The sequence below is a fragment of the Pseudomonas sp. B19(2017) genome (assembly GCF_002113165.1).
In the GTDB taxonomy this organism is placed as follows: domain Bacteria; phylum Pseudomonadota; class Gammaproteobacteria; order Pseudomonadales; family Pseudomonadaceae; genus Aquipseudomonas.
This window is the reverse complement of record NZ_NEJR01000007.1, coordinates 170,751-226,761: the sequence shown is the minus strand read 5'-3', so window position 1 is coordinate 226,761 and position 56,011 is coordinate 170,751. Positions and strand designations below refer to the sequence as shown.

Annotated in this window: 58 protein-coding genes (2 of these 58 only partly in view); 29 read left to right on the top strand and 29 right to left on the bottom strand. The window is 61.7% G+C overall.

The features are described from left to right. Window positions 1-13: the 3' end of a GlxA family transcriptional regulator gene (locus tag CAF70_RS12975; protein ID WP_085625149.1), read on the top strand. Its footprint begins 929 nt before the window's first position; the window shows 13 of its 942 coding nt (coding positions 930-942); its start codon lies beyond the left edge, outside the window; it ends in the stop codon at window positions 11-13. A 4-nt stretch (window positions 14-17) separates the two neighbouring features. Here CAF70_RS12975 and CAF70_RS12970 read toward each other — a convergent pair whose 3' ends face one another. From CAF70_RS12970 to CAF70_RS12950, 5 genes are all read right to left on the bottom strand, one after another. Beyond that, entirely contained in the window at window positions 18-395 is a 378-nt protein-coding gene (locus CAF70_RS12970; RefSeq protein WP_085625147.1) for an NUDIX domain-containing protein, read from the bottom strand. A 65-nt stretch (window positions 396-460) separates the two neighbouring features. After that, window positions 461-772: a hypothetical protein gene (locus CAF70_RS12965; protein ID WP_085625145.1), complete on the bottom strand. Its 312-nt coding sequence runs from the start codon at window positions 770-772 to the stop codon at window positions 461-463. 219 nt (window positions 773-991) lie between these two features. After that, complete coding sequence (locus tag CAF70_RS12960) at window positions 992-2,596, bottom strand: hypothetical protein (protein WP_085625143.1); 1,605 nt, start codon at window positions 2,594-2,596, stop codon at window positions 992-994. 70 nt (window positions 2,597-2,666) lie between these two features. Continuing rightward, on the bottom strand, window positions 2,667-4,403 hold the full coding sequence (locus CAF70_RS12955; RefSeq protein ID WP_085625141.1) for a hypothetical protein: 1,737 nt from the start codon (window positions 4,401-4,403) through the stop codon (window positions 2,667-2,669). Further along, window positions 4,400-6,226, bottom strand: coding sequence for a tyrosinase family protein (locus CAF70_RS12950; protein WP_178076382.1), 1,827 nt, complete (start codon window positions 6,224-6,226; stop codon window positions 4,400-4,402). Before CAF70_RS12950 ends, CAF70_RS12955 begins: the two co-directional genes overlap by 4 nt. Before the next feature lie 158 nt (window positions 6,227-6,384). On the opposite strand from CAF70_RS12950, the gene CAF70_RS12945 reads away from it, so the two are divergent. Continuing rightward, complete coding sequence (locus tag CAF70_RS12945; protein ID WP_085625139.1) at window positions 6,385-6,864, top strand: Lrp/AsnC family transcriptional regulator; 480 nt, start codon at window positions 6,385-6,387, stop codon at window positions 6,862-6,864. Between the two features lie 90 nt (window positions 6,865-6,954). On the opposite strand, the gene CAF70_RS12940 is transcribed toward CAF70_RS12945, so the two are convergent. Then, window positions 6,955-7,338 carry a helix-turn-helix domain-containing protein gene (locus tag CAF70_RS12940; protein WP_085625187.1) on the bottom strand — a complete coding sequence of 128 codons (384 nt, stop codon included), beginning with the start codon at window positions 7,336-7,338 and terminating at the stop codon, window positions 6,955-6,957. Between the two features lie 173 nt (window positions 7,339-7,511). After that, the gene (locus CAF70_RS12935; protein ID WP_085625137.1) at window positions 7,512-8,198 is read right to left on the bottom strand and encodes a hydrolase; all 687 of its coding nucleotides are present in this window, start codon (window positions 8,196-8,198) and stop codon (window positions 7,512-7,514) included. A gap of 263 nt (window positions 8,199-8,461) precedes the next feature. On the opposite strand from CAF70_RS12935, the gene CAF70_RS12930 reads away from it, so the two are divergent. After that, complete coding sequence (locus CAF70_RS12930; RefSeq protein WP_085625135.1) at window positions 8,462-8,923, top strand: RidA family protein; 462 nt, start codon at window positions 8,462-8,464, stop codon at window positions 8,921-8,923. A 20-nt stretch (window positions 8,924-8,943) separates the two neighbouring features. On the opposite strand, the gene CAF70_RS12925 is transcribed toward CAF70_RS12930, so the two are convergent. Beyond that, entirely contained in the window at window positions 8,944-9,921 is a 978-nt protein-coding gene (locus CAF70_RS12925) for a LysR family transcriptional regulator (protein WP_371915952.1), read from the bottom strand. A 165-nt stretch (window positions 9,922-10,086) separates the two neighbouring features. Between CAF70_RS12925 and CAF70_RS12920 the strand changes: the two genes are divergently transcribed. Further along, a complete protein-coding gene (locus CAF70_RS12920; protein ID WP_085625130.1) occupies window positions 10,087-10,509 on the top strand; it encodes a hypothetical protein in 423 nt (140 codons plus the stop codon). 60 nt (window positions 10,510-10,569) lie between these two features. Here CAF70_RS12920 and CAF70_RS12915 read toward each other — a convergent pair whose 3' ends face one another. Continuing rightward, the gene (locus CAF70_RS12915; RefSeq protein WP_256573286.1) at window positions 10,570-11,262 is read right to left on the bottom strand and encodes a formyl transferase; all 693 of its coding nucleotides are present in this window, start codon (window positions 11,260-11,262) and stop codon (window positions 10,570-10,572) included. A 435-nt stretch (window positions 11,263-11,697) separates the two neighbouring features. Here CAF70_RS12915 and arfB point away from each other — a divergent pair, with 435 nt between their 5' ends. Next, window positions 11,698-12,111: an alternative ribosome rescue aminoacyl-tRNA hydrolase ArfB gene (arfB, locus tag CAF70_RS12910; protein WP_085625186.1), complete on the top strand. Its 414-nt coding sequence runs from the start codon at window positions 11,698-11,700 to the stop codon at window positions 12,109-12,111. A 17-nt stretch (window positions 12,112-12,128) separates the two neighbouring features. Here the strand turns inward: arfB and CAF70_RS12905 are convergent, their stop codons facing one another. From CAF70_RS12905 to paaY, 14 genes are all read right to left on the bottom strand, one after another. Then, on the bottom strand, window positions 12,129-13,394 hold the full coding sequence (locus CAF70_RS12905; RefSeq protein ID WP_085625126.1) for an MFS transporter: 1,266 nt from the start codon (window positions 13,392-13,394) through the stop codon (window positions 12,129-12,131). Window positions 13,395-13,427: 33 nt separating this feature from the next. Further along, a complete protein-coding gene (locus CAF70_RS12900; RefSeq protein ID WP_085625124.1) occupies window positions 13,428-14,498 on the bottom strand; it encodes a sugar phosphate isomerase/epimerase in 1,071 nt (356 codons plus the stop codon). Window positions 14,499-14,610: 112 nt separating this feature from the next. Continuing rightward, a complete protein-coding gene (locus CAF70_RS12895) occupies window positions 14,611-16,116 on the bottom strand; it encodes a PLP-dependent aminotransferase family protein (RefSeq protein WP_085625122.1) in 1,506 nt (501 codons plus the stop codon). A gap of 643 nt (window positions 16,117-16,759) precedes the next feature. Further along, window positions 16,760-18,175 carry a hypothetical protein gene (locus CAF70_RS26740; RefSeq protein ID WP_143491592.1) on the bottom strand — a complete coding sequence of 472 codons (1,416 nt, stop codon included), beginning with the start codon at window positions 18,173-18,175 and terminating at the stop codon, window positions 16,760-16,762. Between the two features lie 154 nt (window positions 18,176-18,329). Beyond that, a complete protein-coding gene (locus tag CAF70_RS28155; protein WP_371915954.1) occupies window positions 18,330-18,488 on the bottom strand; it encodes a LuxR C-terminal-related transcriptional regulator in 159 nt (52 codons plus the stop codon). 56 nt (window positions 18,489-18,544) lie between these two features. Further along, window positions 18,545-18,817 carry a response regulator transcription factor gene (locus tag CAF70_RS12875; protein ID WP_256573288.1) on the bottom strand — a complete coding sequence of 91 codons (273 nt, stop codon included), beginning with the start codon at window positions 18,815-18,817 and terminating at the stop codon, window positions 18,545-18,547. Between the two features lie 424 nt (window positions 18,818-19,241). Continuing rightward, window positions 19,242-19,856, bottom strand: coding sequence for a hypothetical protein (locus CAF70_RS12870; protein ID WP_256573285.1), 615 nt, complete (start codon window positions 19,854-19,856; stop codon window positions 19,242-19,244). Between the two features lie 694 nt (window positions 19,857-20,550). After that, window positions 20,551-21,000 carry a GNAT family N-acetyltransferase gene (locus CAF70_RS12865; protein WP_085625116.1) on the bottom strand — a complete coding sequence of 150 codons (450 nt, stop codon included), beginning with the start codon at window positions 20,998-21,000 and terminating at the stop codon, window positions 20,551-20,553. A gap of 212 nt (window positions 21,001-21,212) precedes the next feature. Next, complete coding sequence (locus CAF70_RS12860; protein ID WP_085625114.1) at window positions 21,213-21,731, bottom strand: hypothetical protein; 519 nt, start codon at window positions 21,729-21,731, stop codon at window positions 21,213-21,215. Window positions 21,732-22,290: 559 nt separating this feature from the next. Continuing rightward, window positions 22,291-22,944, bottom strand: a complete 654-nt coding sequence (locus CAF70_RS12855) for an HAD family phosphatase (RefSeq protein WP_085625112.1) — start codon at window positions 22,942-22,944, stop codon at window positions 22,291-22,293. A 72-nt stretch (window positions 22,945-23,016) separates the two neighbouring features. Then, the gene (locus CAF70_RS12850) at window positions 23,017-24,363 is read right to left on the bottom strand and encodes an MFS transporter (protein ID WP_085625110.1); all 1,347 of its coding nucleotides are present in this window, start codon (window positions 24,361-24,363) and stop codon (window positions 23,017-23,019) included. Window positions 24,364-24,519: 156 nt separating this feature from the next. Then, a complete protein-coding gene (locus CAF70_RS12845) occupies window positions 24,520-25,578 on the bottom strand; it encodes an AraC family transcriptional regulator (protein ID WP_085625108.1) in 1,059 nt (352 codons plus the stop codon). A gap of 153 nt (window positions 25,579-25,731) precedes the next feature. After that, window positions 25,732-26,655 (bottom strand): phenylacetic acid degradation operon negative regulatory protein PaaX, encoded by a 924-nt coding sequence (gene paaX, locus CAF70_RS12840; RefSeq protein ID WP_178076381.1) that lies wholly within the window; start codon window positions 26,653-26,655, stop codon window positions 25,732-25,734. A gap of 77 nt (window positions 26,656-26,732) precedes the next feature. Next, entirely contained in the window at window positions 26,733-27,332 is a 600-nt protein-coding gene (gene paaY, locus CAF70_RS12835; protein ID WP_085625104.1) for a phenylacetic acid degradation protein PaaY, read from the bottom strand. Window positions 27,333-27,686: 354 nt separating this feature from the next. On the opposite strand from paaY, the gene paaF reads away from it, so the two are divergent. The 16 genes from paaF (at window position 27,687) to CAF70_RS27580 (ending at window position 43,480) form a co-directional block, all read left to right on the top strand. Beyond that, on the top strand, window positions 27,687-28,460 hold the full coding sequence (gene paaF / locus CAF70_RS12830) for a 2,3-dehydroadipyl-CoA hydratase PaaF (RefSeq protein WP_085625101.1): 774 nt from the start codon (window positions 27,687-27,689) through the stop codon (window positions 28,458-28,460). Between the two features lie 34 nt (window positions 28,461-28,494). Further along, window positions 28,495-29,286 carry a 2-(1,2-epoxy-1,2-dihydrophenyl)acetyl-CoA isomerase PaaG gene (paaG, locus tag CAF70_RS12825; RefSeq protein WP_085625099.1) on the top strand — a complete coding sequence of 264 codons (792 nt, stop codon included), beginning with the start codon at window positions 28,495-28,497 and terminating at the stop codon, window positions 29,284-29,286. 2 nt (window positions 29,287-29,288) lie between these two features. After that, the gene (gene paaH / locus CAF70_RS12820; protein ID WP_085625097.1) at window positions 29,289-30,806 is read left to right on the top strand and encodes a 3-hydroxyacyl-CoA dehydrogenase PaaH; all 1,518 of its coding nucleotides are present in this window, start codon (window positions 29,289-29,291) and stop codon (window positions 30,804-30,806) included. Then, complete coding sequence (gene paaI / locus CAF70_RS12815) at window positions 30,799-31,239, top strand: hydroxyphenylacetyl-CoA thioesterase PaaI (RefSeq protein ID WP_085625095.1); 441 nt, start codon at window positions 30,799-30,801, stop codon at window positions 31,237-31,239. The genes paaH and paaI overlap by 8 nt, the downstream gene beginning before the upstream one ends. Further along, window positions 31,232-32,452, top strand: a complete 1,221-nt coding sequence (pcaF, locus tag CAF70_RS12810) for a 3-oxoadipyl-CoA thiolase (RefSeq protein WP_085625093.1) — start codon at window positions 31,232-31,234, stop codon at window positions 32,450-32,452. Before paaI ends, pcaF begins: the two co-directional genes overlap by 8 nt. A gap of 121 nt (window positions 32,453-32,573) precedes the next feature. After that, window positions 32,574-33,893: a phenylacetate--CoA ligase PaaK gene (paaK, locus tag CAF70_RS12805; RefSeq protein WP_085625090.1), complete on the top strand. Its 1,320-nt coding sequence runs from the start codon at window positions 32,574-32,576 to the stop codon at window positions 33,891-33,893. A gap of 257 nt (window positions 33,894-34,150) precedes the next feature. After that, complete coding sequence (gene paaA, locus CAF70_RS12800) at window positions 34,151-35,140, top strand: 1,2-phenylacetyl-CoA epoxidase subunit PaaA (RefSeq protein WP_015270325.1); 990 nt, start codon at window positions 34,151-34,153, stop codon at window positions 35,138-35,140. Between the two features lie 25 nt (window positions 35,141-35,165). Continuing rightward, window positions 35,166-35,447: a 1,2-phenylacetyl-CoA epoxidase subunit PaaB gene (gene paaB / locus CAF70_RS12795; RefSeq protein ID WP_085625088.1), complete on the top strand. Its 282-nt coding sequence runs from the start codon at window positions 35,166-35,168 to the stop codon at window positions 35,445-35,447. A gap of 8 nt (window positions 35,448-35,455) precedes the next feature. After that, complete coding sequence (gene paaC / locus CAF70_RS12790) at window positions 35,456-36,214, top strand: 1,2-phenylacetyl-CoA epoxidase subunit PaaC (RefSeq protein ID WP_085625086.1); 759 nt, start codon at window positions 35,456-35,458, stop codon at window positions 36,212-36,214. Continuing rightward, complete coding sequence (gene paaD / locus CAF70_RS12785) at window positions 36,201-36,734, top strand: 1,2-phenylacetyl-CoA epoxidase subunit PaaD (RefSeq protein WP_085625083.1); 534 nt, start codon at window positions 36,201-36,203, stop codon at window positions 36,732-36,734. Before paaC ends, paaD begins: the two co-directional genes overlap by 14 nt. 15 nt (window positions 36,735-36,749) lie before the next feature. After that, window positions 36,750-37,826 (top strand): 1,2-phenylacetyl-CoA epoxidase subunit PaaE, encoded by a 1,077-nt coding sequence (paaE, locus tag CAF70_RS12780; protein ID WP_085625081.1) that lies wholly within the window; start codon window positions 36,750-36,752, stop codon window positions 37,824-37,826. 169 nt (window positions 37,827-37,995) lie between these two features. Then, window positions 37,996-38,304: a DUF485 domain-containing protein gene (locus tag CAF70_RS12775; RefSeq protein WP_004376242.1), complete on the top strand. Its 309-nt coding sequence runs from the start codon at window positions 37,996-37,998 to the stop codon at window positions 38,302-38,304. Continuing rightward, window positions 38,199-39,863 carry a cation acetate symporter gene (locus CAF70_RS12770; RefSeq protein ID WP_371915953.1) on the top strand — a complete coding sequence of 555 codons (1,665 nt, stop codon included), beginning with the start codon at window positions 38,199-38,201 and terminating at the stop codon, window positions 39,861-39,863. Before CAF70_RS12775 ends, CAF70_RS12770 begins: the two co-directional genes overlap by 106 nt. A gap of 40 nt (window positions 39,864-39,903) precedes the next feature. Continuing rightward, window positions 39,904-41,136: an OprD family porin gene (locus CAF70_RS12765; protein WP_085625077.1), complete on the top strand. Its 1,233-nt coding sequence runs from the start codon at window positions 39,904-39,906 to the stop codon at window positions 41,134-41,136. A gap of 28 nt (window positions 41,137-41,164) precedes the next feature. Continuing rightward, entirely contained in the window at window positions 41,165-43,216 is a 2,052-nt protein-coding gene (paaZ, locus tag CAF70_RS12760; protein ID WP_085625075.1) for a phenylacetic acid degradation bifunctional protein PaaZ, read from the top strand. Window positions 43,217-43,309: 93 nt separating this feature from the next. Further along, window positions 43,310-43,480: a hypothetical protein gene (locus tag CAF70_RS27580; protein ID WP_158090312.1), complete on the top strand. Its 171-nt coding sequence runs from the start codon at window positions 43,310-43,312 to the stop codon at window positions 43,478-43,480. Between the two features lie 181 nt (window positions 43,481-43,661). Here CAF70_RS27580 and CAF70_RS12755 read toward each other — a convergent pair whose 3' ends face one another. Both CAF70_RS12755 and CAF70_RS12750 read right to left on the bottom strand, forming a co-directional pair. Continuing rightward, window positions 43,662-43,931, bottom strand: coding sequence for a DUF6555 family protein (locus CAF70_RS12755; RefSeq protein ID WP_085625073.1), 270 nt, complete (start codon window positions 43,929-43,931; stop codon window positions 43,662-43,664). Window positions 43,932-44,100: 169 nt separating this feature from the next. Next, window positions 44,101-44,310 carry a general stress protein gene (locus CAF70_RS12750; RefSeq protein ID WP_085625071.1) on the bottom strand — a complete coding sequence of 70 codons (210 nt, stop codon included), beginning with the start codon at window positions 44,308-44,310 and terminating at the stop codon, window positions 44,101-44,103. A gap of 277 nt (window positions 44,311-44,587) precedes the next feature. Here CAF70_RS12750 and CAF70_RS12745 point away from each other — a divergent pair, with 277 nt between their 5' ends. After that, the gene (locus CAF70_RS12745) at window positions 44,588-48,370 is read left to right on the top strand and encodes a CheR family methyltransferase (protein WP_085625069.1); all 3,783 of its coding nucleotides are present in this window, start codon (window positions 44,588-44,590) and stop codon (window positions 48,368-48,370) included. An 81-nt stretch (window positions 48,371-48,451) separates the two neighbouring features. Next, window positions 48,452-48,850: an NUDIX hydrolase gene (locus CAF70_RS12740; protein ID WP_085625066.1), complete on the top strand. Its 399-nt coding sequence runs from the start codon at window positions 48,452-48,454 to the stop codon at window positions 48,848-48,850. A 128-nt stretch (window positions 48,851-48,978) separates the two neighbouring features. Here the strand turns inward: CAF70_RS12740 and CAF70_RS12735 are convergent, their stop codons facing one another. Further along, window positions 48,979-49,530, bottom strand: a complete 552-nt coding sequence (locus tag CAF70_RS12735; protein WP_085625064.1) for an ATP-dependent Clp protease proteolytic subunit — start codon at window positions 49,528-49,530, stop codon at window positions 48,979-48,981. 22 nt (window positions 49,531-49,552) lie between these two features. Beyond that, a complete protein-coding gene (locus CAF70_RS12730) occupies window positions 49,553-49,927 on the bottom strand; it encodes a low affinity iron permease family protein (protein WP_085625062.1) in 375 nt (124 codons plus the stop codon). Between the two features lie 166 nt (window positions 49,928-50,093). On the opposite strand from CAF70_RS12730, the gene CAF70_RS12725 reads away from it, so the two are divergent. From CAF70_RS12725 to CAF70_RS12705, 5 genes are read left to right on the top strand one after another with little or no spacing between them, the layout of a single operon-like run. Next, complete coding sequence (locus CAF70_RS12725; protein WP_085625060.1) at window positions 50,094-51,011, top strand: DUF72 domain-containing protein; 918 nt, start codon at window positions 50,094-50,096, stop codon at window positions 51,009-51,011. Next, the gene (locus tag CAF70_RS12720; protein ID WP_085625058.1) at window positions 51,008-51,793 is read left to right on the top strand and encodes an endonuclease/exonuclease/phosphatase family protein; all 786 of its coding nucleotides are present in this window, start codon (window positions 51,008-51,010) and stop codon (window positions 51,791-51,793) included. The genes CAF70_RS12725 and CAF70_RS12720 overlap by 4 nt, the downstream gene beginning before the upstream one ends. Then, on the top strand, window positions 51,790-52,992 hold the full coding sequence (clsB, locus tag CAF70_RS12715) for a cardiolipin synthase ClsB (protein ID WP_085625056.1): 1,203 nt from the start codon (window positions 51,790-51,792) through the stop codon (window positions 52,990-52,992). The genes CAF70_RS12720 and clsB overlap by 4 nt, the downstream gene beginning before the upstream one ends. Beyond that, window positions 52,992-53,939 carry a lysylphosphatidylglycerol synthase domain-containing protein gene (locus CAF70_RS12710; protein WP_085625054.1) on the top strand — a complete coding sequence of 316 codons (948 nt, stop codon included), beginning with the start codon at window positions 52,992-52,994 and terminating at the stop codon, window positions 53,937-53,939. The genes clsB and CAF70_RS12710 overlap by 1 nt, the downstream gene beginning before the upstream one ends. Window positions 53,940-53,973: 34 nt before the next feature. Beyond that, window positions 53,974-54,402: a hypothetical protein gene (locus CAF70_RS12705; protein ID WP_085625052.1), complete on the top strand. Its 429-nt coding sequence runs from the start codon at window positions 53,974-53,976 to the stop codon at window positions 54,400-54,402. A 133-nt stretch (window positions 54,403-54,535) separates the two neighbouring features. Here CAF70_RS12705 and CAF70_RS12700 read toward each other — a convergent pair whose 3' ends face one another. After that, complete coding sequence (locus CAF70_RS12700) at window positions 54,536-54,760, bottom strand: metallothionein (protein ID WP_085625050.1); 225 nt, start codon at window positions 54,758-54,760, stop codon at window positions 54,536-54,538. After that, complete coding sequence (locus CAF70_RS12695) at window positions 54,757-55,221, bottom strand: phosphotransferase system, HPr-related protein (protein WP_085625048.1); 465 nt, start codon at window positions 55,219-55,221, stop codon at window positions 54,757-54,759. Before CAF70_RS12695 ends, CAF70_RS12700 begins: the two co-directional genes overlap by 4 nt. Window positions 55,222-55,349: 128 nt before the next feature. Between CAF70_RS12695 and ligD the strand changes: the two genes are divergently transcribed. Next, a protein-coding gene (ligD, locus tag CAF70_RS12690) for a DNA ligase D (protein WP_085625046.1) crosses the window boundary here: on the top strand, window positions 55,350-56,011 show its 5' end (the start). Its footprint extends 1,831 nt past the window's final position; 662 of the gene's 2,493 nt are visible here — the first part of the coding sequence; its start codon is at window positions 55,350-55,352; its stop codon lies beyond the right edge, outside the window.

Sequence of the window (56,011 nt, the reverse complement as noted above, 5' to 3'; positions counted from 1 at the left end):
CAGGCGGGTCTGATCTACTACACAGGCAGCAGTTGCTCACGTTCAAGCAGCTCGAGGTTGGACGGCTTTACGTGAACTTTGTGCAGTTCAGGCGCCGTAAACCAGCGACACTCCACGATCTCGTGAGCTGCAGCAGGTTCTGCTCCAGGTTCAACAGGCAACTGATAGAGGTAGTGCTCTTCGCCTGCGATCACATAATGGTTGAGGAATCGAGCACCATTGAAGGGTAGACACGTTTCCTCCATCAGCTCGCGCTGCGCTGTATCCAGGTGATGCTCGCCCGGGTCGATTTTCCCACCTGGCAAGGACCATTCAGCGCTTTGCTTGCGCACGAAAAGGATGCGTCCTGCTTGCAGGCAAATGACCGTCGAATGACGCTCTCTGGAACTGTTCATGAGGAGCCTCCCGTACGATGGAGGTGGCACCAGGGCAGAACTCACCCTGATGCCCGTGCTGCTGATCAGCGATCTTTGTCCCACTGCTGATCATCTGTCCGGTTTTGCTGACCGCCCATGGGCTCCTTGTCTGCAAGGTTCCGGTCCTGCTTGTCAGTCGCAGGTTGGCCGCCTTGGCTGCCGCTGTCACGGGAACGTTCCCAGTCCTTGTTCATCTTGTCCTCAGGCTTTTGCCCGGACTGGCTGCCGCCTTGCTGCTGTTGACCGGGCATCCGACCGCCCGAACCCTGGCCGCCTTGCTGGCCAGTACCGGCTTTGTTACCCATGCCGGTGTCAGCATTGCCTTGGTTGCCGCCCTTGTCCTGATTGTTAGCCATGATCGCTTACCTCGGGTCAGACACAGGAAGCTCTGTGTGTACTGTTATGACCCGCACCTGTTCGTGCGGTATGCACGGAATATCCGGCAAGCTGACCAAACGCATTAATATTGGGGATACGAAATTCTGGTGTGCGGGCAGGAACGTAGCTGAACGGCACTGGAGCTGGCGGCTGACAAGGCCCTGTGCGGGGCGATCGGTGATCGCCCCTGTTGCGGTTCAGGGGAGGTCCTTGAGGGTTTCGAAGGCTTTGACGCTTTTGATCAGGCTTTTGTTGCTGGCGGAATCGGCACTGTTGAACAGGAAAGAGTAGTCCGAGGCCAACGACGGGCTGCCGGCAATCGTCGCGTACTGGTGGCACTGGTTGCAGTCATCACCCTGTACATAGGTCTCCAGGGTAGTATTGGCCACCGGCACGTTGCCCTGGCTTATGAACGGCCCGTATGACAGCGGCACTTGCGCGTTGGCGCCCGGTTCCGGACTGGGCGGATTGGGGGCGAGGGTCCAGAGTACGTTGATCAGCTTGTAGTACTGGAACACCGACTGGCCTTGGCTGTGCTGCGCGAAGTTGGCTTGTACCGCGCTGTTGAGCGCTTGCAGGTCGCCGGGCACGGGGTGTTCGCGGGTGGTCTGTACCGGCTGGTCGCGTGGGAAGCGATCGGTGCACTCCTTGTCGGGGTGGTGTTGCTTGCACTGGATACGGGCCTGGTTCGGTGTGCACTCGGGGCCGCTGCCACAGTCGGGGTTGTTGAAGGCAAACCCGTTCGGCGGGGTTTGTTGCGGCGGGGCCTGGGCCGGTTCGGGCACGTTGTCCACCTGCTCGAAGGTGGTCCAGATGAAGTTGGGCGAAGCCTGGGTCTTGTTGATGATATGCAGGCCCACCAGGCCAACCACTTCCTGGGTGCAGGCCAGCGTGTCGGGGCGTTTGAGCCAGGCGACGGTGGTCAGGTAGCGCCCGAACAGCTCGGGTTTGCCGGTCAGCACCCGCCAGGCGGCTTTGACTTCGATCGCCCCCAGTTGCTCCTGTGGGACCGGGGCGGCAGGCAGGGAGCGCATCGGTTCGCCGGCGGGCAGCGACAGCCCCGCCGGGGACTTGCCGTCCTGGTTTTGCGCGACCTTCAGCTGGTTGGCCGCGTCGTAGAGGCCGTTGTCGACGATGTAGTCGAATTCGGCCTTGCCCACCTTGCGTTCGAAAAACACCAGGTTGCCCGACTGGTCTGTCAGCCAGCCGCCAGACGCCTCCATGAACGGGTCGGGGCTGGATGCCAGCGTCCCGCTGGACAGGTGGAAACCGTGCAAGACGTTGATCGCGCTCTTGGAGGTTGCGTTCATGAACTTGCGCGCGCCGACCTTGAGTGCCTTGAGGCTGCCCTGGGTGCTGCAATTGGCCGGTACCAGGGTTTGCACGCCCCAGCCGCTGGGCGTGGGTGCGCCGGGCAGGAAGATGTCGTTGGCGTCCTTGTAGCTGGCCCACACCGGCGCCACGCTCATGGGTTGACCCGGTGTGGCAGGTACCCCGAACTGCGCCAGGCTGCTGTTCAGGTCGGGTTCCCCGGCCAGGCTGGCAGTGCCTGGCCAACCGGGGTTCACCGGCCAGTTCAGGGCAATGAACAACTGCCAGGCAAAGCAGTTCATGAACGCCTGGCTGGTGGCATTGAAGTTGTTGACCGGCAGGAACCCGCCACTGGCCGGGTTGAACACCAGTTGCTGCTGCACACAGCTATCGGCGTCGGACTGCGTGGCCGCCGTGGCTGTTTGCTGGGCGGACAGGCACAGGAGAATGCCGCTTAGCAGCGACAGAAGACTCAAGCGTAGGCTGGACATCATTGCGCTCCTTGCAAGCTGGGAAGCCGCACCCGAAGGTGCGGCGGTAGCGTCGCGCGAGTGGCGCGGTTCAGGCGCCAGGCACCAGCGCCAGGCCGGATTCCCAAGGGTGGTCTGCCGCGCTCACGTTGGCGTCTTCGTCCGGGTTGAGCGCACGTACCGTCACCAGGCCGGGTGCGGCAGTGGGGCTGACCGTGATCGTCAGGATGTAAGCCTGGGTGCCGCCGGTATTGGTCTGGCCGGGTATGGCAGTTGCGTCGGGCAGGTACTGGGTGACCTGCGCGGTAACCCCGGGGTTGGAGAATTGCACCCGGGCGTTCTCTGCGGTGGTGTTCTCGTCGGCGCCTTGCACCACCAGCACGAATTGGTTGCTGCTGCCCGGGGCAAGCCAGGCGGGCAGGTCGGTGGGTGAGTTGCCGTAGAACAGGTCCAACGGCAGCAGCTGCACCGGCCAGGGTTGCAGGCCTGCCACCCGGTCCTGCACGCAGGGGTAGGAAGCAGGCGTGGCGGCGAGTGGCTTGACGGTGACGCTCAGGCCCACCAGCAACTGTTGGGCGATGACCCACACATGGTTGACCGGTTGTTTGTTGATGGTGACCTCGTTGATCGAGAAACCGGCGCTTTCCGGTATTTCGAACACCGCCTGAAGGATCTGGTCGGAACCGTTGGCCGCGGACTTGGCCGCGCCGCGCGTGATATGCCAGTACTGGCTCACATCCTGGCCTTGCGGGCCCTTCCAGGTACTGAAGTCGGTGGGTTGTTGCAAGTACAGGCCAATCGGGTTGGTCAGCGACAGGCGGTTGTTCACCGCCGTGCTGTTGGCCATGAAACCGATGTGCGGGTCGGAGTTGCGGTAGTTCTGCCCGTACTGCGCGCAGCAGATCAGCGACTGGGCGTTCTGGCTGCTGCTGACCGGCCGCAGGATGGTGGCGGCGGCGGCGAGGTACACCTCGGCACTAAGGGTATTGGGGCCGGAGGTCAGGTGCATTGCCCCGCCATACTGGCCGGGCACACTGACCGTGCCGGCATTCCATTTGTTGACGGTGTCGTACGCCGGCTTGCCGGTGGTGGGATCGATGACCGGCTCACCGGCCTTGCCGGTCGGGCCGTCTTCGGTATAGCGCAGGTACAGGTCTTCGAGCCGCACGTTCGGGTCGATGTATTCGCGGTACAGGCCCAGCACCGCATTCGGGTCGATGCGCCACATGGTCAGGAAATACGCCGGGTTTTCACAGGTGAAGGTGATCTTGCGCATTTTGCCGTTGCCATCGCGCACGATGGACCACTCGCAGTATTCGTCGAGCCAGCCCCGTGGGCCGGAAGGCGAGAAATCCTTGTACGGGCCGTTCCAGGCGATGCTCGGGCAGCGCTTGGCCGGCAGTTGCAGCAGGTTGCCTTGCTTGTTCGGGTCATAGAGCCTGTAGACGGTGTTGTCGAGGCTGATCTGGCCATGGTCGGCCAACTCCATCACCTGGTCCAGGGTCATGGCCTTGCCACCCAGCTGCGGAATGACCGCCGTGCCATTGTTGTAGAAGAACGTCCACAGTCGGTTGGGGAAAGGCGCCCAGGTGATTGCCGGCGGGGTCACGTCGCCGAAGCCTTCCACCAGCGGGTTGTAGTAACCCGAGCGGGGCGCATCGTTCAGGCCCGACCAGGGGTTGCCGATGATCGACGACTCGGTCCAGCCGGTGAGGTTGTTGTTCCAGTCGGTTTCGAACTGCGGCAGCTGGTCTTCCAGGCCCAGCTTGTTGTAGTCCTTGGGGGCTTGGCCGGCGGGCGAGGTGAACTGCTTGAAGGGCGTGCTCATGTCGGTTCTCCTGGTGTGCGTGAGGTGGAAGCAGAGCAGCAGCCGGCGACCGGGGGCGGGCCGGCGAGGGTCTGGCGCGGGTCTTCCCACACCAGTTGGGCGGTGAAACCGGGCAGAGTTGCGTATTCGTCAGGCGTCAGCACGCGGCCACTGTCGAGGTGGGTCACCACCAGCGACAGGGGCACCGCATCGCCGCGGCCAAGGCCTAGTGCAGCGGCGTTGCGGGCGGCATTCAGTGCCCGCGACACTCCGTGGGTGATGCACCTGCCCTTGTCGTCCACCAGCCCCATGCCGATGCGGCTGAAACGCCCCACGTAATGCGGGTTGTCGGCGCTGACGTGCTGCGCCGTGGCGTCGGGCTGGTCAAGAAAGACGTCGATCAGATAAGTGTCGTGGGTGCAACGTACGTGATCGAACACCACCCACGGCCCGGGCCCTGCGGCGTTGCCCGCGACAGGACCGGCTTTTGCGCTGTGCTTGCAGCAGGCGCCGGTGGCACCCTTCGGCGCACCAAACTGCGGCGCCACCGGCACTCCGTAGTCGTAACCGATGTGCCGGCTGTCCTGGGCCATGTCGCCGAGGGTGGTGTAGCGCCAAGCGTCGGCGCTGGTGAACGTTACCTGCGTGGCGTCGCGGCCGGCGAACGGCTGCAGCAGGCACTGGGTGGTGAACTGTGCCGCCGGGTTGGCCCTGATCCAGACCTCGAGCATGCGGTCGATGTTGGCGTGGTAGGAGCAGAACACCGGGTCGAAGGCGGTGTAGGCGTTGTCGGCCATATCGCCGCCGATCCAGCCGTGATAGTTGTCGTGGGGTTGCTCGTACAGGCCGTCGAAGTTGAGGGCACGATTGGGGTACAGGCTGTCCTTCTGGGGCGGGTCGAACACCGGAATGTTGGCCCACGGATAACCGGGCACACCCTGTGGTTGGCTGAAGGTGGTGAACTTCAGGGCGTCCACCACCTGTTGCTGGAAAATGCGGCTCATGCCGTACAAGCGGGTGCGATCCGCGCGCGAGTCGTCGCCGTGGGTGTAGAACAACCGGTCGCGTTGCACATACCGGCAGTCCACCCCGTTGACTGCGCCACCGGCGCACACCTTGGAACAACCATCCTTGGCGGCCGCGTAACGCAGGGGATTGGGCCGGGTTTCGCCGGTGTGCGGATGCACATAGGTTTCATCGAGAAACGCCTGGGGCAGGCCGGCCTGTGGGCTGCCGTCGACGCTGGCATCCTCGGCCATCCAGTCCCAGTAGGGAATGGCGCAGTCGATCAGTTGTTCCAGGTACAGCAGGTAGGCCCGGTGCCAGAGGGCAAATGCCTCCTGGTAATGCAGGCACCAGTTGGTGTGGATGTAGGCGTAACGTTGCCAGGGTGAACCGCTGTCGGGGTCGCCCACCTGCATCACGTCGTCCAGGCGGGCGCGGTATAGGTTCAACTCCTCAAGGCTGAGGGCGCGGATGTCCTTTCTCACCCGCTTGACCGGTTGGGGCAGGTCCGGTGGCGGAATGCGTTCGGCCAGGTCGAAGGGAGAACTGGCGTCCAGGCGCCAGCCCTGGTTGACCCATAACCTGAAGGTTTCCAGCGCGTCGATCGGCCAGAACTGCTGCTGGTCGAGGGTCAGCGGCATGTTGCGCGAGGCCAGGTGCTGGTAGATGGTTTCTGACCAGGCTTTGACCGAGTCCGGGTCGTCCAGGTACACGAAATAGGCGTTCATGCACCCGGTCCAGGAGGCCGCCACGGCGGCACGCTGCGCGGCGGGGATCCAGTAAGGTGCGGTAAAAAGGCCGTGGATGTCCGCGGCCCAGGTCGGTTTCGCGATGATCATAAGGTCCCTCCATGCGCCCCGCAGGCCATCTCTGGCCGGGCTGCTAAGCTGAGTTGATGGTAAAGAGATGGCACGCAGGGAATCGTGCAATTTGGCCCGCCCTTGCGGCGGATTCATTGCAGTTTTTCAGGGAAGACACGGGAAAAATGACAGACGCCATGGATCTGAAGATTCTGGGCAAGCTGCAAAAGGATTGCAGCCAGAACCTGGAGTTGCTGAGCGACAGCGTCGGGCTGTCTTCAACCAGTTGTTACCGGCGTATCAGGCGCCTGGAGAGCGCAGGCATCATCAAGGCCAAGGTCGCGATACTGGACGAGCGCAAGCTGGGCATTCAGGTGACCGCCTTCTTTCTGGTGAAACTGGACCGCGACAGCAACGACATCGACCGCAAGATGCAGCACATCCTGGCCAGCCACCCGGAGATTCAGGACTGTTACCTGATGACGGGCGAGTTCGATTTCGTGATGGTTGCCAAGTTTCGCGATGCCACCGAGTACACCGACTATATCTATCGCTTTCTCGACACGTACCGGGATATTCCGATTCGCACTTATTCCTCCACGCTGGTGGTGCGGACGGTGAAAAAGTCCTATGAGTTGCCGCTGGAAGGTGGGCTGCACCGGGCTTTCGATCTTTGACGCCGTGTCTCCAACCTCCTGCTTTGCTATGGGCCAGAAGCTTGATGCAGAAGAGTACAAATGTGCTCACTGATCAGGTATAGGCTCAGTTTAAACAGACGCTTGTCGCTGCCAGGCCTGCGGCGACATTCCCTCGGCCTTCACGAATGCTCGACAGAAGTGGGACTGATCGCAGAAGCCGCACTCCAGTGCGATCTCGGCGAGCATCATTCCCGAGCCCCCCAGCAGTTCTTTGCTTTTGCGCAACCGTTGTTCACGCATCCACTGCTGCGGGGGCACCTGCAGGGTATCCCTGAACATTCGTGTGAAATGGCTGCGCGACAGCGAGCAGGCTTGGGCGAGTTCCGTAACCGTTATGCCGGTATCCAGGTTCTCCAGCATCAACCTCTTGGCAGTCGTGACTTGCCAGGGCTTGAGCAGGCCGGTTGTTTTCAGTGCGACAGTCGCCAGCACAGTGCAGTGATCACTGTTCATACAATCCATTTATCAATCAAGTGGGCACGCACGTTTCGACTGGGCAGAGCAGGCCACTGCAGCCTCGGCGCGGGCTACAGACGATAACGCTCGATTCGATGGCCTGGCTCAGCCAGCCGGCGTACCCATCAGCGGGTCAATGAACAGCCCCTGGATGCAGGGGCTGGCAATGCTCAGACAGCGGCAGCAACCGGGGCCAGGGTTGGGCCGTGCTGAACGCGCTCTGGCGCTTTGTGCACCATGGTGTAGGCATAGTCGACACCCATACCGTAGGCGCCGGAGTGTTCTTTCACCAGCTCCATGACGGCATCGTAGGTGTCGCGGTTTTTCCAGTCGCGCTGCCACTCCAGCAGCACTTGCTGCCAGGTCACCGGAACAACGCCAGCCTGGATCATGCGCTGCATGGCGTAATCGTGGGCTTCCTTGGTGGTGCCACCGGAGGCGTCAGCAACCATGTAGATTTCATAGCCGGCATCGTTCATCGCCGACAGCGCGAAGGTGGTATTGCACACCTCCGTCCACAGGCCGGATACGATGATCTTGTTGCGACCGTTTTTCTTCAGTGCATCTCGAACCTTCTGGTCATCCCAGGAGTTCATGGAGGTTCGCTCCAGCAACGGAGCGTCGGGGAAGACGGCGAGCAGCTCGGGGTAGGTGTGCCCAGAGAAGCTTTCGGTCTCGACCGTCGTGATGGTGGTAGGCACATTGAAGATCCTGGCTGCCTTGGCCAGGCCCACAGTGTTGTTTTTCAGTGTCTGGCGATCAATGCTCTGAACGCCGAAGGCCATCTGTGGCTGCTGATCGATGAAGATCAGTTGGCTGTTGAACGGGGTCAGCACTTCAGTTTTTGGGTTGTTCATGTTTGTTCCCTGTCAGCTGGTTGATGGTCATCGCACAAGTCACGGCGCCTGCCTTTTGCAGACTGTGCTGAGGCACTGGATGACGTCCTCAGTGATGCCCGTTGCTTGCGTCCGAGCACAAGATAGCCAATCGCAGCGGGAATCGGTGGCGCACTTTTGCGCTCTTGGAGGCGCAATAATGCGCCCTTTGCTTGTTCATCCTGCTGCTAGCATTCGCACGCAAACGCGGGTCTACCTGATCCGGTTTGCGCCAGGAGAAAGCGATGGCAGCTTCACAACCATTCAACAAACAAACCGCCTATTGGGGCGTTCCGTGGGAGAAGACTTACGGGTATACGCAGGCACGGCGGGTAGGGAACGAGATCTACGTTTCGGGCCAGTTCAATCACGACGAAGAAGGGAACCTGGTCGCGCCGGCCCCGTTGGACCGTGACGGCAGGCCCTGTGATTTCGCTTCAATGGGGGACCAGATGCGCGCCTGCTACGACAATATCGCCAAGCTGCTGGCGCTGTATGGCGCGACGCTTGAAGATGTCGTGGAGGAGACGCTTTACGTACTGGACATGGACGCGGCCTTCGCCGTGGTCGGCACGGTGCGCAAGGCCGCGTACGGCACGGAGCGGCCTCAATGCGCCAGTAACATCATTGGCGTCTCGAGGCTTGCCCAGCGCCCACAGTTGATCGAAATCGCCTGCAAAGCGGTACTTGGCTCACGCGCTGAGTGACCTGCAATCCCGGTTTCGCGCTACGTGACCGGGAGTACCCATTGGCCCTCGATCAACGGCTTCTGGTTGGCAACGGCAGCTGCACAGAACGTCATGAAGGCTTTGACCCGCCACGATCTGCGGATGTCCTGGTGCGTCAGCAGCCACAGTTCATCCTGCAGCTCCGGTATTACCGGGCCGACCCTTTCAAGCCCAGGCGTGATATCACCCAACATGCAGGGTAAAAAACCCACCCCCAGGCCTGCCGCGATTGCAGCACTCGCGGCGGCAACCGAGTCGGTGCGGTACGAGATGCACTCGGCAGCGACCCGGTTTTCGACATAGCTCGTTGCCTTGAGCCCGCGTAGCGCTGCGGAATAGGAAACCCATGCCTGGCCTTCAGTGAACAGAGGAGCAGGCGTTATATGGTTGCTACTGCCGTAGGGCGCCCAGGCGATCGTGGCCAGTTTGCGACCCACCAGGCTTTCGGCGGGTTTCCTGGTCGCGCGAACCGCAATATCCGATTCGTCTCGCGCAAGGCTCAGTGATTCGTTGCCCACCAGCACCTCAATCGTGATGCCTTCATTGAGGGCCTTGAAATCCGCGATGATGGGGGTGAGGAAGTAAAGCAGCAGTGAGTCGCTGGTGGTGATACGAAGCTTGCCGAGTGGCCCTTGGCCGGCACGTGAGACACGCCGCGTCACGCTGACGATGTCCAGCTCCACGCGCTCGGCGAGGGCACGTAATTCCGCACCCTCGAGGGTGAGCAGATAGCCTGATTTGCGGTGGTCGAACAAGGCTACGCCAAGTGTCTTTTCAACCTGGGAGACCCTGCGGGAAACGGTGGAAACGTTGATGCCGAGCTTCTTGGCCGTGGCAGCGCGATTGCCACACTCACTGAGCGTTTTGATGATCCGCAGGTCGTCCCATGAGAGCTGGTTTGCAGCCTCACTCGCGCTCCATTTCACGTCCTTGGGGGCAGCGGGGGCAGTTGGGACATTTCCAGGTAACGACTTCACGAAATCCGTTCCAAATCAGATTGCAACGATCATACGAGAAGGGGCGGCGTGAACCAAGCATGCGCATGAAGCCAAACGAGGGGCTTCGGTCGTCCCTTCATGGGCACATCAGTAATTGTAGGGGTTATCCTCAATAGTTAGCCCAGTAGGCTTTGGGGAACTACCATGCGCAAGCTGACACTGTTGTTCGCGATCGTTGCATTTGAGGGTTGTCAGGCGCCGCTGCCCGCTGCGAATCCGCAGATGGCTTGGGTCGATCTTTCGATACCATTCCCTAATGACCGTGTACTGTTGGCCGAACGCCTGGACAAACAGCGCCTGCGCGACGGTCGCTTCTTTGAGGTCAGCCCCGGCAGCCATGAATTGGTCGTCAGGTTCGACTACGAAGTCAATGGCGGTGGTGGCATCAGCCTGATGGGTGGCAGCACGGTAAGGCAATGCTACCTGACCATCGACTACGCGAATTTCAAGGCAGGGCAACGCTATGTACTGGAGGCCCGCTCCATGGCCATGACGCCAGAGGCGAGGCTCTATGATGCCAAGGGAGAGATTGTGGCGCAGGTTACCGAACTCTATTGCCTGATGTGATGGCGCTGCATGCATCATCCTGGCATGCCTGCGTGTTCGCGAAGCGCGGCCGTTGAGTTCTTAGAGAATATTTGTCCGCAACGGAAATCCGTACGATTCGAAAAGCTCCCAAACGTCCTCGCGATCGAAGAGCCGCCACCCCAATGTCGTGAACTGCATCAGGTCATCCTCGCCGGGAAAGGAGTAGTAGGCCCCGGCAGATGGATCCTGAGGCGTCCCCGTCATAGGCTCATCGCGCTCCAGGCGCCTGATTGCGTTCATGATGAGACGCGCGCCTGGTTGATAAAGTGAAAGGATGTGCCACAGGAGGGAGTGCTCCTTTTCGACTGCCACCCGGGCAGTCTCAATGATGCGACCAAGATCAATGCCGGGGCTGTCGATCCAATGGAGCGTACAGCCGATCTCCGGGTCCCCGTTCAACAGCGCCCGGAAGGTCGCGAGAACACCTCGATACTGAGGCAAGAGGCCAGAGTGAAGATTGAGGACGCCACGTGACGGAATTGCCAACGCTTCATTATTCAGGATTTGACCAAAGCGGATCGAGATGAACAAATCCGCCCCCGCATCCTGCAGCATTTGCAGGCCCGCGGGATCCCTCAAGCTGGGCAATACCCGTACAGGAACCCCAAAGCGTTGCTGCAGCTCAGCAAAACCGAATCGAAGCCCGCTGCTGACCTGGTTGCTCGATCTGACTAACCCAGGGGGCAAGGCATTGAAGAAGTCCTGCTCGATCAATGCCAGTTGTCCGAGCATGGGTGGCACCTTCCTGGCCGACCCCACTCTTTCCGAGAGGAATATGCCCACTGTGCTCTCGTGAATCTCGGGTAAGAGGTAATTCAGGGTGAGATTGCTCTCAACGTCCCGGTTCACCAGAAAAGCGATTCGCAACTTTAGACCTCCGGCAGCCTTGCCTTGAGATGCTTCAATGGCCAATCCAACACAAGCGGATCAATCGTATTACCATTGTTTTGCCATGACGTATGGACGGAAGGCTCGATCTGCTCAGTCCGTTCGGGTAGCAGACCTAGCATAGTTGCATTATGCAAGAGGCTTCAGAAGGCGGCAGATATCGAGGCTAACGGCAATGGCGGAGTGGGGTGCCTCGATCAGTGTGGGCCCAACCGTATTTTGTTCTGTGGGCGAGCGGCGAAGGCTGTGATAATGGAGGGGAATCACAAGGGCCATGCCATGCTGACCATCTCCAATAACGTGCATCTGCCAGATGCCGACATCGAACTGAGCTACATCCGCGCGCAAGGCGCGGGTGGGCAGAATGTCAACAAGGTGTCCAGCGCCGTGCACCTGCGCTTCGACATTCCCGCCTCGTCGCTGCCCGAGTTTTACAAAGAGCGGCTGTTGGCGCTGCGTGACAGTCGCATCACCGGCGAAGGCGTATTGGTCATCAAGGCACAACAATACCGCACCCAGGAGCAGAACCGCGCTGACGCGCTTGCGCGTCTTGCCGAGTTGATCATCGCTGCCGGCAAGACCGAGAAGAAACGCCGCCCCACCAAGCCGACCCTAGGCTCGAAAACCCGCCGCCTTGAAGGCAAAGCCAGGCGCAGCACTGTCAAGGCGGGGCGGGGCAAGGTGGAGTTCTAGGCTCTCCGGTTCATTGATCAGGCTTGTACCGCGCTGACCCCGCCAGTGGGCATGGTTTTTTTGCGCACCGCTTGATAGAGCCGGCTGGACACCATGAAGCCAGCAATGGCCAGTATGCTCATCAGGATGAACACATAGTTGTAGCCCTGTTGACCAGGGAAGTGGTCCAGGATCGCGCCATAGATGACGTAGGCAAACATGCCGGGTGCATAACCGATCAGGCAACCGATGCCGAAGGCCGAGCCGGTGATGTGCTGGGGAATGCCGACTTCGCCCATGGGCGCCCAGAACACGCCGCGCATCGAGAACACAATCAGGGCGAAGGAGAGGGTGGCCGCCATCCCCGCATAGATGAAGCCCGGGCTTTTAGGAATCAGCATGATCACGCCCATCAGCGGCAATAGCGCCAGAAATGCCCACTTCAGGTAACGGCTGGTGCTCTTGAACTGCTTGTCGGCAATGAAACCCCCGGCAGGCCCGCCGAAGATTTTCAGGAAGTATTGGTTGATGATGCCGTAGGCGCCGACCAACGCCACGGGCAACCCATACATTTCCTTGAGGTAGGGAATGAAATAGGTCAGGCCGCAGTAGACAATGTAGACCATGAACACGTTGAGACTGACCAACCAGATACCGGGTACCTTGATCGCTTCCATCAGGTTCGCCAGGCCGTTTTTCGGCTTGGCGGCCGATTGCGCGTTGCCGCCCTTGAGCAGCAGCCAGGTCAGGGTGCCCGCCATAATGTCGATGACCGAGTAGAACAGGATCGCCGACTTCAGGCCGGTTTCGCCCGACCCCATGGCGACGAACACGCCCAGTGCGGAAAAGGCCACCAGCGTATCAACCACGCCACGCCCGCCTTCCAGCAGGCCGAACAACCGGCCTTGCTCCTGATCGTCACCCAGTTTACGGATGGTTTTGAGCAGCGATGGCCAGAACAGGCAGTCGGCACAGACGGCCAACAGACTGAACACGATCAGCAGGCTGCTGAAGGGCGGAAAGGTTGCCAGGTACAACCCAAGGCTTCCGGTCCCGATCAGGCCGAGGGGGATCAGTTTGCGGGTGTCGTAGCGATCGGCGAGCAGGCCGCCAACCACAAACAGTGCAGTCGCGATGATCGCGTTGGCACTCAACAGCATGCCGATTTCAGTGTGGTTCAGGCCCATGAATTCCTGCATGGGGACATAGAACGCATCCTTGAGGTTCGCCAACTTGTAAATGGTGCCGCCACCGAGGATGAGGATCAGGAATCTGAGCCATTTGGCCTTGTTTTGAGTTGTCATTATTGTTCTCCGGGCGTAATCGGGTCGTCAGGTTCAGGCGTTGGAAGGGGTGGCCAGGGTCAGTTCAGCCAAGATGCGCAGTTCGCCCAGCACGCGTCGGACATAGGCCACCTGGTTGTTCGCCCAGCGGTGTTCGTCGGCCAGCATGCGCTCGAGCGAGTAGCCTTTCGGGAGCGGCGTTTCGCTCATCTCCCGGTAAGCAATGAAGGGGTCGGCCGCTTCAACGCGCTGGCGGAAGGCCGGGGCCACGTAGTGGTTTTCCTGCTCAAGAATGAACGCGATCACCTGTGGGGTGGCTTCGCCCAGCATCAACAGCTCGAACAGCATGCGGGCGCTGGGCAGATCATCTTCGTCGCTGCCTTGCAATACGCCGTAGTGGCCGAAGCCGTTTTGTTCGGGGACGATGCGCACGCCCTTGAGGTGAACCTGGCGGATGTGCGGCGCCAGGTTGTGCAGGGCCTGCAGGGGCTGTTCGCAGGCATTGATCATGTTGCCGAAGTCGAACAGGGCATGCAGGCGAGGGTGGTTCAGACGGTTGAGCAGTTGCGCGATTTCGCTGCTCTTGAGCTCTTCATGCTGCTCGAAGTCAAAGTACAGATCGTTGGCGTCGGCCTGTTGTGCGAGGTAGTGCAGGTCGGTCTCGATCACGTCCATGACCCGCGACAGCGTGCCCTCGTAACGTGAGTAAACACGGATGTTGCGCACCCCCAGGGCCTTGGCGATGGCGATCACCTGGTCGACATCCTTTTTCAGCGTGCTGCTGATTTCCAGGTGCACATCCAGCCCCAGCGCCTTGGCCTTGCTGGCAAACGCCTGGAGCTGCACTGGTGACATCTGGCTCAGGCTGTTTTCCTCGCCGTCGAGCAAGTGCAGGCTCAGACCTTGCAGCTCGTGGCGATAGGCGAAGTCCAGCAGGTCGGCCGGGGTGACACGACCGTGGGTGAGGTTGGTGAGTAGCGGGTAGGCGTGGGCAAACAGGCGCAATTGCCCGAGACGCTCGAGCAACCGCTGGGCCAGTGCGTCCGTCAGCACTGGAGCCGTCTCGTGCCCGACCACCTTATGGCTCAGCAAGGCGTTGAATCGTTCCTGGATCTTGTTGTTCATTGGCGTCGTTCCTGGTTCAGACACCGGGTCTACCGGCGCAGCCTTTATCGCGCCAGTCAGGAACGCTCGATAGATCCATTATCAATTAATTGATAAGGCCACTTGCCTCGCATCAAGTGTTCGGTGGCAGATAACCCAGCGTGCGCAAGGCCCGGGCCAGCTCCTCGACACGCTCCCGGGCCTGCTTTTCAGGCGTGCCGGCAAAGCCGATCAACAGGGCCGGCGGCAAGTCGTGCTTGATGCGGTAATCGCTCAAGGCATAGGTGTGAATGTTGTGTCGGGCCAGTTGCCGGGCGATGTCCGTGTCACTGAGCTCGGGGGGCAGCCAGGCGATCAGGTGCATGCCGGCATCGGTCGGAGTAATTCTGAAAAAGCTGCCGATCTGCTGTTCAAGTTGCTCGAACAATGCCTGCTGGCGCGCCTTGTACAGTGCACGCATGCGGCGGATGTGCCCGAGGAAGTGGCCTTCGCGCATGAAGTCCGCCGTTGTGGCCTGAAGCAATGTAGGCGGGCTGCGGTCCATGACCGCGCGCAGGGTGCAAAAGGGCTCGACCAGCGCCTGCGGCAGGATCACGTAACCCAGCCGCAGTGACGGAAAGAGCACTTTGCTGAACGTGCCGACGTAGATCACCCGGGCCATCTGGTCCAAGGCATACAGTGCCGGGAGAAGTCGACCACGGTAGCGAAACTCGCTGTCGCAATCGTCCTCGATGATCCAGCTCTGATGCTGAGTGGCCCAGTCGATGAGTGCCTGGCGCCGCTCATAACTCAGAGTGACACCCAAAGGGTGCTGACGCGAAGGCGTACAAAATACCAGGCGCGCATCAGGGCACTCGGCAAGGCCTTGCTGCACATCGATCCCCTGTTCATCAACCCGCAATGGAATTATCCGAGCCCCCTGGGCTTGCAACGCAATTCGCGCGGCGATGTGCCCAGGGTCTTCCATCCAGGCACTGTCCTGCGGATTGAGCAGCAGCATGGCCAGCAGGTTGAACGCTTGCTGCGCGCCGGAAACGATCACCACTTGCCCGGCGTCGCAGTCGATACCTCGCGCATCGAAGACGTATTCGGCTATCGCGGTGCGAAACGCCTGCAAGCCTTGTAGCTCGCCATAACCCAGAATCGCCTTGGTTGGCTTGAGTAGATGACGGTTCATCAGGCGCCGCCAGATTGCCTGCGGAAATTCTTCATAGGTGCTGTGACTGGGCAGGAAGGAGGTCGGCGTCGACGGATCCCAGTCGGTATACGACACCCCGCGAAAATGATCGCTGCGCAGCGACAGCATCGACTGGCTCAGTTCGGACAGGCGCGGTGGCTGGCGCGGTGGCTCGTCCTCGATATTGCGGCTTTCCCACTCAGTACCGACATACGTACCTGCACCCGTGCGCGAGGCCAGGAAGCCTTCGGCAATCAATTGATCGAACGCGTTGAGTATGGTGATCCGCGACAGCCCCAACTCAATGCTCAAAGTCCGGGTCGACGGCAGGCGCACGCCCCCCTGGATTCTGCCGTTGAGTATCTGTTTGCGAATCTGCAGATACAGCTGGCGGTAAAGGGGGATGGCACTGGCGCGGTCCAGTTCGATTGCCGACAGCAGCAAACCTGTGGGGGATTTCATGACATGCTCGTCTGGGTGAAATGGGATTTGACCTGGAAACTGTTGGGCGACGGGGGAGGTTAGGGTAGCGAGCGGGACCCGATGGTGCTAGCAACCTGTTGGGTTGATTCCAACTGCCCTCGTGGGCTGTGACCTGACAACGGCATCCGAACATCTCACCTACTCAACGGAATGGCGTGTTTTACGCCCAAATCAGAAGCAGGAGCGAACATGGCAAAAAAGGAAAAGTTATCACCTGGTGGCGGAGTGGCCTGGGCAGAACCTCTGCTACCTATTCTTTTCTGGGGGTTCTGGACGCCGATCCTGTACATCATCATTGCACCTTGGTTGAGCCTCGGTGTCATGAAAGTCTGGCCAACCCCTGTTTTTGCCGGATTCTTTACCGCTATGGCGTCCACTGGCTGGCTTTGCGCGTCTGTAGTGGTGTTTTTGGTGACTGCGTACCAGTTAGGTACCGCCGCTTACCAACGTAGGCAGAGGGGGAAGGGGGACGCAGCATCTTCGGCTGCCAGGAAATCACAGTCGGACCTTTGATGCGAGCACGATCCGTCCTCGCTCCCGCAGAGTCTGTGCCTCTGCTGTATTGATGCGGTGTGAAGGGCCAGCCACTGTTGCCAATGGCTTCAGCAGCCGGCCCTCTCAATCACGCCTTAGCGTAAGCTGGCTTCACTGCCTGGCGGGTGTTCAGCAAGGTCTCGATGGTACGAGGCGGCTTGCCGACGGTGCGCGGGTACTCTAACAGGTTGACGCCAAGCATTTGCCCGGCATCGAGTTGAACATCTGTCGCTGGCGCCGACGACGAGCCCGGTGAGGTAGTGCCCTCCAGCACCGCGTCCAGGTTGTTGTTCGCTTGCTGATACGAGATGCCTTGGGCCTTGTCGAGGAAGGCTACAAAATTGGCATAGTCCTCGGAATTCGGGTCGAGGATAGATGCCTTCAGCCCGGTAACGTAGTACTCGTACTTGAAGTTGAAGGTGATCTTCTCCACTGAACTGCAGGGGGAGGTGAACGCCTGCTGAGACGAATCGACGGACAGGTAGTAGTATTTGATCTTGGGGAAATAGACCGTAGTACTACCGGAACTGTCGGTTGGCACCGCTTCATGGCACTGCGCGAGAATGGCGGTCTCGTAGTTGCGTTCGCGGTCATCCCAGCTGGCACGAAGGCTATTGCCCACGCCCTGGATGAATGCTGTCACATCTGCGATTACTGCTTCTGGCACGACTACCGCGTCGAACACAAGTTTCAGGAAGGCAGTGTTGAACTCGGTGATTATCTGCGTCACGGAGTAGGTTTCAGTTGTGACGCGATAGTTAGTCAAACCGCCGGCTTGTGCCAGCAAGAACTGCATGTAGTGCGTCACAGATGCCGACCACTGAGAAGTCGGTGCGATGTCCCCAGGTAGTACCTTGCTTGGGTTCGCCTTCAGGAACTGGAACACTTTGATACGCAACGTGGCGAAGAAGTTGGAAACCTTGTCGCATACCGCGCGGCCGGTGGTGAACTCCGGGTTCGAAGTCACGAACGAGCTGGAGAGGTTAACGAACGAGATCAGGCCATCCGAATCCTGGAAGGCCGACTGGTCATCGTCCGACAGCGCCAGTACGGAGTCCAGCAACTCGTGCGGGTTGGCCAACTGAGCTTGCTCTAGCGTCAACGCTGCGCCCACATGGGCAGGCGGATAGGCGGTTGGCGCATGACAGATTACCGTGTTGGTGGTCACGCCAGGCACAAGGTGCCTGGGAATGCTGCCGTTTGGTATCCAGATGTAGGTGCCAATGGGGCGGAACTCTACATGGTTGGGATCGACTGGCTGCACACCAGGAGGCTGAGTGCCAATGACCGGTGTTGAACCGCCCCAGAAGTGCGGCGGGTTGGTCGACACCGGCACCCACCACGCGCCATTTTGCAGGGCCAGAACTTCATAGTGCTCGTGGTATTGGGACGACCAATTCCAGTGGGCGGTAATGTCTGCATATTGGCCATGGTTGCGTTGCCACACGCGTACGCCAGGCCAGTTGCCAATCCAGGTACCAGGTACGTAGAGGGTACGAGACATGATGAACACTCCTTGTAGATCAATACTTCGTTTTGGGTAAGCCTGCCATTTGGCTCAGTCCATAACCGGGACGTTGCGAGCAGGCAAATGAAGAATCGAACAGCTGGCGTCGCGCCCGCAACGGCACCGATAGCGTATTGACTGTGTGGCTTTTTCAATCAGCAACGTTGTCAGCCGCAGTGCTCTCAAGGCTTTGTGCAAACGACGGCCAGCAGATCGCCAGCTGGGCCGCGTCGCACAGCTCCAGCTTCCGGTACACATTTTCTCGATGTTTGCGAACCGTCAGGTCGCTGATGCCCAACTCGCGAGCGATGTGCTTGCTGCTCGACCCTAGCGCGACCAGGCGGGCGACTGTGAACTCGCGGCTCGTTAGCCGAGTGGCCAGCGCCAGCGTGCGTAGTCCGATGCGGCATTCGCCATCTCAGGTTTTGCCGCCAGGGCGAGCGCAACTAATTGCGCGGCGTTTCGCGCGCCGAACTTGCGCAGCAGGCTTCCCCGATGTTTACGAACGGTGTGCTCGCCAATGCCAAGCCGCCGGGCAGTCTGTTTGCAGCCCATGGCTTGTAACATGCAGGAGAGTACGTCTAGCTCGCGAGTACTGAGGTTCTGTCCCTGAACGGGTGATTCCTTTTCCTGTTCGATAGCGTGGGCTCCTGCCGGCTGTGGGATCCTTCTTGATTCTACATTCTAGAAATGCCGAACAGCTGTACCGCAGCGTGCGGCACGCTGCTGATGACACTCACTGTGCAGGGCCAGGCACAGCGGCGAGAGGTGAAGAGCTAGTTTATAAGCCCACCTCGAAGAAACATCGATGATCTCCGAGCCCAGTGCCAAGAGCTAAAGAGCTAAAGAGCAAGCACGATGAAACGCTCAGTCAGCTGGCGGAATACCGTGAAAAACTGCATCAAAGCCCAAGCAGCATTCCATGAGCCCGGTCAATCTGCCGTGAAGGCGTGCGAGCAGCTTCCGGAGTCTATTGCAGGGCGCAATCTCATTTCTAATGATTACCGACTACAGGTGTCAGGAAGACGGGCACTTACAAATAGGACATTTAACATAATACACCTTATGCGCATCTTCGTATGAAGCTACTGGGACCGAGGGTGGGCAGATTTGAAGCCACGCCCCTGGCCTCATCCTGTGCTGCAGCTCGTGCCTGTACCTCAGCGATGTAACCCAGAACAAACGGATCCTGCGAGCCTCGTTCCTTGTAGTAACCAACCACGTTAGCCAATGTCCACCGCAACAATCTCATCAGCACTGGATCGGAAAATTTCCAACTGCTCGACTCGTACAGATACCGGCCGTTGGTAAACACATCCCGATACCGTTCGAACGAACCTTCCTGGCTGTCCAGGGCCAGAGTCTGGCGAATCGCTGCGGGCATGGCATGAAACAACGTCAATAAGTCGTGAGCGTCACGCTTTTGTTTTGGTGGAATCTTGCCGATTGACTGCAGGTGCTGGTGAGCCGCTTTGAGCGCTTCGACGTCGAGCTTGTAGGTTTCGCCGGACGTACCTTGATGTTGATCTGGCACGGAAATAAAGCTTTTCAGCAGGATCTCCATGCCGATCGCTGCGTTGACCATGGCGACATGCGGGAGGTTTTGTGCGTCTAGAAGCTCAGCGGCCTTAAGGTAGTTATGGGCGCTTTCAAGCATCCTGCCTGGAAAGTGAGTCATTGAATGGTGCTCCTTGATGATGACTGCCGCCGAAGGTAGCTCCCCAGGTGAGCTACCCATAGCTCATTCTTTGAACGCTAGCGTGCAAACGTGAGCGTTAGCGATCACGCATGAGCTACCCTGCCCTTATAATATTCGCTTAAGCAATAACTACGCTAAATATTCATTTAGTGTAGTTATTGCTGCGCAGCACGCGAATATCGCCGCGAAACACCAAATACGCCCTTCTACATATCCTATAATTGCCAGGCCCGGATATTCCTAAGCGCTAATAGTTTTCCTATTATTAATAGGTAGCCCATGCTGTCGATTCCTTAGCCGCTCTTCGAAAGTGACCCAGCCTACCAGAGCTACCTCGCCGCTCGGGGTTTCCTCAAATCCTATGCAGGCAACGAGGCCACCTTCAATTGCTACCGCACCCATGTCGCGCGCTTACTGTTATGGCCATTGCTAATACGCTATGGATGAAGGCTTAAGTGAGTTCGGGCGGTCAAACAAAAAGCCGTGCACAAGCAACGGCATACCCACGAAGTGTCAGGCTGCGCCCTCACCCGCCTGCAATGGGATTACGTGATCGACACGGCAGAGCGATGACCGCTGAAGACTCAGTACATGAGCGTCTCCTGTTCGTGCTGACCACGCTGTAGATCACTGATTTGTTGCCCCATAAATGAGTAGATAGTCCGGGCTAATCCTACAGCCTCTTCTCCATAACGATGGTGCGCTCCGCCCCATGAAACTCGTCGCGGATTCTTTGATAACCCAGCGCGGTATAAAAACTTTCAGCTGTAATCGACGATGGCACACGTACAGCTCCAACTCCTGCGCTAGCGGCAGTTGTATGAATGACATCCATCAAATGCCGCCCGATACCGCCTTTTTGGTGAGCGGGGTCAACGAAAACACCTCTGACCACATCACCGTCGAGACCGGCAGTGCCAATAATGTTTCCGCCCAACAAGGCCACGAAGACCTTACGCTTCGTAAGCTGTGTGGTGATGGCTTCAGGAGAAAAGCTTTGCTCAACCTGAGCGATCACATCAGGCGGATAGTCCTGTGAATTTGACTCACGCAGGGCGGCAATAACTACACGGCTTATCGCTACTGCATCTCTGCTAGTGGCGGGACGAACGTGGCATTCCATGCTGAGACCTCAATCCTAAAGCATTACAGCTTAGCGCATCGCAATGTGCCTTCCCCGGACGCTTACGCTGCATTGCTTGCGGCACACGTCGGTCACCTTTGACGCGCCGTTCCGGGAGATGAAGGAATTGCAGGCAGATCTGCGGCACAAGAGCCTCAACGCGACGCACAACACCAATTACAAAATGTCGGGTGCCTGGTCCTGGCGCGTGTTCAGGACACGGAGTCGATGACGTTGATGATCTCTTCATTTCGCGCAATCAGATAGAGCACTGACGCTCGCTCGAAGAGGGTAAGACCAATCAGACAGAGCATTCCCAATACAAAGTAGGATGGTGCGTGGGCCATCGGTGACGTTTCTAGCGTCGGAAAAGTATCCAATAAGACGGATGATTTCCCCGAACTGGATGTGAGCCCAAATACAACAAGACTGCCTGAGGTAAGCACGAGAAAATCAATGCGATGCTTGAGTTTTGCATTAATCGTCTTCAACCCAGCCTTGTAATACTTTAGTTGCTCGATGGTAGCCTCTTTGTTTGCGATTGCGTACTTTAAGAGCTCGACGCCATATTGGATTCTTAGCGATTCGGTAACGCTCAGCTCACTAAGAAACTCTTCCCGCTTGAAGATGCGATCAACCAACCCCTTGGCCGTATGGATAATTCGTTTATTGATCTCCTTGCTGCCCTTGAAGTACTGTTTTTGAAATGTCTTGAGAAATTCAATAGTCATATAGTTTACTTGTTTCGCAGATGAATCAACGCCAGAAGCTACAGGTTTGGCCTGTGAAATGGCAGAACGAACTTCTGTAGCTGACGCCAATGGTACGAGTTAGCGGTATGCTGAAGCAACTCTCACTCGGGACTCATATCATGCTCAAGTCGATGCTGTTGCTCGCAATCACGGCAGTTGCTGGTTGTCAGGCGTCCATGCCAACCGCCAACACACAGATGGCCAAGGGCGCTCTCTCGGTGCACTTCCCCAATGACAGGGTATTGAGTGCTGAACGCATGGATAAAGAATCCATGCCCCATGTTCAGAACAGCCGCTCGATTTCATTGCGAAGTGACGGCGAACCTCGCGAACGCGTTCTCCTCGCTTCGTTAACTACTGCATCCAGCCCCCACGCGGTCCCATCAGCCCCTCGATACAGGTGATGAAAACCCGTAGCGCTGAGGAACGGAGTGCCCAAGCAGATAATGGCACGGGTTTGTCGAGGAGCAACCTTCTCATACCATCAGTTTTGTTTAGTTATATAAATCACTCTTCCTATTTTCCCTCTTGAAAACTATCAATGCCACCGCAGAATCGGCCATCCCGCCGCGTCAGCGTGCGCCCGCAGCACCGGATCAGGATTGACGGTATGTGGTTTGGCGACCAGTGAAAGCAGTGGCAGGTCATTGCGTGAATCCGAGTAGAAGTAGGCACCATCCAGCCCCGCGCCCTGCTCTTGCAGCCAACTGTGAAGCCGCGTCACCTTACCGTCCCGGTACGTCAGTATCCCGCTGGTATTGCCGGTATAGGCGCCCTGCTGGTGTTCCAGGTCAATCGCCAGCACTTCTTCTACCCCCAGTTGCCTGGCGATGCGGCTCACCAGGAAGTGCGCAGACGCTGAAATGATCAGCAGGCGGTCACCCTCTTCGCGATGGCGCGCCAAGCAGGCAATGGCGTCATCGTGAATGCGCGGGACGATGACATCTTCCACGAAGGGAGCCACCGCCTCGGCCACCTCCTCTAACGTGCGGCCCACCAACGGCGAGAGGCTGAAGGTCATGTACGCCTCCATGGCCAACTTGCCTTGGGCATAGAGCGCCATCAGTTCACGGTCGCGCTCGATGAAGCTCGGCCCGTCGACCCAGCCGAGCGCGGCCATATGGCTGCTCCACAGGCTGGCACAGTCGCCATCGATAAGGGTGTCGTCCAGATCAAACAATGCGAGGGCCATCGGCCACCTCCAGGGTACAAAGTCGAAGGGCGATGGCCGTTTCTGCCTTCGCCGGGTGAAATGACAGTGGCATCAGCGAGTGGTTTGCGTGGGTGTCGCGACACCGCCAGGCGTCGTCTCGAGTTCACTGATAGTCGCCTGACTTGCTGGGCGGCTGTTCCAGAACGGCACCAGCAGCAAACTGGCGAGCAACGCAGCGCCGGTGAAGACGAAGAACACCGTGATGGTGTCGAAATAGCCAGGCAGCAGCCCGCCGAGGATCGCCCCCACCGAACCGCAGCCGTTGACGAAGCCTGTTGCGGTGCCAGCGGACTCGCTGGTGCCGAAATCAATGGCGGCGGCGCCGCTGATCATCGAGTCAGGGCCATACAGCGTGACGCCCATCATGAACAGCAAGCCGACCACCAGATAGAGGTTGCCGCTCTGCATGGTCGGCACGAACAGTATCAGCCACACGGTCAGCGCCATCAGGCTGATCACGCAGGCCGGCATGCGCCGAGCGCCAAACAGTTTGTCGGAGGCGATACCGATTAGAATCGGGCCGACCAACCCCGCGACTTCGAACGCAGACGGCACAATGGCCGAAGCGACTTTGCCGATACTTGGCATGCGTTCGTAAACGATCACCGGCCCCCACATCAGGATTGCGTAGCGAGCAGGCTTTAGCAGGAAATACGCCATCCCCAGTACCAGGACCGTGCGGTTGGCGAGCACCTTGCGCAGCGCCGCCCAGTAGTTCTCCTGGGGCGCGTCAGTGCGCCCGGCCGGCTCGCCCTCGTCTTCGACGGCGGGCAATCCTGCATCCTGCGGGCGATTGCGTTGCAACAGGAAGAACAGCACGGCCACCACCAGTACGACGCCCGCCGAGGAAATGAACGCCATGCGCCAGTCATGGGAGATCTGGTACGCCCACCAGCCGGCGAACGGCGTTGCGACCAGGCCGCCGAACGCGTAGCAGGTGCTCCAGTAGCCCAGCACTCGACCGCGCTCACGGGTGGCGAAGAAGCATCCGATGTTCTTGCACAGCCCAGACCAACCCGTGGATTGCGCCAAGCCCTGGATCACCATGCAGCTGGCGAAGATCGGTAAAGTCGCGAAAGTGCCCATGGCCAGTGCGGCCAGGGTCGACACCACCAGCCCGCCAAGCACGACGACGCGGGTGCCGTAACGGTCAGCGAAGATACCCCATGCGAACTGGCCTACGGCGTAGGCAGCCAGATACAGCGCGTCGAGGTTGGCCATGGCCGCTTTGTCGAGCATGAAGCCGGGGTCTTCGGCGATTCCCAGCTTGGCAACCGAAAAGGCCTTGCGGGTGAAATAGAACGCGGCATAGGCCAGCCACGTGATGATGAATATCTGAACGCGCCAGCGTTGAAGCGATTTCCATTCATGGCGGGCGTTCTCAGGACTCTTGTACATGTTGTTGTCCTCTGTTGATTACCGCGACTTAGGTCTGGCCCCCTGCTCTGCTGGATCAAGGCGCCTGCCGGAAGGTCTCCGGAGCTTGCGAAGTTGATCTTATATGCTGGTCTAGACCAAGACTTGACCCTGCGCAGGCGTGTTCTGCGTGCAAAGTCAATTTCCAGTCCGGCAATCGTCGCTACGCCACTGCCGCGGGCTTACGCCAAACCAGCGGCGAAAAGCACGGGAGAACGCACTGGCCTCGGAGTACCCGAGCAACCCGGCCAGGTCGGACACCGGCCGTTTCGGTTGTCGCAGGTAGTGCACCGCCAGTTCCCGGCGGACTCTTTCGACCAGCTGGCTGAAGCTCAAGCCCGCCTCACGCAGGTGGCGCTGCAGCCCGGCCGCACTGAGATCCAGTGCCTGCGCGATAGTCTCCAGGCAAGGCTCTCCGCGGCTCAGGGCAAGGCGCACCTGAGCGTCAGCCTCATCCAGCAGGCTGCGCCGCTGATCGGGCGCGCCCAGGCGCTGGAGCACGTTCTGGACCAGAAACAGCAAATTGGCATCGCGCTCTGGCATCCACTGGTCTTTGAGATCAGCCTTGGGGACGAGCATCGAGTTGCAACCGCGGCCAAAATAGACAGGCGCGCCGAACGCCTGCTGATGCACCTGCCAGTCGTGTGGGCGAGCATGCTCGAAACTGACCGCGAACGGTGCCCAGTCCTTGCCCAGCACGTGGCGTATCAGGTTGAGCGCCATGCCCATGGTCAGTTCGGCATCCTGTCGACGCTCCAGAATGGCGCTGTGCCGAACCTGGTAATCGAAGCGATAGCACTTGCCGCAATCGACCAGCCGTATCAAGGTATCGTGCTGGTGGTAAGGAAACGCCGCCGCGAAATTGCGCAGGGCCTCCTCCAGCCTGTTGGAAAACAACCCCACATAACCCAGTAGCCCAAGGGCCTGGGGCTGAAACTGCAGACCGTAATGCAAACCGAAGTTGTCGCAGTGTGACTGGCGGGCCGCCTCTTCCAGCACCTGGCAGTAATTGGTGAGCGGCAGGCTGAGCGTGGGTTGTCGCAGAATCTCGGGATCGACCCCGGCGCGCCCCAGTATCAGGTCAATGTCGCCTCCGACACTTGTGACGAAACCCTCCAGCCCACTGGCAGCAGCCGACAGGACGCCGAGGTTGCCCGCGACTGGCGAGCGGGTGCAGCAGTGCAGTGGTGAGCTCATGGTCTATACCAGTTGAGGTTCGAGCCCTGAGCAATGCAAACACCATGCCCTGCCTTCTCGCCTCAACCAGGCGCTTTACAGCCAGAACGTCGCAACTGAACTGGGGTAATGGGTAACATCGCGTAACACTCTGACCGCTTCTGCGCCCAACCCTTAAACAAGCCCGCCAAAACGCCTATAGAAACCCTCATTCACATCCGGCAAAGGCCCATCAGCCGTCTCCAGCGCGGCATTCAGCCATTCTTCCGCCTTGGCAAACACCAGGCGATAGAGGTTGCGGCACAACTGCCGCGCAGCCCTTCCCTCCCAATCCCCAGGCAACAGCTCGTCTGGTAGTTGCGGGTCGCGCAGCAGTAGCCGGCGGTATTCGTGAATCAGCAGCGTGCGCGCCAGGAAGCAGTCCTGGGCATCGAGTTGTGGCTGCTCTTTCAAACCTTGCCATAGCGGCCTGAACAACTGGATGAACTCGCTATACTGTTGCCCCAGTTCGTCGATACGCCAGCTTTCCCGCACCTGGGCGCGCATGGCCTTGGAGGCGAGTACCTCCTGGGTATGGGTTTCGAAGACGATGCTGTCGTCGCTTGCCTCCAGGTCCCGCAAGGTGGCGGCCAGGTCAGCGCGGTCTGCCCGCGGACAACCCAACAAGTTCGGTGCCATGGCGCCAAACCCCTGCCACTCCAGCTCCTCACGCAACACCTTGCGCTTGCCGGCCTCCAGTTGCGAGAGCAACACCAGCGTCCAGGCACCGTCCCACGCTGGCTGGCTGGGGCTATAGACCCGTTTGAAGGCTTTCTCGAACCGCCGCCGGCCCGTACCGGTCAGGCTGTAGTAGCTGCGACGGCCAACCTTTTCGGCGGTGAGCCAGCCTTCCTTGGTAAGGCGGAAGATCGACGTGCGGATCAGGCGCTCGTTGATGCCGATCGGCTCCAGCAGGTTGATCAGGCTACCCAGCCAGACGGTTCCGCCGTGAGGTTCGATGGCGTCACCGTACAAAGTGATGATCAGGGAGCTGGCGCGGATCGGCGTCTGTTCCTGGAAGCGGGTGATCAGGTTGTTCAGTGGGGCGAGATTGCTCATGGGCGAACTGTGCGGGGATAAAGCACCGACTATACCTGCGCGGCGGGCCGCCTGGCCATTGCGTGACGCAGCCAGGCTCATGCCGATGTCTGCCCTTTGGGCCTGACGCCGGTGTCTTCCATGCGCGGGCGCTCGGGCTCGACCTCGGCCAATGGCGGGCATTCAACCATGCTGTTCATGCAGCGTCGCGCCAGGTGCTGGTACTCCACCGTGCCGCGCTGCTTCCAGGCCAGTTCGTGTTCGGTCAGCGGGCGCTTGACCTGGGCTGGCGACCCCATCACCAGGCTTTGCGCGGCGCATTCGAAGCCCGCCTTGACGAATGCCGTGGCGGCAACGATGCAGCGTGGTGCCACATGAGCACCATCCATTACCACCGCATTCATGCCGATCAAGGCATCAGCGCCCACCCGGCAGCCGTGCAGCACGGCACCATGCCCGATATGCCCGTTGCGTTCGACAACCGTGTCCCCCCCCGGGAAACCATGCATCACGCATGTGTCCTGCAGGTTGGCGCCCTCCTCCAGCACGATACGGCCGAAGTCCCCCCGTAGCGATGCCAGTGGGCCGACGTAGCAACGAGGGCCGACGATGACATCACCGATCAGCACGGCGCTGGGGTGTACATAGGCTGTCGGGTGGACCACGGGCGTCAGGCCGTCCAGTCGGTAGCAAGGCATGGCAAAGCTCCTGGAATGATTTGAAATGCACGGAGAGCTTGTATCACAAATTATTTGATCGTCAATCGCCAGGCGCTTGTATCGCTTTTGATGACGCGAATCCCTTCGCCTAAACTGCGGTATATTTCGATAAATATCATAGATGAAACGTTTCAATAGCAATAGTTGCCATTAGGCTTAGATCACCAATGGCACTGAAAGAGATACATCAACTAATTTTGTGCGTTGCAAATTTGTATCGTATTGCGCATATACTGGTTCCACCTGGGCGTGCTTCTGCATCGCGCCCCTGCAAACAATTCCAAGAAAAGCCGGCCCCACGAGGTGCCGTGCGTGCAGCCAGAGGAACCCGACATGCCGCGATATCTCGATGTGCAGGCGCCCGAACACGGCGTCCAGCTCATTACCCTGCAACGGCCCGAGGCACTCAACGCCCTGTGCACCGAGTTACTGGCAGAATTGGCCGCTGCACTGGATGCGGCCGGGCACGACGAGCAGACCCGCGCGGTGGTTATCACCGGCAGCCGCAAGGCGTTCGCCGCCGGCGCCGACATCCGCGAGATGGCCGAGCGCGACCTGGTCGGCATCCTCAACGACCCTCGTGTGGCCCACTGGCAAAGCATTGCCGCCTTCGCCAAGCCGCTGATCGCCGCGGTCAACGGCTACGCCTTGGGTGGCGGCTGCGAACTGGTGATGTGCGCGGATATTGTCATCGCCGGCAGCGACGCCCGTTTCGGCCAGCCGGAAATCAACCTCGGCATCATTCCCGGCGCCGGTGGCACCCAGCGTCTGGTGCGGGCCGTAGGCAAGCCGCTGGCCATGCAAATGGTGCTGACCGGCGAGGCCATCACCGCCCGGCACGCCTTGCAGGCGGGCCTGGTCAGCGAAATCACCCAGCCGGAACTCACCGTAGAGCGTGCCCTTCACATCGCCCGTAGTATCGCCGCAAAGGCCCCGCTGGCGGTGCGCCTGGCCAAGGAAGCACTGCTCAAGGCCGGCGATACCGACCTGGCCAGCGGCCTGCGCTTCGAACGCCACGCATTCACCTTGCTGGCCGGCACCGCCGACCGCGACGAAGGCATCCGTGCCTTCCAGGAAAAACGCCAGGCCCGCTTCCAGGGCTGCTGATCATCTTTCCCTCGACTGACGGAGCGAGTCTGTCATGCCTTTCCAGCACATTCTGTTTTCCATCGAGGACGGCGTCGCCCTCCTCTCGTTGAATCGCCCCGAACAGCTGAACAGCTTCAATACCGCCATGCACCTGGAAGTGCGTGAGGCGCTCAAGCACGTGCGCCAGAGCGGCGAAGCGCGAGTGTTGTTGCTGACTGCCGAAGGCCGTGGTTTCTGCGCCGGCCAGGACCTGTCCGATCGCAACGTCGCCCCGGGCGCCGAAATGCCGGACCTGGGCGAATCGATCGACAAGTTCTACAACCCGCTGGTACGCACTCTGCGCGACCTGCCGCTGCCGGTGGTCTGTGCGGTCAACGGTGTGGCTGCCGGCGCCGGTGCCAACATCCCGCTGGCCTGCGACCTGGTGCTGGCCGCCCGCTCGGCCAGCTTCATCCAGGCCTTCTGCAAGATCGGCCTGGTACCCGACTCCGGCGGCACCTGGCTGCTGCCACGCCTGGTCGGCATGGCGCGGGCCAAGGCCCTGGCCATGCTCGGCGAGCGCCTGGGCGCCGAACAGGCCCAGCAATGGGGGTTGATCCACCGTGTAGTGGACGATGCCGCACTGCGCGACGAGGCCCTCACCCTCGCCCGCCAGCTCGCCGCCCAGCCTACCTACGGCCTGGCCCTGATCAAGCGCGCCCTCAACGCCAGTTTCGACAACGGTTTCGATCAGCAGCTGGAGCTGGAGCGCGACCTGCAGCGCCTGGCCGGGCGCAGCGAGGACTACCGCGAAGGCGTGAGTGCCTTCATGAACAAGCGCATACCGGCATTCAAGGGGCGTTGATCATGAGCGCACTCACAAGCAATGCGCAGGTGGCGGTGATCGGTGCGGGCGCCATGGGCGCTGGCATCGCCCAGGTCGCGGCGCAGGCTGGCCACCCGGTAAAGCTCTACGACAACCGTCCCGGCGCTGCTGCCCAGGCGGTGGCCGGTATAGACCGGCAACTGGCCCGCCTGGTGGAAAAAGGCAAGTTGCAGGCTGCCGAGCGAGAGGCGATCAGCGCCCGCCTGTGCCCGGTGGACGCCCTCGAAGCCCTGGCCGATGCCGGGCTTGTGATCGAGGCCATCGTCGAGAACCTACAGGTCAAACAGGCGCTATTCAGCCAGCTTGAAGCCCTGTGCGCCACTGACTGCATCCTCGCCAGCAACACCTCGTCACTGTCCATCACTGGTCTGGCTGCCGGGCTGCAACGCCCGCACCAGGTGGTCGGCATGCACTTCTTCAACCCGGCGCCGCTGATGGCCCTGGTCGAAGTGGTTTCAGGCCTGGCCACTGCCCCGGCCGTTGCCGCGTGCATTCATGCTACAGCCCTGGCCTGGGGCAAGCAGCCGGTGCACACGCGCTCCACGCCGGGTTTCATCGTCAACCGTGTGGCACGGCCGTTCTACGCTGAAAGCCTGCGCCTGCTGCAGGAAGGCGCGGCCGATTGCGCCAGCCTCGATGCGCTGCTGCGTGATGCCGGCGGTTTTCGCATGGGGGCGTTCGAACTTACCGACCTGATCGGCCACGATGTCAATTACGCGGTAACCTGCTCCGTTTTCGATGCGTTCTATGGCGACTTCCGCTTCCAGCCTTCGCTGCTGCAAAAAGAGCTGGTGGATGCGGGCCGGCTCGGGCGCAAGACCGGCCAAGGCTTCTATAGCTATACCGAAGGATCCGAACGCCCACAGCCAGCTGAACTGCAAAGCTGCGCCGTGGCCGAAGCGTGCGTCGTCGAAGGCGACCTGGGGGTGATGCAGCCGCTGGTGGAGCGCCTGCGCCAGAATGGCGTCGCCGTGACCCGGCGCGCCGGCTGCGGCCTGATCCAGGTGGGCGATGCCACCCTGGCACTGTCCGATGGCCGCCTGGCCAGCCAGCGCGCCCGCGAAGACGGCGTGCGCAACCTGGTGCTGCTTGACCTGGCCCTCGACTACGCCACCGCCACCCGCCTCGCCATCAGCTGGTCGGCCGACACCAGCGACAATGCCCGCAACCAGGCGGTTGCGCTGCTGCAGCGCGCCGGTCTGAAGGTAACGGCGGTCGCTGACCTGCCCGGGCTGGTGGTGCTGCGTACCGTAGCGATGCTCGCCAACGAGGCCGCCGACGCCGTGCTGCAAGGGGTCGGCAGCGCCGCCGACATCGACCTGGCCATGTGTGCCGGCGTCAATTACCCCCGCGGCCCGCTGGCCTGGGCCGCGAGCATCGGCATCTCCCACACCCTGCGTGTGCTCGACAACCTGCAGCGCAGCTACGGCGAGAGCCGCTACCGCCCTTCCCTGCTGTTACGCCGCTGCGAAGCCACAGGAGGCACCCTGCATGACTGAAGTCGAACTGGCACAAGCCTGTGCCGATGCCATGTACGCCCGCGACCAGGCCACCCAGGGCCTGGGCATCCGCCTGCTGGAAGCCGGCCCGGGCCAGGCATGCCTGCGCATGCCGGTACGCGCCGAGATGATCCAGGGGCATGGCACCTGCCATGGCGGCTTCCTGTTCGCCCTGGCCGACTCGGCGTTTGCCTTCGCCTGCAACAGTTACGACCAGGCCACCGTCGCCCTGGGCTGCAGCATCGACTACCTGGCACCGGCGCTGCGCGATGACGTGCTTACCGCCCGCGCCAGCGAGGTCAGCCGCAAGGGCCGCACCGGCCTGTACCACGTCCGCATCGAGAACCAGCGCGGCGAGCTGGTGGCGATGTTCCAAGGCAAGTCCTACAAAGTGCGCGGCACCGTGCTGGCGCAGGAGACGCAAGATGACTGAACACACCCTGGCCGATGCCCTGATCATCGACGCCGTGCGCACCCCCATTGGTCGTTATGCCGGCGCATTGAGCAGCGTGCGCACCGATGACCTGGCCGCCATTCCGCTCAAGGCCCTGATCCAGCGCCACCCTGAACTGGACTGGCAAGCCATCGACGACGTCATCCTTGGCTGTGCCAACCAGGCTGGCGAGGACAACCGCAACGTTGCGCACATGGCCAGCTTGCTGGCCGGGCTGCCGATCGAAGTGCCGGGCACCACCATCAACCGCCTGTGTGGTTCCGGCCTGGACGCCATCGGCAATGCGGCCCGCGCCCTGCGCTGCGGCGAAGCCGGGCTGATGCTGGCCGGCGGCGTGGAGTCGATGTCGCGCGCGCCGTTCGTCATGGGCAAGTCCGAGCAGGCGTTCGGCCGCACAGCCGAACTGTTCGACACCACCATTGGCTGGCGTTTCGTCAACCCGCGCATGAAGGAAGCCTTCGGCACCGACTCGATGCCGGAAACGGCCGAGAACGTTGCGCAACAGTTCGGTATTTCCCGCGCCGATCAGGACGCCTTTGCCCTGCGCAGCCAGCACAGGGCCGCCGCCGCCCAGGCACGCGGCCGCCTGGCGCGGGAAATCGTGCCGGTCGAGATCGCGCAGCGCAAAGGCCCGGCCAAAGTGGTCGAGCACGACGAACATCCCCGCGGGGACACCACCCTGGAGCAGCTGGCCAGGCTTGGCACCCCATTCCGCGACGGCGGCAGCGTGACCGCCGGCAATGCCTCCGGGGTAAACGACGGTGCCTGCGCCCTGCTGCTGGCCAGCAGCGCCGCCGCTCGCCGCCATGGCCTGAAGGCCCGCGGCCGCATCGTCGGCATGGCCGTGGCCGGGGTCGAACCCAGGTTGATGGGTATCGGCCCGGTGCCGGCAACCCGCAAGGTGCTGGCGCTTACCGGGCTGACGCTGGCCGACATGGACGTCATCGAACTCAACGAGGCCTTTGCCGCCCAGGGCCTGGCGGTACTGCGCGAGCTAGGCCTGGCCGACGATGACGAGCGGGTCAACCGCAACGGCGGTGCCATCGCCCTGGGCCATCCATTGGGCATGAGCGGCGCACGCCTGGTCACCACCGCGTTGCACGAGCTGGAAGAAACTGCCGGACGCTACGCCCTGTGCACCATGTGCATCGGCGTCGGCCAAGGCATCGCGATGGTCATCGAGCGCCTCTGAGCGGCTCGGACCATCGGCGTGTTACCGAACCGAACGCAGCCGTATATGCTGCTTCCATGACACTCACCACGCGACCCGTAACCGGTACCGCGCGGCGTACAAGAACAATTCGAGTGAAGCCATGAACATGTACCATGATGCCGATCGTGCCCTGTTGGACCCGATGGAAACCGCCAGTGTCGACGCCTTGCGCCAGCACCAGCTGGAGCGCTTGCGCTGGAGCCTGAAGCACGCCTATGACAACGTGCCGCTGTATCGCCAGCGCTTTGCCGAGTGCGGCGCCCACCCCGACGACCTCAAGTGCCTCGAGGACCTGGCGAAGTTCCCCTTCACCGGAAAGAACGACCTGCGCGACAACTACCCCTACGGGATGTTCGCCGTACCCCAGCAGGAGGTGGTGCGCCTGCACGCCTCCAGCGGCACCACCGGCAAGCCGACCGTGGTCGGCTACACCCAGAACGACATCGACACCTGGGCCAATGTGGTCGCTCGTTCGATCCGCGCCGCAGGTGGGCGCAAGGGTGACAAGGTGCATGTTTCCTACGGCTACGGCCTGTTCACCGGCGGGCTTGGCGCGCATTACGGGGCCGAGCGCCTGGGCTGTACGGTAATCCCCATGTCCGGTGGCCAGACCGAGAAGCAGGTGCAGCTGATTCGCGACTTCCAGCCCGACATCATCATGGTCACCCCCTCCTACATGCTCAACCTTGCCGACGAGATAGAGCGCCAGGGCATCGACCCGCAAGACCTCAAGCTGCGCCTGGGTATATTCGGTGCCGAGCCATGGACCGACGAGCTGCGCCGTTCTATCGAGCAACGGTTGGGTATCGATGCCCTCGACATTTATGGCCTTTCGGAAATCATGGGGCCTGGGGTGGCGATGGAGTGCATCGAAACCAAGGATGGCCCGACCATCTGGGAAGATCACTTCTACCCCGAGATCATCGACCCAGTTACCGGCGCGGTGCTGCCGGACGGCCAACTGGGCGAACTGGTGTTCACCTCGCTGACCAAGGAAGCGTTGCCAATGGTGCGCTACCGCACGCGTGACCTCACTCGCCTGCTGCCCGGCACCGCACGGCCGATGCGCCGGATCGGCAAGATCACCGGCCGCAGCGATGACATGCTGATCATTCGCGGGGTCAACGTGTTCCCGACACAGATCGAGGAACAGGTCTTGAAAATAAAACAGCTTTCAGAACTTTATGAGATTCATCTGTATCGCAATGGCAACCTGGACAGTGTCGAGGTGCATGTGGAACTGCGTGCCGAGTGCCAGCACCTCGATGAAGCCCAGCGCAAGCTTGTGGTCGGCGAACTGAGCAAACAGATCAAGACCTACATTGGCATCAGCACCCAGGTGCACCTGCAGCCCTGCGGCGCGCTCAAGCGTTCCGAGGGCAAGGCTTGCCACGTGTTCGACAAACGGTTGGCCAGCTGATTCATTCGGCTGCCTTTCGGCCCCGGCATTGTCCGGGGCTTTTTTTTTGCGTTTTTTCGGCTGGCCTCTTCGCGGGCTCGCCCGCTCCCACAGGAAATGAAGTGAAGCCTAGGCTTGCGCGGTCTCTGTGGGAGCGGGCAGGCCCGCGAAGAGGCCGGAATGTGATACACAAATATTATTTGATACACATAAAACTGTTTGACGTTATGTTTTGTATCGCTTACAAATGACTCATGCCTTAGCAGGAGTCGCAGCACATGTACGCACAGCTAGTGGAAACCGGAGTCAAGCGGGTCAAGTCACTGGAAGAGATGTCGCCCGAAGAGCGCAACTTCCAGGAAAAGATCGACGCCGAAATCAAGATCGAAGCCAAGAACTGGATGCCCGAGGCCTATCGCCAGACCTTGATCCGGCAGATCTCCCAGCACGCCCACTCGGAAATCGTCGGCATGCTCCCCGAAGGCAATTGGGTCACCCGCGCCCCCAGCCTCAAGCGCAAGCTGCAGCTGATGGCCAAGATCCAGGACGAAGCCGGCCACGGCCTGTACCTGTACAGCGCCATGGAAACCCTGGGCGCCGACCGTGACGAAGAAATCGCCAAGCTGCACAGCGGCAAGGCCAAGTACTCGAGCATTTTCAACTACCCCACCCTTAGCTGGGCCGACATGGGCGCCGTGGGCTGGCTGGTGGATGGCGCCGCCATCGTCAACCAGGTGGTGCTGCAGCGCACCTCCTACGGCCCGTACTCGCGCGCCATGATCCGCATCTGCAAGGAAGAGAGCTTCCACCAGCGCCAGGGCTACGAAATCCTCCTGACCATGATGCGCCACGGCACCCAAGCCCAGCGGGACATGGTCCAGGACGCGATAAACCGCCTGTGGTGGCCGGCCCTGATGATGTTCGGCCCCAGCGACGAGCATTCCCCCAACAGCGCCCAGTCCATGGCCTGGAAAATCAAGCGCCAGACCAACGATGAACTGCGCCAGCGCTTCATCGACCAGACCGTGCCGCAGCTCGAACTGCTCGGCTGCACCGCCCCCGACCCCGAGCTGAAGTGGAATGCCGAGCGCGGCCACTACGACTTCGGCGAAATCCAGTGGGACGAGTTCTACGAAGTGATCAAGGGCAATGGCCCATGCAATCAGGAACGTGTCGCCACCCGGCGCAAGGCCATTGAGGACGGTGCCTGGGTACGCGAGGCCGCCGTGGCCTACGCGCGCAAGCAACAGAACAAGAACGCCGCCTGAGCGGCGATTGATGCGGAGATCGAAAATGTCAGTCTGGACCCTCTACGAAGTGTTCGTGCGCAGCAAGCACGGCCTTAACCACAAGCATGTCGGCAGCGTGCACGCCGCCGATGCCGCCATGGCTATCGAAAACGCCCGCGAGCTGTACACCCGCCGCAGCGAAGGCGTGAGCCTGTGGGTGGTGCCTTCGGTACTGATCACCGCCTCTTCCCCGGACGAGAAAGACCCGCTGTTCGCCCCGGCAGACGACAAGGTCTACCGCCATGCCAGCTTCTACGAACTGCCCGACGAAGTCGGACACATGTGAGGTTGGCCATGCACAACGAAGCTCTTGTCCCCTACCTGCTGCTGCTCGGCGATAGTGCCCTGGTGCAGGGCCAGCGCCTTTGCGAATGGTGCGGCCGCGCACCGGCCATCGAAGAAGAACTGGCCCTGATGAACGTCGGTCTCGACCTGGTCGGCCAGGCGCGCAACTGGCTGGACTATGCCGCCGAGCTGCTCGATGACGGCCGTGACGCCGACGCCCTGGCCTTCCGCCGTGACGAGCGGGCCTATCGCAACCTGCTGCTGGTCGAACAGCCCAACGGCGATTTCGCCGTGACCATGACCAAGCAGTTCTTTTATGACGCCTGGCATTTCGCCGTGCTTCAGGGCCTGGTCGGCTCGAACGACGAGCGTATCGCCGGTATCGCCGGCAAGGCCCTGAAGGAAGTCACCTACCACCTGCGCCGCTCCAGCGAGTGGGTACAACGGCTGGGCGGGGGCACCGAAGAAAGCCGCCAACGCATGCTCGCGGCCATTCCGGCGCTGTGGCGTTTCACTGTCGAACTGGCCGCCGGTAGCGACAATGAAGTGCTCCTGGCGCAAGCAGGTGTCGCTGCAGACCCCGCCGCCGTCGGCGCGGCCTGGCTCAAGCAGGTTGGCGAGACCTTCGCTTCGGTCGAGCTGCCGCTGCCCAAGGCCGCCAGCCACTTTTACCTGGACGGTCGCAAAGGCCTGCACACCGAGCACCTGGGCCTGCTGCTGGCCGAGATGCAGTTCCTGCCGAGGGCGTACCCCGATGCAACCTGGTGAGCTGATTGCCGGCGACCGTGGCGCCCGCGCGCCACGCGGCGACGACCTGGCCCGAGCCTGGGCGGTACTGGCCCAGGTCATGGACCCGGAAGTGCCCGTGGTCAGCGTGGTCGATCTGGGGATCGTGCGCGACCTCGGCTGGCACGGCGGCCACCTGCACCTGGTCGTCACGCCGACCTACTCCGGTTGCCCGGCCACCGAGGTGATCGAGGGCGATATCCGCCAGGCGCTGGAGCAGGCCGGTTTTCCCGCGCCGGTTCTTGAGCGCCGGCTGACCCCGGCCTGGAGCACCGACTGGATCAGCGAACTGGGCCGCGAGCGCCTGCGCGCCTACGGCATCGCCCCGCCACAGGGCAGCGCCAGCAAGCGCAGCCTGCTCGGCGAGGCGCTCCAGGTGTGCTGCCCGCAGTGCGGCAGCGCCCATACCGAATTGCTCAGCCAGTTCGGCTCCACGGCCTGCAAGGCGCTGTACCGCTGCCGCGAGTGCCTGGAGCCGTTCGACTATTTCAAATGCATTTGAGCCGTGGAGAATGCCATGAGCCAGTTTCACAGCCTTACCATCAAGCAAGTGCGTAACGAGACCCGCGATGCGGTGTCGATTGCCTTCGACGTACCCGAGCACCTGAAGGCACAGTTCCGTTTCACCCAGGGCCAGTACCTGGTCATGCGTACCCAACTGGACAACGAAGAAGTCCGCCGTTCCTATTCCATTTGCAGCGCCGTGCAGGACGGCGAGCTGCGTGTGGCGGTAAAGCGCGTGCCTGGCGGGCGTTTCTCGGCATTTGCCAATGACCTGCTCAAGGCCGGCCAGCAGCTGGACGTGATGCCGCCGTCGGGCAGCTTCTTCGTGCCGCTCGATCCGGCCCGCCGGGGCAACTACCTCGGCGTGGCTGCCGGCAGCGGCATTACCCCGATTTTGTCGATCATCGCCACGACGCTGGCCAGTGAACCAGAAAGCCGCTTCACCTTGCTGTACGGCAACCGCTCCAGCTCCGGCGCACTGTTCCGCGACAAGCTGGAAGACCTGAAAAACCGTTACCTCGACCGCCTGAACCTGATTTTCGTGTTCAGCCGCGAACAACAGGATGTCGACCTGTACAACGGTCGCATCGATGCCGACAAGTGCGGGCAGTTGTTCTCGCGCTGGCTGGACGTTGCCAGCCTGGATGCAGCGTTCATCTGCGGCCCGCAGGCAATGACCGAGACCGTACGCGACAGCCTGCGTGCCAATGGCCTGGCCAAGGAACGCATCCATTTCGAGCTGTTTGCCGCCGCCGGTAATGAAGCCCGTCGTGAAGCCCGCGAGGCCGCGCGCCAGGTGGACTCGGCGCTCAGCCACATCACCGTGATCAGCGACGGCCGCGCCCTCACCTTCGACCTGCCACGCAACACCCGGAACGTGCTGGACGCCGGCAACGCCATCGGCGCCGAACTGCCTTATTCGTGCAAAGCCGGCGTGTGCTCGACCTGCAAGTGCCGGGTTATCGAGGGCGAAGTGGAAATGGACAGCAACCATGCCCTGGAGGACTACGAAGTAGCGGCCGGGTATGTGCTGTCGTGCCAGAGCTACCCGGTGAGCGACAAGGTGGTCCTCGATTTCGACCAACTCTGAAACCGCGTCGCCTTTTTCGCAGGCGCGCCCGCTCCCACAGGAATAGCACAAGCCTCAGGCACACCGCCGCACCTGTGGGAGCGGGCATGCCCGCGAAGAGGCCCTGAGCAACACCGCAACACCCGCGTGACCTCAACAAAACAATTACAACACCCAGAGATCGCAACCCATGACACCCGAACGCATCGAAAGCATCGCCAACCACCCCGACTTCCAGCACCTGGTGCAGCGCAAACGCCGCCTCAACGGCAGCCTGACCCTGGCCATGCTGGTGATCTACTACGGCTTCGTCCTGCTGGTGGCGTTTTCCCCCAGCACCCTCGGCCAGTCCCTCAGCGGTGGCGTCACCACCGTCGGCATGCTGGTGGGCGTATTGATGGTGCTGCTGTCCTTCGCCCTGACCGGTATCTACGTGCACCGCGCCAACAACGTGCTCGACCCGCTCAACGACAAGGTCAAGCAGGAGTGCGCACAATGAACTGGACCGCCATCTCGATGTTCATGGTGTTCGTCTGCTTCACCCTGCTGGTCACCCGCTGGGCCGCCATGCGCACCCGCTCGGCCAGCGACTTCTACACCGCCGGCGGTGGCCTGACCGGCATGCAGAACGGCCTGGCGATCGCCGGTGACATGATCAGTGCCGCATCGTTCCTGGGCATTTCGGCGATGATGTTCATGAACGGCTACGACGGCCTGCTGTATGCCCTGGGCGTACTGGCCGGCTGGCCGATCATCCTGTTCCTGATTGCCGAACGCCTGCGTAACCTGGGCAAGTACACCTTCGCCGACGTGGTCAGCTACCGCCTGGCGCAAACCCCGGTGCGCCTGACCTCGGCCTTTGGCACGCTGGTGGTGGCGCTGATGTACCTGGTGGCGCAGATGGTCGGTGCCGGCAAGCTGATCGAACTGCTGTTCGGCATCAGCTACCTGTACGCGGTGATGCTGGTCGGCGTGCTGATGGTCGCCTACGTCACCTTCGGCGGCATGCTCGCCACCACCTGGGTACAGATCATCAAGGCGGTAATGCTGCTGTCGGGCACCAGCTTCATGGCCTTCATGGTGCTCAAGCATTTCGGCTTCAGCACCGAGGTGATGTTCGCCAGCGCCGTGGCCGTGCATGCCAAGGGCCAGGCGATCATGGCCCCGGGCGGCTTGCTGTCCAACCCGGTGGATGCCATTTCCCTGGGCCTGGGCATGATGTTCGGGACCGCCGGGCTGCCGCATATCCTGATGCGTTTCTTCACCGTCAGCGATGCCAAGGAAGCGCGCAAGAGCGTGTTCTATGCCACCGGGTTCATCGGCTACTTCTACCTGCTGCTGATCGTCATCGGCTTTGGTGCCATCGTCATGGTCGGCACCGAGCCGTCCTACCGTGACGCCACCGGCGCGATCATCGGCGGCGGCAACATGGTCGCTGTGCACCTGGCCCAGGCCGTGGGTGGCAATCTGTTCCTCGGCTTCATCTCCGCCGTTGCCTTCGCCACCATCCTGGCGGTGGTCGCCGGCCTGGCGCTGTCCGGTGCATCGGCAGTTTCCCACGACCTGTATGCCTGCGTGGTGCGCCAGGGCAAAGCCAGCGAGCAGGAGGAAATGCGCGTGTCGCGTCTCGCCACCCTGCTGATCGGCCTGCTGGCGGTCATTCTTGGCCTGATGTTCGAGTCGCAGAACATCGCGTTCCTCTCCGGCCTGGTGCTGGCCGTGGCCGCGTCGGTCAACTTCCCGGTGCTGCTGCTCTCGATGTTCTGGAAAGGCCTGACCACCCGCGGCGCGGTGTGCGGCAGCATGGCCGGCCTGGTCTCGGCGGTGCTGCTGGTGGTGCTGGGCCCGGCGGTGTGGGTCAACGTGCTGCATAACGAAACAGCGCTGTTCCCCTACAGCAACCCGGCGCTGTTCTCCATGAGCCTGGCCTTCCTCGGCGCCTGGGTGTTCTCCGTCACCGACAGCTCCGAACGCGCCAGCCAGGAACGTGGCCGCTACCTGGCCCAGTTCATCCGCTCCATGACCGGAATCGGCGCTGCCGGCGCCAGCAAGCACTGACCATCAGGGAAGAACAACCATGTCGGGTAAAACAACAACAATGAACCGCACGCACTTCATTTCGGCCGCCTGGCTGGCCACCCTCGCCCTGCCGCTGCCGGCCATGGCAGATTTCATCGGCGACAGCCACGCCCGGCTTGAGCTGCGCAACCACTACCTCAACCGCGACTTCCGCCAGAGCAACGCGCCGCAGGCCAAGGCCGAGGAATGGGGCCAGGGCTTTACCGCCAAGCTGGAGTCGGGCTTCACCGACGGCCCGGTCGGCTTTGGTGTCGACGCCATGGGCCAGCTGGGCATCAAGCTCGACTCCAGCCGCGACCGCCGCAATACCGGCCTGCTGCCGTTCGGCCCGAACAGCCACGAACCGGTCGATGACTACAGCGAACTGGGCCTGACCGGCAAGGTGCGGGTGGCCAAGAGCACCCTGCGCCTGGGTACCTTGCAACCGATCCTGCCGGTGGTGGTGTACAACGACACCCGCCTGCTGGCCTCCACGTTCCAAGGTGGGCTGCTCACCAGCCAGGACCTGGCCGGCCTGACCTTCAACGCTGGCCGCCTGACCAAGGCCAACCTGCGTGATTCCTCTGGCCGCGACGACATCGGCTACGGCGCCGCCAGCAGCGACCACCTGGACTTCGGTGGCGGCAGCTACGCCATCACCCCGCAAACCAGCGTCAGCTATTACTACGCCAAGCTCGAAGACATCTACCGCCAGCAGTTCGTCGGCCTGATCGATACCCGCCCACTGGGCGAAGGCGTGAGCCTGCGCACCGACCTGCGCTACTTCGACAGCCGCAACGACGGCGCCGAGCGTGCCGGCAACATCGACAACCGCAACTTCAACGCCATGTTCACCCTCGGCGTACGGGCCCACAAGTTCACCGCGGCCTGGCAGCAGATGTCCGGCGACAGTGCCTTCCCGTTCGTGAACGGCGGCGACCCGTTCACCGTCAACCTGGTCACCTACAACACTTTCACCCGCGCCGGGCTGGACTCCTGGCAAGTGCGCTACGACTACGACTTCGTCGCCATGGGTATCCCCGGCCTGAGCTTCATGACCCGCTACACCGATGGCCGCCACGCCGAAACCGCCACCGTCAGCAATGGCCGTGAGCGTGAGCGCGACACCGACATCACCTACGTCATCCAGAGCGGCCCGTTCAAGGACGTCAGCCTGCGCTGGCGCAACGTCACCTTCCGTTCCGGCAATGGCCTGACCAACGCCGTGGACGAAAACCGCCTGATCATCGGCTACACCGTGGCGCTGTGGTAACAGCGCCCCTCAGCATTTGGAGAACAGCATGTCTGCCGCCCCTACCCTGCAAAGCTTCATCGCCGGCCGCTGGCTTGGCCAGCACGGCGCCCAGGCGCTGCGCAGCGCCCTGGATGGCCACGTCCTGGCCTACAGCCACGAAGAACGCCCGGATTTCGCCGAGGCCGTGGACTTTGCCCGTGGCCGTGGCCTGGCCACGCTGATGGCCATTGACTTCCAGCAGCGCGCCGCGCGCCTGAAGGCACTGGCCCTGTACCTGGCCGAGCGCAAGGAACAGCTCTACGCCCTGTCCCACCACAGCGGCGCCACCCGTGCCGACAGCTGGATCGACATCGAAGGCGGCAACGCCACGCTGTTCTCCTATGCCGGCATTGGCAGCCGTGAGTTGCCGTCGGGCAACCTGGTGCATGAAGGCCCGGCCATCCCCTTGGGCAAGCAAGGCCATTTCGCCGGCAGCCACATCCTGGTGCCGCGCGCCGGCGTGGCGGTGCACATCAACGCCTTCAACTTCCCCATCTGGGGCATGCTGGAGAAGTTCGCCCCGACCTTCCTCGCCGGCATGCCGTGCATCGTCAAGCCGGCAACCTCGACCAGCTACCTGACCGAGGCCGTGGTGCGCCTGATGAATGCATCCGGGTTGTTGCCCGAAGGCAGCCTGCAACTGGTGATCGGCAGCACCGGCGACCTGCTCGACCGCCTGCAGGGCCAGGACGTGGTGACCTTCACCGGCTCCGCCGACACCGCCGCCAAATTGCGTGTCACGCCGAACCTGGTGCGCAACTCGGTGCCGTTCACCGCCGAAGCCGATTCGCTCAATTGCGCCATCCTCGGCCCGGACGTGACCCCGGACAGCGAAGAGTTCGACTTGTACATCAAGGAGGTGGTCCGTGAAATGACCACCAAGGCCGGGCAGAAATGCACCGCCATTCGCCGCGCCATCGTACCGGCCAGGCACATCGACGCCGTTGCCACGCGCCTGCGCGAGCGGCTGGCCAAGGTAGTGGTCGGCGACCCGTCACTGGAAGGTGTGCGCATGGGCGCCCTTGCCTCCCACGACCAGCAGCACGACGTGGCCGAGCGGGTGCGCAACCTGCTGCACAGCTGCGACCAGCTGTTCGGCGCCAGCGATGGTTTTGCGCCGCGTGGCGAGGGTGTGGCCGAGGGCGCGTTCTTTGCCCCGACCCTGCTGCTGGCCCGCGACCCGCATGCAGAAGGCGGTGCCCACGATATCGAAGCGTTCGGCCCGGTCAGCACGCTGATGGCCTATGAAGACCTCGATGAAGCCCTGGTGCTGGCCGCACGAGGCAAAGGCAGCCTGGTGGCGACCTTGGTCACCGCCGACCGCAGCGTGGCAGCCAAGGCCATCCCGGTGGCCGCCGCCTGGCATGGCCGTCTGCTGGTACTCGACAGCGAGGCGGCCAAGGAATCCACGGGGCATGGCTCGCCATTGCCGCAGCTCAAGCACGGGGGCCCGGGCCGCGCGGGTGGTGGTGAAGAGCTGGGTGGCCTGCGTGCCGTCAAACATTACCTGCAGCGTGCCGCAATACAGGGTTCGCCGAGCATGCTGACCGCGGTAACCGGCGAATACGTGCGCGGTGGCGAAGTGATCGAAACCGAAGTGCACCCGTTCCGCCGCTACTTCGAGCAGTTGCGCATCGGCGAGTCGCTGCTCACCCACCGACGCACTGTGACCGAAGCCGACCTGGTCAACTTCGGTTGCCTGTCGGGTGACCATTTCTACATGCATTTCGACGAGATCGCCGCCAAGGAATCGCAGTTCGGCAAGCGCATCGCCCACGGCTATTTCGTGTTGTCGGCAGCGGCCGGGTTGTTCGTCTCCCCGGGTGCTGGCCCGGTACTGGCCAACTACGGCCTGGATACGCTGCGCTTCATCAACCCGGTGGGCATCGGTGACACCATTCAGGCGCGCCTGACCTGCAAGCGCAAGATCGACCAGGGCAAGACCAGCCCGCTGGGCCAGCCCCAGGGCGTGGTGGCATGGGATGTGGAGGTGACCAACCAGCTGGGCGAGCTGGTCGCCAGCTACGACATTCTCACCCTGGTGCTGAAAAAGCCCTGACGCTACCTTTGGTCAGGTGCGGTCGGCAGTCAATCGACCTCTCCTGGCCGTTGCCACTCTCATTCAATGAGCACCGAACACGAGGATTGCCAGATGAATGACTTACCGAGGATGGGCGGTGGCAGCGTACAGGATGACTGGCCAGAGCTCGAGCCGGACCGGCGCAATGACCGCGCAGATGACCCGGATGCCGACCCAAATGTGACTGATGACGAAGAAAACCGCCCGGGCGTACCGGCCAGCGACCCCGAATCCGGTGCCTGACACTCATGACCAGACGGCCAGCGCAATCCTGTAGGAGCGGCCTTGTGTCGCGAAAGGGCTGCACAGCAGCCCCAGTAATTTCAGCTGTTGCGCATCGATCCAGGGGCCGCGTTGCGGCCCTTTCGCGACACAAGGCCGCTCCTACAGGGATCGCGCCAACTTTGAAATTTGAGTCGGGGAATCACATCGTCGCCGCAGGCCCGCCCGCCGACTGGTTCGGCTTGCTGCCGGATACCCGCCAGCTCACCGCAGTAATCCCGTAGCGCTCGGCCATCGGCCTGCTGACTTTCCTGATTTTTTCGCGCCCGAACTTGGGAATGATGCCAATGCCCGCATCGCAACTTGCCCAGTGCCAGGCCTCGGCATTGTCCAGCTTCTCCAGACGAATGATGAAACTGCGCGGCTGGCCATGCAGTTGGTAGTCGATGATGTATAGCTGTGGGCCAGGCATCGCAGGGGCCTCCTTTTCTCCATGGATGACACCCTGGTTGATCGGGGCATGGCCAGAAGATTCAATAAAATTGACGAGCGATAGTTAGCAGAGGTTTTGCAGCCTCGCTACGCAGTGTTTTACCGGCACCTGGCCCCTGCGGGTGCCGGGTGTCCGGCACCCCTTCAACTCACTGCTGGCGGCCGCCGCCGTGGCTGTTCTGGCCGCCTTTGCGACCGGCCTCCGATGCCCGTTGGCGGTCGTTGGCGAAGTTGCCCCCGGAAGCCTGGCCGCCTTTGTGCCCCGCGCGGGAGGCACGTTCCCGGTCATTGGCAAAATTGCCTGGGTTGGTTTCCTTGGTGCCGCCGCGCTGGCTGGCTCGCTCTTGATCCTGCGCCATGTGGTATCTCCTTGCGATGGTTGGCTGGTCGCATGAATGGTTGCCATGCCTAGGTTCCGAGCCGCCGATCACAGACTCTGCTCAATGGTTTTGCCGACAACTGACCAGTGGCACCAAACACAGGCCGGCAAAAGGTTTGGGCCGCGGATGCAGGCAGTCGCACTTTCCTGTGCCGGCAGAGGTCTCAACGGCATGGCGACGGCATATAATCCCGCCACACACACGCCCGATGATGTTGCTCAGGGCGGAACGTTCCGGTCTTTACAAGGCTCCGTCCATGAAGTCGTCCCCCAAGCAACCTGCCTCGCCCCAGAACCCGGCGCTCAGCCCTAGCCACCTGGATTTCCCGGTGGTGGGCATCGGTGCTTCGGCAGGCGGCCTGGAGGCGATCTGTACGCTGTTCCGGCAAATGCCCGGCGATTGCGGCATGGCCTTCGTCGTGGTCTTGCACCTGTCCCCCGACCACCAGAGCATCGCCGATCGCATCATCCAGGACACCACGCCAATGCCGGTGCGCCAGGTGACCGAGCCGGTGCCGATCGAGCGCAATCACATCTACGTGATCTCACCGGCCAATCGCCTGTCCACCAACGATGGCTACCTGCGCGTAACCCCGGCCAACCGGCGCCGGGGCGACCATGTCGCCATCGACCTGTTCTTCCGTGACCTGGCTGACGTGCACAAGGACCACGCCTTCTGCGTGGTGTTGTCCGGTACCGGTGCCGATGGCGCCGTGGGCCTGTCGCGGATCAAGGAGCAAGGCGGCGTGACCCTGGCGCAAACCCCGGACGACGCCCTGTACGACAGCATGCCGCGCGCCGCCATCGAGACCGGCATGGTCGACCTGGTGCTGCCGGCGGCAGAAATGGCGCAGAAACTGCTCGAACTGTGGCGCAATGCCCGTCAGGTCAGGCTCCCGGAAATTGACGACGACACCTTGCCACCGGCCTTGGGCACCCGTGCCGGGGACGCCCAGGCCTGCGAGCCGATGCTCGAGGAAATCCTGCTGCAATTGCGCAGCAACACCGGCCACGACTTCCAGCACTACAAGCGCGCCACCGTGCTGCGGCGCATCGAGCGTCGCCTGCATGTGACCGGGCAAGCAGACCTGAAGGCCTACCTGCACTATCTGGAGCAACATCCCGCGGAATCCAGTGCGTTGCTGGCCGACATGCTGATTGGTGTAACCAATTTCTTCCGCGATCGTGAGGCCTTCGAAGCCTTGGAGCGCTATGTACTGCCACAGTTGGCCTGCGAACGCGACATGGCCGACGGCGCGGACCAGGTCCGCGTCTGGTCGGCTGGCTGCTCCACCGGTGAAGAGGCCTATAGCCTGGCCATACTGGTTTGCGAGCAGCTGGCGCTGGAACGGCGCGCGCACAAGGTACAAGTGTTCGCCACTGACCTGGACGAACGCGCAATAGGCATCGCGCGCAGTGGCGCTTACCCCGAATCGATCGTCACCGACGTGCCGCCCAGCCGGTTGCGCCAGTTCTTCCTCAAGGAAGACCAGCATTACCGGGTGCGCAAAGAGGTGCGCGAGAAGGTGCTGTTCGCCCGCCACAATTTGCTGTCGGACCCACCGTTCTCGCAGATCGACCTGATCGTCTGCCGCAACCTGCTGATCTACCTCGACCGCGAGGTACAGCGTGACATCCTGCAGATGTTCCACTTTGCCTTGCGTCCGGGTGGCTACCTGTTCCTCGGTTCATCCGAGTCGGCCGATGTCGCCAGCGAACTGTTCGCCCCGGTGGACAAACGCAACCGCATTTTCCGCGCACTCGATGCCAGCAACAGCGGCCGCCACTCCAGGCGCCAGTTGCCTGGTACTGCTGTCACCCGTAAACCACCGGAAACACTGGCCAAAGCCAAGCCCGGCCGCACCCCTTCCTTCGCCGAGCTGCATCATCGCGCCCTGGCCAGTCGCATGCCACCCAGCCTGATCGTCGATACCGACGGCAATATCCTGCACATGAGCGAAGGCGTGGGGCGGTTCTTGCAACTGGTCGCTGGCGAACCAAGCCGCAGCCTGCTCAACCTGGTGCTACCGCCCCTGCGCCTGGCCCTGCGCAGCACCTTGTTCCAGGCGCGGCAAGGGGTAGAGGCAGTGACCTCGCGACCTGTCGAACTGACGGATACCGCGGACAAACTGCAGGTGGAAATCACCGTGCAGCCGTACAAGGATGATCCCGGCGGCAGCGATTGCCTGCTGGTCGTATTCGAAGAGCGCACGCCCGATCCGTCCTTGCCGATACCGGGCAGCATCCGCCAGACCGACAGCATGGTCCTGCACAACCTCGAACGCGAACTGCAGCGCACGCGCCTGCAACTGCAGGAAACCATCGAGCAGTCCGAAGTATCCAGCGAGGAGCTGACAGCCTCCAACGAAGAGATGCAGGCCATCAACGAGGAGTTGCGATCAGCCAGTGAAGAACTGGAAACCAGCAAGGAAGAGCTGCAGTCGATCAACGAAGAGTTACTCACGGTCAACTACGAGCTGAAGAACAAGGTCGAAGAAACCGACAAGGTCAACGACTACCTCAGCAACCTGATCGCCTGTACCGAGATCGCTACGGTGTTCGTCGACCGCAACCTGCATATCCGCTGGTTCACGCCGCGCGCCACCGACCTGTTCAACATGCTGCCGGTCGATACCGGCCGTTCCCTGCTCGACATCACCCACCGCCTGGATTATCCGGCACTGGCCGACGATGCCCGCGCCGTGGCCCAGGGCGAGAACATCATCGAGCGTAAAATCGCTGGCCAGGGCGATCACTGGTACCTGGCTCGCCTGCTGCCCTACCGCTCCAGCGAACAGAAAATCGACGGCACGGTGCTGACCTTCATCGATATCAGCAGCAGCCATGCGGCCGAGGAACGCGTGCGCCAGGGCGAAGAGCGCCTGAGCAAGCAGTTGGCCGAGTCGCAGAGCAGCAGCCACATGAAGGATGAGTTCTTCGCCATCATGTCCCACGAGCTCAAGCACCCCCTCAACCTGATCCAGCTCAATGCCGAAATCCTGCGCCGCCTGCCGTCGCTCAAGAGTATCAGTGCAGCGAGCAAGGCCGTGGCTACCATCTGCGACGCGGTAACCAGCCAGGCGCGGATCATCGACGACCTGCTGGATGTAGCGCGCATTCGCACCGGCAAACTGAAACTCAAGACGGAGCCTGTGGACCTGCTTGCCGTCCTGCAGGGCATCCATGGCGTGGTCGTGAGCGAGCAGCACCCCTGCACGGTTCGCCTGGAACTGCCCGCCGACAACCAGCCGGTGATGATCGAGGGTGACGTTACCCGCCTTGAGCAGATCATCTGGAACCTGCTGAACAACGCACTCAAGTTCAGCCCGGCAGGCAGTGAGATACGCCTGGTGCTGAGCCACGACGAAGACCATGCGCGCCTGCAGGTGATCGACCATGGCATAGGCCTGAGCCACGACAGCCTCGAGCACATCTTCGACCTGTTCAGCCAGGCTACACCGCAACAGGCCAGCCACAGTCGCGAGGGCCTGGGCATCGGCCTGTCGCTGGTACGGCAACTGGTCGAGGCCCATGGCGGTAGCGTACGCGCCACCTCCCCGGGGCTTGGCCTGGGCTGTACCTTTACGGTCACCCTGGCCCTTGGCGAAATGCAGCACCCGCAGTGTGCGCAGGGTTCGGAACCACCGAGCGAGGGCCGCCTGAATGGAATACGCGTGTTGCTGGTGGATGACTCCGCAGAGGTGCTGGCGGTGATGCAGGAGCTGCTGGAAATGGAGAACGCCATTGTCAATGCCTTCAGCAAGCCACGTGAAGCCCTGGAAGCCGCTGCCGGTGAGGAGTACGACATCATCCTGTCCGACATCGGCATGCCGGTGATGGACGGCCATGCGTTGATCAAGGCCTTGCGTGCCTATGTGCACCTGCGCCATACCCCTGCCATCGCGCTGACCGGCTATGGCGCCAGCGCCGACCAGTACAAATCACGCCAGTCGGGCTTCGACCGGCACCTGAACAAGCCGGTGGGCTACGACGAGCTGGTCGAGGCCATCGAAGCCTTGAGCGGCTCGGTGCCTTACTGACCACTGGTCAGTTTCAACGCAACGTTTATTGCTGCCGGGGGCCGAAACTTCATGGAATGAAGGATTCACCCTGGAGTTCGAATGAAGCCTGTCAAGCATCGCGCAACCATCATCTGCCGGCATGGCAAACAAACCCACAAATGGTTGTGGGTGAGAAAACCCAATGCCCCCTGGACCCTGCCCGGCGGCAAGATCGAACCCGGCGAGACGCCGGTACAGGCAGCGGAGCGCGAATTGCTGGAAGAAACCGGGTTACAGGCCGAATCGCTGACCTTGTTGATGCGCCATGAGGCGGCGCAGCGCATGCATTATGTGTTCGAGGCGGCGTTTGCCGACGCCCCGCAGCCCAAGGCCCTGCATGAAATTGCTGATTGCCGGTTCGCTCACCCGGACCAGGTGCCCATGCTCAAGGACGAGATCAAGCTGCTGATCCGCTCGTTGCTGGCGTGTGACCGGGCGACGGCGGCGTCAGTGAGATGAACCTTTTTTCGCCTGTGCAGGCCTCTTCGCGGGCTTGCCCGCTCCCACAGTGTCCCCGCTAATTCAATGAGTTATGTACAGTTCTGAGGGAGCGGGCATGCCCGCGAAGGGGCCGACACCGGTATCAGCTAGGCATGCACACTCCACTGGCAGGCCTCCACCTCGATCGGCATCTCGTCTATGGCATGGATCATCCCGTTCGCCAGTGCCTCCCGTGGCCCGAGTATTCGCGGGTAGGCCATCAGATACCGCGGCACATCCAGTACCTCGTCCGCCCCTTCGGTCCGCTCGGCGACAATCTGGGCGTACAGCCGCAGGTCATAGTCCAGGCTCATTGCATACTCGGCCATGCGAGAGTGGTCGACCGAGCCGTGCAGGGTCCAGTGGAACGGATGAAACAGGAACTTGCTGTAACTGCATGCGGTGCGCCGTTCCCCGGCCAGGAACAGGATGTTGCCCATGGATTCCACCGTGCCCAGGTTGTGGGTATGCACCGCGACCGGCAATGCCCGCAGAAAGTTGTACAAGGTAAACCCGTAGCTGCATTCGCCGCCCATGGTGGCGATATTCAGTTGCAGGACCTCCGCGCCCTGCTGCAACGCCCGCGAACAGGTGCTGATCAGGTTACCGCAGGTGGATGAATTGATAGGCCCGGTGAAGTGGACGATATGTCTGGCCATGCTTGCCTCCAGGGTTGGCAGTTCATTCCTTGGTGTTCTGCGCATCGTCACCCTGCCCGGCCATCTGCCGGTACTGCTTGCGCAGGGCATGCAGCTCGGCCGGATCCATGTCCTCAAGGTCCAGCAGCGCCTTGTGCGCCTGTTGGGTGGTGCGCAACAGCTCATCGATCTTGATGTGCAGTTCGTCGTTGTCGCGGTTCTGAGTGTTCTGAATCAGGAACACCATGAGAAAGGTGATGATGGTGGTCGAGGTGTTGATCACCAGTTGCCAGGTGTCGTTGAAATCGAACAACGGCCCGGTCACTGCCCAGCTCAGGATCAGCAGGCAGGCGATGCCAAAGGTCAGCGGGCGGCCGGACCAATTGGCCAGCCACTGGGCGAAACGGTCGAATTTCATCCTGGCACCCCTTCTCGTAGCAGGTATGCGGTGGAAACGTCGCGGGCGGCAAAGTTCAACGCGGTATCAGCCTTTTCCGTTGGTCAACCGTGCTGAACCCTGGCCGTTGTTCGCCAGTCGCACCTTCAGAGTGACCGAACAAGGACCCGGCAATGAGGAAGGCAGCGTGAGCGATATCCGCATCGGCATCTCTGGTTGGCGCTACGGCCCGTGGCGCAAGGATTTCTACCCGAAAGGCCTGCCCCAGGACGACGAACTGGCGTTCGCTTCGCGGGCAGTCAACAGCATTGAAATCAATGGCTCGTTCTACAGCCTGCAAACGCCCGAACGCTACCAGGGCTGGCATGACGAAACCCCGCCCGGCTTCGTGTTCGCGGTAAAAGCCCCGCGCTACATCACCCATGTACGGCGGCTCAAGGACATCGAAGAGGCCGTGGCCAATTTTTTCGCTTCCGGGCCGCTGCTGCTCGGCAAGAAACTGGGTCCGTTCCTGTGGCAGTTTCCACCGAACATGAAGTTCGACGAGGCCCGCTTCGCCCGTTTTCTCGAACTGCTGCCGCACAGCCGCAAGGCTGCCCGCGAATGCGCAATGGGGTGTGCGCAACGCCTGAAGGACAACGGCGGCACAGATATCAAGGGCAACGCTCGGTTGCGCCACGCCGTGGAAATCCGCCACGAAAGCTTCCTGTGCGAAGCCTTCATCAAGTTGCTGCGCAAGCATCGGGTGGCACTGGTAGTGGCCGACAGCGCCGGAAAATGGCCGTATGTCGAGGACCTTACCGCCGACTTCGTGTACATGCGCCTGCATGGCGATGTCGAGCTGTACAGCAGTGGCTATACCGCCCAGGCGCTGCGGCGCTGGAAACAGCGTATCCAGCACTGGAGCCAGGGCCGTCAGGCGGACGATGCCCAGCTGGTCGTGCCGGGGCCGCCGCCACGGCGCGCCAGCCGTGACGTGTATTGCTATTTCGACAACGACCAGAAGGTGCATGCGCCTTATGATGCCCGGCGCCTGTTGCAGAAGCTGTCGCTGGACCATGAACTGATGACCGAGCCTGGCGTGGTGCCGGAGGTGACCCTGTGAACAGGACACTGCCTGCCCCGCACTGCATCATCGACAAGGTCACCGCCGTGCGTCGGCTGAATGTACTGACCTTGAACGTGCACAAGGGCTTCACCTTCTTCAACCGGCGCTTCATCCTGCCCGAGTTGCGCGAAGCCGTGCGTGCCACCGGCGCCGATCTGGTGTTCCTGCAGGAAGTGCACGGCAGCCACCAGCAACATGCCCTGCGCCACCCCGCCTGGCCGGATACGCCACAGTACGAGTTCCTCGCCGACAGCATGTGGCCGCAGTTCGCCTATGGTCGCAATGCCGTGTACCCCCACGGTGACCATGGCAACGCGCTACTGTCCAAATTCCCCATCCGCCGCTTCGACAACCTGGACGTGTCGGTGCAAGGCAATGAGCAACGCGGCCTGCTGCATTGCGAGCTGGAAGTGCCCGGCCATGATCAGGTGCATGCCGTGTGCGTGCACCTGGGCCTGCGCGAGGCCCATCGGCAACGGCAGGTAAAGTTGCTGTTGGACCTTCTCGATGGTCTGCCGCCCGAGGCACCGGTGATCATTGCCGGCGATTTCAACGATTGGCGGCTGAAGGCCGATGCGGTGCTCAGCGAATACCTGATAGAAGCCTTTGGCGAGCATTTTGGCACCCCGGCACGCAGTTTTCCGGCGCGTCTGCCGCTGTTGCGCCTGGACCGCATCTACCTGCGCAATGCCATGCCCGGCAATGCCCAGGTGCTGTCGAAATACCCGTGGTCGCACCTTTCCGACCACGCCCCTCTGGCATCGGAGATCAACCTGTGAACCGACCCTGGGTAGACGGCAACAGCGTGCAGTTGCTGATCAATGGCGAGCAATACTACCCCCGCGTGTTCGAGGCCATGGCCCAGGCGCGGGAGGAAATCCTGCTGGAGACCTTCATCATCTTCGATGACAAGGTTGGCCAGCAATTGCAGCAGGTACTGATCGATGCCGCCCGCCGCGGCGTGCGTGTCGAAGTGGCCGTGGATGGCTACGGTACGGCCGACCTGCCCGAGTCTTTCATTGCGGCCATGACCGATGCCGGGGTCAGTTTCCACGCCTTCGACCCGCAGCCGCGGCTGGTGGGGATGCGCACCAACCTGTTCCGGCGCCTGCACCGCAAGATCGTGGTGGTCGATGGTGAGCGGGCCTTCATTGGCGGCATCAACTACAGCGCCGACCACCTGGGCGACTTTGGTGCCATGGCCAAACAGGACTATGCCGTGGAAGTCGCCGGCCCGGTGGTGGCGCAGGTGCACGCCGCCAGCAAGCGCCTGATGTCGCCGGTACTGCAGCCGCCCAGCGCGGTACGGCCGCTGACCGAGCCTGCCGGCACCTGCAGCGCCGTGCTGGTTGAACGAGACAACGGGGTGCGCAGCACCGATATCGAAGCCCACTACCTGCAAGCGTTTCGCAGTGCCCGGCAACGCATCGTGGTGGCCAATGCGTATTTCTTCCCGGGCTACCGGCTGATGCGCGAACTGCGCAATGCGTCCCGGCGCGGCGTGGAGGTGCAACTGATCCTGCAGGGCCAGCCAGACATGCGCTGGGTTCGGGCGTTGTCGCGGCTGCTTTACAACTACCTGCTGCGCGACGGTGTGGCGATTCACGAGTACTGCCAGCGGCCCCTGCACGGCAAGGTGGCGCTGGTGGACGACCAGTGGGCCACCGTCGGCTCCAGCAACCTGGACCCGTTGAGCCTGTCATTCAACCTGGAGGCCAACCTGTTCATCCGTGATCGCGCCTTCAACCAGCAACTCAACCAGCACCTGCAGGCGCTGGCCAGCGAACAGTGCAAACCGGTCACCCTGGAACGCATGGTTCGCGGCTATTGGTGGCGCGCGCCGCTGATTTTCCTGTGCTTCCACGTGATCCGCCATTTCCCGCGGATTGCCGGCTGGTTCCCGGCGCACCGCCAGCGCTTGCGCTCGGTGCAACCGGAGGCCGAGGCACAGGGTGACTATCACGAGGGCAAGACCTGATGGCGCGAAAACACTGGCAAACCTGGGGCAAACGGCTGTTCACCCTGGCATTCCTGATCCTGATCCCTGCGTTGCTGTACCTGCTGGCGCGCAACCTGGACTGGAACGAGGTACGCCAGTCGTTGCTGGCCTACAAGCCCGGCACCCTGGCCATCGGCCTGGCGCTGGCCGGGTGCAGCTACCTGACATTCGCCAGTTACGACCTGCTGGCCCGAGCCTACACCGGCCACCACCTGCCGGCTCGCCAGGTTTTGCCGGTGGCCTTCGTTTGCTACGCCTTCAACCTCAACTTCACCACCTGGGTGGGTGGGGTTGCCTTGCGCTACCGGCTATACAGCCGCCTGGGGCTGGACACGGCGACCATCACACGCATCCTTACCCTGGGCCTGCTGACCAACTGGATGGGCTACATGCTGCTGGCGGGCACGGTGTTCGCCTTGCGCCTGGTCGAGTTGCCCGCCAACTGGGCGGTCGGCGCCAGCGGCCTGCAGCTGATCGGCCTGGCATTGCTGGCGATTGCCGCAGGCTACCTGCTGGCCTGTGGTTTCGCCAAGAAGCGCACCTGGCGCTGGCGCGACCATGAGGTAACGCTGCCGTCGCTGCGCCTGGCGCTGTGCCAGGTGGTACTGGGTGCCAGCAATTGGGCGCTGATGGCATTGCTGATCTTCTGGTTGCTGCCTGGCGAAGCCTTCTACCCGTCGATACTTGGCATCCTGCTGATCAGCTGCGTGGCTGGCGTGGTCGCCCATATCCCGGCCGGGCTGGGTGTGCTGGAGACGGTATTCCTGGCGCTGCTGCACGGGCAGTTGGCCCAGGGAACGCTGGTAGCGGCCTTGCTGGGCTACCGCACGCTGTATTACCTGGTGCCGCTGTTGCTGGCGGTGCTTACCTACCTGATCCTGGAAAAACGCGCCAAGGCCATGCGCCGGCGCGACAAGCCGGCCTAGGCCTGACGAGGGCCTCTGGCCCGGGAGGTGGCAAATGCGTGGTGCTGTCCTGAAGCCTATTTTGATACTGATGACGGCCAGCCTGATCAGCGGCCAAGCCCTGGCCGAGGCCTGCAACGTACTCACCCGGTCTTCCAGCGAGGCGGTAACGCCGGTGGAGCGGCACAGCTGCTACAGCTACAGCAACCTGCCCGCCGAAGCGATCAACTGGTCGTGCAGCAACGAAAGCAAGGACATGCTCAACAGCGAAAAGCACAAGGTCGCACGGTGTGCCGATGGCAGCGTTGGCAGTTGCATCGCACCGTTGACCCAGGAAGCATTGGCCAACCCCAAGGCCTCTGGCGGCGACAAGCCGGCGTTGCCCAAGGATGCGCGGGTGATCACCTATTACTACGACACCCCCAGCCTGGGGCAAGCCCGCACCGATTGCGAGCGTAGCAATGGCATTTGGCAGACTCACTGAGCCCACTGTTTTACCTGTTCTGGCCCTGTCGCCGGCAAGCCGGCTCCCACAGCGATAGCACAGCCCTGAGGTCAATGCGGTCGGTGTGGGAGCTGGCTTGCCGGCGATAGGGCCCCACAGGGAGGGCCAGGCATCAGGGCGAAATCGGGTCACTCGCCGGGAAAGTCTCGTCCAGCGCATTGTCTACCGCGCTTTCCCCGGTTTTTTCACCACAGTGGCAATCAGCCATCCGGCACGGCTCGCCATTGCGATGCCCGCTGGCACAGGCTTCGCAGCAATACACCTTGCCTTCGAGCTGCAAGGCGTTGGCATCCACGGTGCAGGAACAACCGGCACAGGCACAACGCACCTCGTTCATGGCTTGATCTCCTCGTCATCGATCACATCATCGCTCCACGGTTCGCCATCAAGCGGCGCGGAGCGGGCCAGTTCGGCTTCGTCCAGGCCTATGCCGCCGCCAATTTCACTGGCCTCTACCTGCCGCAGGGTCTTGTCTGCAGGGCCACCGCTGCCGCCCGGTTCGTGCGGGTCGCGGGCGCCGGTTTCGTCCAGCAAAGTGTCCGGGCTCAGGTCGTCATAAGTAACGTTGTCCTCGTGCAGGCTGTCGCTCAACGCCTCGCCGCCGGTCATGCCGCTTTCGGCCACGCGCCGGGGCGGGAACTCTTGGGCCACGTCAGCGGCGGGGCGCTCGTCACCCACACGCCCTTTTCGCTCATCCAGGCGTTCGTCGAAATCCAGCTCATGCACGCTGCCCATACGGTCTTCGGTGTCGTCGATTTCGCTGGGGGTATACGGCTTCGGTTCATCTGCTCGGGCCATGTGCGTTCTCCGTCAGGTGGCTTCATTCGGTCGACTGCACCTGCCGCTGGAAGATTCAGAGTTTTTTTGAACTACCGCCCTGGCTGCTGCCTCCCAGCTTAGAGACTGCGAACCGCCCGGAGCCCGCCATGGCCAAGCCCCTGCAGGAATATGCGCGCAAGCGCGACTTCAATGCCACGCCCGAACCCAGCGGCAAGCGCAGCCGGAGCAAGCGGGGCCACGCACTGCAGTTCTGCATCCAGAAGCACGATGCCAGCCACCTGCATTACGACTTCCGCCTGGAGCTCGATGGCACGCTGAAAAGCTGGGCGATCCCCAAGGGGCCGTCGCTGGACCCCAAGGTGCGCCGCCTGGCCGTGCACGTGGAAGACCACCCCTTGGACTATGCCGACTTCGAAGGCCATATCCCGGAAGGCCATTACGGCGCTGGCGACGTGATCGTCTGGGACCGGGGCATATGGGAGCCCGAAGGCGATGCGCGTGAAGCCTATGCCAAGGGCAAACTGCGGTTCCGTCTGCAAGGGGAAAAGCTCAGCGGTGTATGGAACCTGTTCCGCACCCACCTGGCCGGCAAGAAGGAACAGTGGATGCTGGTCAAGTCGCACGACGGCCAGGCGCGTAGCGAAGCCGACTACAGCATCGTCGAGGCCCAACCCGACAGCGTGCTCAGCGACCGCACGCTGGTGCCACGCAAGGCGGCAGCAAAAAAGGCTGCCGCGCCGCGTCGCAAATCCGCCAGCAAAGGCCAGAAGGTGCCGTTGCCGGCGCAACTGCAGCCACAATTGGCCAC

Coding starts and splice junctions, on each gene's coding strand:
- CAF70_RS12970 (WP_085625147.1), bottom strand. CDS start 395: ATGAACAGTTCCAGAGAGCGTCATTCGACGGTCATTTGCCTGCAAGCA.
- CAF70_RS12965 (WP_085625145.1), bottom strand. CDS start 772: ATGGCTAACAATCAGGACAAGGGCGGCAACCAAGGCAATGCTGACACC.
- CAF70_RS12960 (WP_085625143.1), bottom strand. CDS start 2,596: ATGTCCAGCCTACGCTTGAGTCTTCTGTCGCTGCTAAGCGGCATTCTC.
- CAF70_RS12955 (WP_085625141.1), bottom strand. CDS start 4,403: ATGAGCACGCCCTTCAAGCAGTTCACCTCGCCCGCCGGCCAAGCCCCC.
- CAF70_RS12950 (WP_178076382.1), bottom strand. CDS start 6,226: ATGATCATCGCGAAACCGACCTGGGCCGCGGACATCCACGGCCTTTTT.
- CAF70_RS12945 (WP_085625139.1), top strand. CDS start 6,385: ATGGATCTGAAGATTCTGGGCAAGCTGCAAAAGGATTGCAGCCAGAAC.
- CAF70_RS12940 (WP_085625187.1), bottom strand. CDS start 7,338: ATGAACAGTGATCACTGCACTGTGCTGGCGACTGTCGCACTGAAAACA.
- CAF70_RS12935 (WP_085625137.1), bottom strand. CDS start 8,198: ATGAACAACCCAAAAACTGAAGTGCTGACCCCGTTCAACAGCCAACTG.
- CAF70_RS12930 (WP_085625135.1), top strand. CDS start 8,462: ATGGCAGCTTCACAACCATTCAACAAACAAACCGCCTATTGGGGCGTT.
- CAF70_RS12920 (WP_085625130.1), top strand. CDS start 10,087: ATGCGCAAGCTGACACTGTTGTTCGCGATCGTTGCATTTGAGGGTTGT.
- CAF70_RS12915 (WP_256573286.1), bottom strand. CDS start 11,262: ATGCTCGGACAACTGGCATTGATCGAGCAGGACTTCTTCAATGCCTTG.
- arfB (WP_085625186.1), top strand. CDS start 11,698: ATGCTGACCATCTCCAATAACGTGCATCTGCCAGATGCCGACATCGAA.
- CAF70_RS12905 (WP_085625126.1), bottom strand. CDS start 13,394: ATGACAACTCAAAACAAGGCCAAATGGCTCAGATTCCTGATCCTCATC.
- CAF70_RS12900 (WP_085625124.1), bottom strand. CDS start 14,498: ATGAACAACAAGATCCAGGAACGATTCAACGCCTTGCTGAGCCATAAG.
- CAF70_RS12895 (WP_085625122.1), bottom strand. CDS start 16,116: ATGAAATCCCCCACAGGTTTGCTGCTGTCGGCAATCGAACTGGACCGC.
- CAF70_RS26740 (WP_143491592.1), bottom strand. CDS start 18,175: ATGTCTCGTACCCTCTACGTACCTGGTACCTGGATTGGCAACTGGCCT.
- CAF70_RS12870 (WP_256573285.1), bottom strand. CDS start 19,856: ATGACTCACTTTCCAGGCAGGATGCTTGAAAGCGCCCATAACTACCTT.
- CAF70_RS12865 (WP_085625116.1), bottom strand. CDS start 21,000: ATGGAATGCCACGTTCGTCCCGCCACTAGCAGAGATGCAGTAGCGATA.
- CAF70_RS12860 (WP_085625114.1), bottom strand. CDS start 21,731: ATGACTATTGAATTTCTCAAGACATTTCAAAAACAGTACTTCAAGGGC.
- CAF70_RS12855 (WP_085625112.1), bottom strand. CDS start 22,944: ATGGCCCTCGCATTGTTTGATCTGGACGACACCCTTATCGATGGCGAC.
- CAF70_RS12850 (WP_085625110.1), bottom strand. CDS start 24,363: ATGTACAAGAGTCCTGAGAACGCCCGCCATGAATGGAAATCGCTTCAA.
- CAF70_RS12845 (WP_085625108.1), bottom strand. CDS start 25,578: ATGAGCTCACCACTGCACTGCTGCACCCGCTCGCCAGTCGCGGGCAAC.
- paaX (WP_178076381.1), bottom strand. CDS start 26,655: ATGAGCAATCTCGCCCCACTGAACAACCTGATCACCCGCTTCCAGGAA.
- paaY (WP_085625104.1), bottom strand. CDS start 27,332: ATGCCTTGCTACCGACTGGACGGCCTGACGCCCGTGGTCCACCCGACA.
- paaF (WP_085625101.1), top strand. CDS start 27,687: ATGCCGCGATATCTCGATGTGCAGGCGCCCGAACACGGCGTCCAGCTC.
- paaG (WP_085625099.1), top strand. CDS start 28,495: ATGCCTTTCCAGCACATTCTGTTTTCCATCGAGGACGGCGTCGCCCTC.
- paaH (WP_085625097.1), top strand. CDS start 29,289: ATGAGCGCACTCACAAGCAATGCGCAGGTGGCGGTGATCGGTGCGGGC.
- paaI (WP_085625095.1), top strand. CDS start 30,799: ATGACTGAAGTCGAACTGGCACAAGCCTGTGCCGATGCCATGTACGCC.
- pcaF (WP_085625093.1), top strand. CDS start 31,232: ATGACTGAACACACCCTGGCCGATGCCCTGATCATCGACGCCGTGCGC.
- paaK (WP_085625090.1), top strand. CDS start 32,574: ATGAACATGTACCATGATGCCGATCGTGCCCTGTTGGACCCGATGGAA.
- paaA (WP_015270325.1), top strand. CDS start 34,151: ATGTACGCACAGCTAGTGGAAACCGGAGTCAAGCGGGTCAAGTCACTG.
- paaB (WP_085625088.1), top strand. CDS start 35,166: ATGTCAGTCTGGACCCTCTACGAAGTGTTCGTGCGCAGCAAGCACGGC.
- paaC (WP_085625086.1), top strand. CDS start 35,456: ATGCACAACGAAGCTCTTGTCCCCTACCTGCTGCTGCTCGGCGATAGT.
- paaD (WP_085625083.1), top strand. CDS start 36,201: ATGCAACCTGGTGAGCTGATTGCCGGCGACCGTGGCGCCCGCGCGCCA.
- paaE (WP_085625081.1), top strand. CDS start 36,750: ATGAGCCAGTTTCACAGCCTTACCATCAAGCAAGTGCGTAACGAGACC.
- CAF70_RS12775 (WP_004376242.1), top strand. CDS start 37,996: ATGACACCCGAACGCATCGAAAGCATCGCCAACCACCCCGACTTCCAG.
- CAF70_RS12765 (WP_085625077.1), top strand. CDS start 39,904: ATGAACCGCACGCACTTCATTTCGGCCGCCTGGCTGGCCACCCTCGCC.
- paaZ (WP_085625075.1), top strand. CDS start 41,165: ATGTCTGCCGCCCCTACCCTGCAAAGCTTCATCGCCGGCCGCTGGCTT.
- CAF70_RS27580 (WP_158090312.1), top strand. CDS start 43,310: ATGAATGACTTACCGAGGATGGGCGGTGGCAGCGTACAGGATGACTGG.
- CAF70_RS12755 (WP_085625073.1), bottom strand. CDS start 43,931: ATGCCTGGCCCACAGCTATACATCATCGACTACCAACTGCATGGCCAG.
- CAF70_RS12750 (WP_085625071.1), bottom strand. CDS start 44,310: ATGGCGCAGGATCAAGAGCGAGCCAGCCAGCGCGGCGGCACCAAGGAA.
- CAF70_RS12745 (WP_085625069.1), top strand. CDS start 44,588: ATGAAGTCGTCCCCCAAGCAACCTGCCTCGCCCCAGAACCCGGCGCTC.
- CAF70_RS12740 (WP_085625066.1), top strand. CDS start 48,452: ATGAAGCCTGTCAAGCATCGCGCAACCATCATCTGCCGGCATGGCAAA.
- CAF70_RS12735 (WP_085625064.1), bottom strand. CDS start 49,530: ATGGCCAGACATATCGTCCACTTCACCGGGCCTATCAATTCATCCACC.
- CAF70_RS12730 (WP_085625062.1), bottom strand. CDS start 49,927: ATGAAATTCGACCGTTTCGCCCAGTGGCTGGCCAATTGGTCCGGCCGC.
- CAF70_RS12710 (WP_085625054.1), top strand. CDS start 52,992: ATGGCGCGAAAACACTGGCAAACCTGGGGCAAACGGCTGTTCACCCTG.
- CAF70_RS12705 (WP_085625052.1), top strand. CDS start 53,974: ATGCGTGGTGCTGTCCTGAAGCCTATTTTGATACTGATGACGGCCAGC.
- CAF70_RS12700 (WP_085625050.1), bottom strand. CDS start 54,760: ATGAACGAGGTGCGTTGTGCCTGTGCCGGTTGTTCCTGCACCGTGGAT.
- CAF70_RS12695 (WP_085625048.1), bottom strand. CDS start 55,221: ATGGCCCGAGCAGATGAACCGAAGCCGTATACCCCCAGCGAAATCGAC.